Annotated in this window: 51 protein-coding genes, 1 tRNA gene and 1 pseudogene (1 of these 53 only partly in view); 29 read left to right on the top strand and 24 right to left on the bottom strand. The window is 72.8% G+C overall.

The features are described from left to right. Window positions 1-416: the 5' portion of a DoxX family protein gene (locus tag MXD57_RS19110; protein ID WP_250402741.1), read on the bottom strand. It extends 37 nt beyond the left edge of the window; the window shows 416 of its 453 coding nt (coding positions 1-416); the start codon lies at window positions 414-416; its stop codon lies beyond the left edge, outside the window. A 441-nt stretch (window positions 417-857) separates the two neighbouring features. After that, window positions 858-1091 (bottom strand): DUF2277 domain-containing protein, encoded by a 234-nt coding sequence (locus tag MXD57_RS19105; RefSeq protein WP_250402740.1) that lies wholly within the window; start codon window positions 1089-1091, stop codon window positions 858-860. Window positions 1092-1185: 94 nt separating this feature from the next. On the opposite strand from MXD57_RS19105, the gene MXD57_RS19100 reads away from it, so the two are divergent. Both MXD57_RS19100 and MXD57_RS19095 read left to right on the top strand, forming a co-directional pair. Beyond that, window positions 1186-2148, top strand: a complete 963-nt coding sequence (locus MXD57_RS19100; protein ID WP_250402739.1) for a ketopantoate reductase family protein — start codon at window positions 1186-1188, stop codon at window positions 2146-2148. Between the two features lie 72 nt (window positions 2149-2220). Next, a complete protein-coding gene (locus tag MXD57_RS19095) occupies window positions 2221-2574 on the top strand; it encodes a hypothetical protein (protein WP_250402738.1) in 354 nt (117 codons plus the stop codon). Between the two features lie 452 nt (window positions 2575-3026). On the opposite strand, the gene MXD57_RS19090 is transcribed toward MXD57_RS19095, so the two are convergent. Continuing rightward, a tRNA-Val gene (locus MXD57_RS19090) sits at window positions 3027-3101 on the bottom strand. Window positions 3102-3321: 220 nt separating this feature from the next. Here MXD57_RS19090 and MXD57_RS19085 point away from each other — a divergent pair. The 3 genes from MXD57_RS19085 to MXD57_RS19075 all read left to right on the top strand — a co-directional run bounded on the left by MXD57_RS19085 (window position 3322) and on the right by MXD57_RS19075 (window position 5690). Next, entirely contained in the window at window positions 3322-4716 is a 1395-nt protein-coding gene (locus MXD57_RS19085) for a hypothetical protein (protein ID WP_374114724.1), read from the top strand. 116 nt (window positions 4717-4832) lie between these two features. Then, window positions 4833-5459, top strand: a complete 627-nt coding sequence (locus MXD57_RS19080; RefSeq protein WP_250402737.1) for a DUF4383 domain-containing protein — start codon at window positions 4833-4835, stop codon at window positions 5457-5459. A gap of 9 nt (window positions 5460-5468) precedes the next feature. Beyond that, the gene (locus tag MXD57_RS19075) at window positions 5469-5690 is read left to right on the top strand and encodes an FmdB family zinc ribbon protein (protein ID WP_250402736.1); all 222 of its coding nucleotides are present in this window, start codon (window positions 5469-5471) and stop codon (window positions 5688-5690) included. Here the strand turns inward: MXD57_RS19075 and MXD57_RS19070 are convergent, their stop codons facing one another. Genes MXD57_RS19070 through MXD57_RS19060 form a run of 3 tightly spaced genes read right to left on the bottom strand, consistent with a single transcriptional unit; the run spans window position 5691 to window position 10169 of the window. Further along, on the bottom strand, window positions 5691-6521 hold the full coding sequence (locus MXD57_RS19070) for an HAD family hydrolase (RefSeq protein ID WP_250402735.1): 831 nt from the start codon (window positions 6519-6521) through the stop codon (window positions 5691-5693). After that, window positions 6521-8980 (bottom strand): phosphoribosyltransferase, encoded by a 2460-nt coding sequence (locus MXD57_RS19065; RefSeq protein WP_250402734.1) that lies wholly within the window; start codon window positions 8978-8980, stop codon window positions 6521-6523. Before MXD57_RS19065 ends, MXD57_RS19070 begins: the two co-directional genes overlap by 1 nt. A gap of 22 nt (window positions 8981-9002) precedes the next feature. Continuing rightward, window positions 9003-10169, bottom strand: a complete 1167-nt coding sequence (locus MXD57_RS19060) for an HpcH/HpaI aldolase/citrate lyase family protein (RefSeq protein WP_250402733.1) — start codon at window positions 10167-10169, stop codon at window positions 9003-9005. Between the two features lie 175 nt (window positions 10170-10344). Here MXD57_RS19060 and MXD57_RS19055 point away from each other — a divergent pair, with 175 nt between their 5' ends. Continuing rightward, on the top strand, window positions 10345-11154 hold the full coding sequence (locus MXD57_RS19055) for a TerD family protein (RefSeq protein WP_250402732.1): 810 nt from the start codon (window positions 10345-10347) through the stop codon (window positions 11152-11154). Window positions 11155-11157: 3 nt separating this feature from the next. On the opposite strand, the gene MXD57_RS19050 is transcribed toward MXD57_RS19055, so the two are convergent. The 6 genes from MXD57_RS19050 to MXD57_RS19025 all read right to left on the bottom strand — a co-directional run bounded on the left by MXD57_RS19050 (window position 11158) and on the right by MXD57_RS19025 (window position 16067). Then, window positions 11158-11895, bottom strand: coding sequence for a TerD family protein (locus MXD57_RS19050; protein WP_250402789.1), 738 nt, complete (start codon window positions 11893-11895; stop codon window positions 11158-11160). A 176-nt stretch (window positions 11896-12071) separates the two neighbouring features. Next, on the bottom strand, window positions 12072-13211 hold the full coding sequence (locus MXD57_RS19045; RefSeq protein WP_250402731.1) for a DUF475 domain-containing protein: 1140 nt from the start codon (window positions 13209-13211) through the stop codon (window positions 12072-12074). Between the two features lie 448 nt (window positions 13212-13659). Further along, window positions 13660-14238, bottom strand: a complete 579-nt coding sequence (locus tag MXD57_RS19040; protein ID WP_250402730.1) for a TerD family protein — start codon at window positions 14236-14238, stop codon at window positions 13660-13662. A gap of 116 nt (window positions 14239-14354) precedes the next feature. Continuing rightward, the gene (locus MXD57_RS19035; protein WP_061920108.1) at window positions 14355-14930 is read right to left on the bottom strand and encodes a calcium homeostasis/redox stress adaptation protein; all 576 of its coding nucleotides are present in this window, start codon (window positions 14928-14930) and stop codon (window positions 14355-14357) included. A gap of 114 nt (window positions 14931-15044) precedes the next feature. Then, a complete protein-coding gene (locus MXD57_RS19030) occupies window positions 15045-15503 on the bottom strand; it encodes a peroxiredoxin (RefSeq protein ID WP_250402788.1) in 459 nt (152 codons plus the stop codon). 126 nt (window positions 15504-15629) lie between these two features. Continuing rightward, the gene (locus tag MXD57_RS19025; RefSeq protein WP_250402729.1) at window positions 15630-16067 is read right to left on the bottom strand and encodes a DUF3052 domain-containing protein; all 438 of its coding nucleotides are present in this window, start codon (window positions 16065-16067) and stop codon (window positions 15630-15632) included. A 407-nt stretch (window positions 16068-16474) separates the two neighbouring features. On the opposite strand from MXD57_RS19025, the gene aceE reads away from it, so the two are divergent. Together aceE and MXD57_RS19015 are read left to right on the top strand one after the other, a co-directional pair. Then, window positions 16475-19222, top strand: a complete 2748-nt coding sequence (gene aceE / locus MXD57_RS19020; RefSeq protein WP_250402728.1) for a pyruvate dehydrogenase (acetyl-transferring), homodimeric type — start codon at window positions 16475-16477, stop codon at window positions 19220-19222. 164 nt (window positions 19223-19386) lie between these two features. Beyond that, window positions 19387-20130 (top strand): potassium channel family protein, encoded by a 744-nt coding sequence (locus tag MXD57_RS19015; protein WP_250402727.1) that lies wholly within the window; start codon window positions 19387-19389, stop codon window positions 20128-20130. A 341-nt stretch (window positions 20131-20471) separates the two neighbouring features. On the opposite strand, the gene MXD57_RS19010 is transcribed toward MXD57_RS19015, so the two are convergent. Together MXD57_RS19010 and MXD57_RS19005 are read right to left on the bottom strand one after the other, a co-directional pair. Further along, on the bottom strand, window positions 20472-20780 hold the full coding sequence (locus MXD57_RS19010) for a small hydrophobic protein (protein ID WP_250402787.1): 309 nt from the start codon (window positions 20778-20780) through the stop codon (window positions 20472-20474). Between the two features lie 235 nt (window positions 20781-21015). Continuing rightward, complete coding sequence (locus MXD57_RS19005) at window positions 21016-22635, bottom strand: MFS transporter (protein ID WP_250402726.1); 1620 nt, start codon at window positions 22633-22635, stop codon at window positions 21016-21018. Window positions 22636-22748: 113 nt separating this feature from the next. Between MXD57_RS19005 and MXD57_RS19000 the strand changes: the two genes are divergently transcribed. The 3 genes from MXD57_RS19000 to MXD57_RS18990 all read left to right on the top strand — a co-directional run bounded on the left by MXD57_RS19000 (window position 22749) and on the right by MXD57_RS18990 (window position 25606). Then, window positions 22749-23375, top strand: coding sequence for a TetR family transcriptional regulator (locus MXD57_RS19000; protein WP_250402725.1), 627 nt, complete (start codon window positions 22749-22751; stop codon window positions 23373-23375). 92 nt (window positions 23376-23467) lie between these two features. Next, window positions 23468-24685, top strand: coding sequence for an alpha/beta hydrolase (locus MXD57_RS18995; protein ID WP_250402724.1), 1218 nt, complete (start codon window positions 23468-23470; stop codon window positions 24683-24685). Window positions 24686-24751: 66 nt separating this feature from the next. Then, window positions 24752-25606, top strand: a complete 855-nt coding sequence (locus tag MXD57_RS18990; protein ID WP_250402723.1) for a DUF4429 domain-containing protein — start codon at window positions 24752-24754, stop codon at window positions 25604-25606. Between the two features lie 21 nt (window positions 25607-25627). On the opposite strand, the gene MXD57_RS18985 is transcribed toward MXD57_RS18990, so the two are convergent. Then, complete coding sequence (locus MXD57_RS18985; RefSeq protein ID WP_250402722.1) at window positions 25628-26083, bottom strand: MerR family transcriptional regulator; 456 nt, start codon at window positions 26081-26083, stop codon at window positions 25628-25630. 109 nt (window positions 26084-26192) lie between these two features. On the opposite strand from MXD57_RS18985, the gene MXD57_RS18980 reads away from it, so the two are divergent. Next, window positions 26193-26663 carry a GNAT family N-acetyltransferase gene (locus MXD57_RS18980; RefSeq protein WP_250402721.1) on the top strand — a complete coding sequence of 157 codons (471 nt, stop codon included), beginning with the start codon at window positions 26193-26195 and terminating at the stop codon, window positions 26661-26663. 18 nt (window positions 26664-26681) lie between these two features. Then, complete coding sequence (locus tag MXD57_RS18975) at window positions 26682-27503, top strand: serine hydrolase domain-containing protein (protein ID WP_250402720.1); 822 nt, start codon at window positions 26682-26684, stop codon at window positions 27501-27503. 523 nt (window positions 27504-28026) lie between these two features. On the opposite strand, the gene MXD57_RS18970 is transcribed toward MXD57_RS18975, so the two are convergent. Continuing rightward, a complete protein-coding gene (locus MXD57_RS18970; protein ID WP_250402719.1) occupies window positions 28027-28677 on the bottom strand; it encodes a pirin family protein in 651 nt (216 codons plus the stop codon). 75 nt (window positions 28678-28752) lie between these two features. Between MXD57_RS18970 and MXD57_RS18965 the strand changes: the two genes are divergently transcribed. The 5 genes from MXD57_RS18965 (at window position 28753) to fabF (ending at window position 33747) form a co-directional block, all read left to right on the top strand. Further along, entirely contained in the window at window positions 28753-29958 is a 1206-nt protein-coding gene (locus MXD57_RS18965; RefSeq protein WP_250402718.1) for a PucR family transcriptional regulator, read from the top strand. An 89-nt stretch (window positions 29959-30047) separates the two neighbouring features. After that, the gene (locus tag MXD57_RS18960; protein ID WP_250402717.1) at window positions 30048-30995 is read left to right on the top strand and encodes an ACP S-malonyltransferase; all 948 of its coding nucleotides are present in this window, start codon (window positions 30048-30050) and stop codon (window positions 30993-30995) included. Between the two features lie 17 nt (window positions 30996-31012). Next, on the top strand, window positions 31013-32044 hold the full coding sequence (locus tag MXD57_RS18955) for a ketoacyl-ACP synthase III (protein ID WP_250402716.1): 1032 nt from the start codon (window positions 31013-31015) through the stop codon (window positions 32042-32044). An 80-nt stretch (window positions 32045-32124) separates the two neighbouring features. Continuing rightward, window positions 32125-32373 (top strand): acyl carrier protein, encoded by a 249-nt coding sequence (locus tag MXD57_RS18950; protein WP_133921367.1) that lies wholly within the window; start codon window positions 32125-32127, stop codon window positions 32371-32373. Between the two features lie 87 nt (window positions 32374-32460). Beyond that, the gene (fabF, locus tag MXD57_RS18945; protein ID WP_250402715.1) at window positions 32461-33747 is read left to right on the top strand and encodes a beta-ketoacyl-ACP synthase II; all 1287 of its coding nucleotides are present in this window, start codon (window positions 32461-32463) and stop codon (window positions 33745-33747) included. 106 nt (window positions 33748-33853) lie between these two features. Here the strand turns inward: fabF and MXD57_RS18940 are convergent, their stop codons facing one another. Further along, on the bottom strand, window positions 33854-34348 hold the full coding sequence (locus tag MXD57_RS18940) for a DUF3145 domain-containing protein (protein ID WP_250402714.1): 495 nt from the start codon (window positions 34346-34348) through the stop codon (window positions 33854-33856). A gap of 256 nt (window positions 34349-34604) precedes the next feature. On the opposite strand from MXD57_RS18940, the gene MXD57_RS18935 reads away from it, so the two are divergent. Next, complete coding sequence (locus tag MXD57_RS18935; protein ID WP_250402713.1) at window positions 34605-35507, top strand: SGNH/GDSL hydrolase family protein; 903 nt, start codon at window positions 34605-34607, stop codon at window positions 35505-35507. A 196-nt stretch (window positions 35508-35703) separates the two neighbouring features. Beyond that, on the top strand, window positions 35704-36681 hold the full coding sequence (locus MXD57_RS18930; RefSeq protein ID WP_250402712.1) for an aldose epimerase family protein: 978 nt from the start codon (window positions 35704-35706) through the stop codon (window positions 36679-36681). A gap of 175 nt (window positions 36682-36856) precedes the next feature. On the opposite strand, the gene MXD57_RS18925 is transcribed toward MXD57_RS18930, so the two are convergent. Further along, a complete protein-coding gene (locus MXD57_RS18925; protein WP_250402711.1) occupies window positions 36857-37651 on the bottom strand; it encodes an EI24 domain-containing protein in 795 nt (264 codons plus the stop codon). Between the two features lie 20 nt (window positions 37652-37671). Further along, window positions 37672-38109 (bottom strand): MarR family winged helix-turn-helix transcriptional regulator, encoded by a 438-nt coding sequence (locus MXD57_RS18920; protein ID WP_250402710.1) that lies wholly within the window; start codon window positions 38107-38109, stop codon window positions 37672-37674. 89 nt (window positions 38110-38198) lie between these two features. Here MXD57_RS18920 and MXD57_RS18915 point away from each other — a divergent pair, with 89 nt between their 5' ends. Together MXD57_RS18915 and MXD57_RS18910 are read left to right on the top strand one after the other, a co-directional pair. Further along, window positions 38199-39197, top strand: a complete 999-nt coding sequence (locus MXD57_RS18915; RefSeq protein ID WP_250402709.1) for an NADP-dependent oxidoreductase — start codon at window positions 38199-38201, stop codon at window positions 39195-39197. A gap of 97 nt (window positions 39198-39294) precedes the next feature. Then, entirely contained in the window at window positions 39295-39717 is a 423-nt protein-coding gene (locus MXD57_RS18910; RefSeq protein ID WP_250402708.1) for an organic hydroperoxide resistance protein, read from the top strand. 64 nt (window positions 39718-39781) lie between these two features. On the opposite strand, the gene MXD57_RS18905 is transcribed toward MXD57_RS18910, so the two are convergent. Then, the gene (locus MXD57_RS18905; protein ID WP_250402707.1) at window positions 39782-40942 is read right to left on the bottom strand and encodes a serine hydrolase domain-containing protein; all 1161 of its coding nucleotides are present in this window, start codon (window positions 40940-40942) and stop codon (window positions 39782-39784) included. A 142-nt stretch (window positions 40943-41084) separates the two neighbouring features. Continuing rightward, complete coding sequence (locus MXD57_RS18900) at window positions 41085-42254, bottom strand: SCO2400 family protein (RefSeq protein ID WP_250402706.1); 1170 nt, start codon at window positions 42252-42254, stop codon at window positions 41085-41087. A 542-nt stretch (window positions 42255-42796) separates the two neighbouring features. Between MXD57_RS18900 and MXD57_RS18895 the strand changes: the two genes are divergently transcribed. Continuing rightward, window positions 42797-44515, top strand: coding sequence for a pyridoxal phosphate-dependent aminotransferase (locus tag MXD57_RS18895; RefSeq protein ID WP_250402705.1), 1719 nt, complete (start codon window positions 42797-42799; stop codon window positions 44513-44515). Window positions 44516-44805: 290 nt separating this feature from the next. Here the strand turns inward: MXD57_RS18895 and MXD57_RS18890 are convergent, their stop codons facing one another. Then, window positions 44806-45456: a DUF4360 domain-containing protein gene (locus MXD57_RS18890; protein WP_250402704.1), complete on the bottom strand. Its 651-nt coding sequence runs from the start codon at window positions 45454-45456 to the stop codon at window positions 44806-44808. A 488-nt stretch (window positions 45457-45944) separates the two neighbouring features. On the opposite strand from MXD57_RS18890, the gene MXD57_RS18885 reads away from it, so the two are divergent. Together MXD57_RS18885 and MXD57_RS18875 are read left to right on the top strand one after the other, a co-directional pair. After that, window positions 45945-48914, top strand: a complete 2970-nt coding sequence (locus MXD57_RS18885) for a glycoside hydrolase family 35 protein (protein WP_250402703.1) — start codon at window positions 45945-45947, stop codon at window positions 48912-48914. Between the two features lie 402 nt (window positions 48915-49316). Continuing rightward, window positions 49317-49883, top strand: coding sequence for a hypothetical protein (locus tag MXD57_RS18875; RefSeq protein ID WP_250402702.1), 567 nt, complete (start codon window positions 49317-49319; stop codon window positions 49881-49883). 251 nt (window positions 49884-50134) lie between these two features. Here MXD57_RS18875 and MXD57_RS18865 read toward each other — a convergent pair whose 3' ends face one another. Then, a complete protein-coding gene (locus tag MXD57_RS18865; protein ID WP_250402701.1) occupies window positions 50135-51007 on the bottom strand; it encodes an ATP-grasp domain-containing protein in 873 nt (290 codons plus the stop codon). A 186-nt stretch (window positions 51008-51193) separates the two neighbouring features. Between MXD57_RS18865 and MXD57_RS18860 the strand changes: the two genes are divergently transcribed. The 4 genes from MXD57_RS18860 (at window position 51194) to MXD57_RS18845 (ending at window position 56094) form a co-directional block, all read left to right on the top strand. Further along, the gene (locus MXD57_RS18860; RefSeq protein WP_250402700.1) at window positions 51194-52282 is read left to right on the top strand and encodes a MerR family transcriptional regulator; all 1089 of its coding nucleotides are present in this window, start codon (window positions 51194-51196) and stop codon (window positions 52280-52282) included. A gap of 341 nt (window positions 52283-52623) precedes the next feature. After that, the gene (locus MXD57_RS18855; protein ID WP_250402699.1) at window positions 52624-53229 is read left to right on the top strand and encodes an O-methyltransferase; all 606 of its coding nucleotides are present in this window, start codon (window positions 52624-52626) and stop codon (window positions 53227-53229) included. Between the two features lie 41 nt (window positions 53230-53270). Continuing rightward, entirely contained in the window at window positions 53271-54758 is a 1488-nt protein-coding gene (locus tag MXD57_RS18850; RefSeq protein WP_374114723.1) for an acyl-CoA synthetase, read from the top strand. Continuing rightward, complete coding sequence (locus MXD57_RS18845) at window positions 54751-56094, top strand: carboxyl transferase domain-containing protein (RefSeq protein ID WP_250402698.1); 1344 nt, start codon at window positions 54751-54753, stop codon at window positions 56092-56094. Before MXD57_RS18850 ends, MXD57_RS18845 begins: the two co-directional genes overlap by 8 nt. Before the next feature lie 57 nt (window positions 56095-56151). Here the strand turns inward: MXD57_RS18845 and MXD57_RS18840 are convergent. After that, window positions 56152-56715: pseudogene (locus tag MXD57_RS18840) on the bottom strand (S8 family serine peptidase); the annotation flags it as partial.

Below are 56715 nucleotides of genomic sequence, written 5' to 3'. Positions count from 1 at the left end.
CGGACGGTCGCCGTGCGCCGGACCAGCCGGTCCAGGCCGAAGGCGCCGGAACCGGTGAAGACCAGCAGCAGGAACGCCCAGCAGAACAGCACCGACAGCTCGCCGCCGTTCTGTATGGGCCACAGCGCGGCCCGCTGGTGGACGTCGAAGTAGGCGAACGCCATCGAGCCCGAGGCGACCAGCGCGGCGCCACGGGTGCCGAGGCCGAGCAGGACGAGGCCGCCGGCGACGAGCTGGATCACCGCCGCGTACCAGCCGGGCCAGGTGCCGGCGTCGACGGTCCCGCCGTGGGTGCCCATGGCACCGCCGAGGACGCCGAACAGCGAGGCGGCGCCGTGCACGGTGAACAGCAGGCCGACGACCACGCGGAACAGCCCGATGGCGTACGGCTGAGCGGAGTTGAGACGTGCGGACATGAGGGGGGATCTCCTCTTCGGTTCGGTCGGACCGGCCGGGGACGGACCGGTCATGGGGGCGGCGGTACCGAATGGAGACCCAGGTTAGGTGCACCTAATCGATGCTTGCAAGTTCAACATTTGGCCATGGTTTCGCGTGCGCTCACGGCGCCCTTCCGGGCGCGAGCGCACGTGGCGGGGCGCTCCCCGCCGCACTCCGGGCCGAAAATGTGACCGAATCCACTCCCTGCGCGGCCGCCCCGCACAGCCGCCCGCCGCCACTCGGGCCGCGCGGGCCGCGGGTGGACCCCCACCTCCGCCACCGTGCGGGCAGCCCGACGTGATCGTCCGTCGGACGATCGGGCGCGGCGCACCCGAGACCGAGGCGGGCCCGGCCGCGGGCGCTGCCGCCCGGACGGACGTCCGGCCGCCGAGGCGCCGGTCACGACGCCCGGGCGCTTCCTACTCCGCCGCCGTCCGCACCGCCCGCCCTCGCACCTCCAGCCCCCCGAGCAGTTCCGCCGTGGCCGCCGCCACGGCCTCCACGGCCCGTTCGAACACCTCGCGGTTGTGAGCGGCGGGCGCCCGGAACCCCGAGACCTTCCGCACGTACTGCAGCGCGGCGGCGTGGATGTCGTCCTCGGTGGCCTCGTCGGGCAGCACGGGCGGGCGCAGCGTCTTGATACTCCGGCACATGCCCCCAAGTCTCCCGCGACGCCCCCGGCCCTGCGATGATCACGCCGAAGGCGGCCACCGACCCCCGGGGCCGACCGACGAGAGGAACTCCCTCATGACGACGAAGCAGACCGGAACGTCCGGACCGGCCACGAAGACGGCACGGGCCGAGCGGCCGGAGCGGCCGGGCCTGACCGTGGCCGTGCTGGGCCCCGGCGGTGTCGGCGGCCTCCTCGCCGCCCTCCTGTCCTGTTCCGGGCACCGCGTCATCTGCCTGGCCCGCGAGGACACCGCGAGCACCCTGCGCGCCGGCGGAATCCAGGTCCGCAGCCACCGGTTCGGCGACTTCACCGCGCCCGTGGCGGCCGACACCGAACTGCGCGAACCGGTGGACGCCTGCCTGGTCGCCGTCAAGCACACCGGCCTGGACGACGCCCTCGCCCGCGTCCCGGCGGCAGCGCTCGGCGACGCCCTCCTCGTACCGCTCCTCAACGGAGTCGAGCACCCCGCCGCCCTGCGCGCCCGCTACCGCCCCGACCTCGTCGCCCCGGCGGTGATCCGGGTGGAGTCGACCCGGACCGCGCCGGGCGTCCTCCGGCACGACAGCCCCTTCGCGGAGATCGACCTGGCGAGCGACACCGCGCCCCGGCCGCGGCTGACCGCCCTCGCCGCGGCCCTGTCCGGCGCCGGCCCCACCGTCCGGGTCGTCGAGGACGAGACGGCCGCGCTCTGGGCCAAGATGGCGTTCCTCGCCCCCCTGGCCCTGCTCACCACGCGCTACGCCCTCCCCCTCGGCGAGGTGCGCTCCCGGCACGACGAGGAGCTGCGGTCACTGGTCGCCGAGACGGCCGCGGTCAGCCGCGCCTGCGGCGCTCCCGCCGACCCCGCCGCGGCCCTGGCCCGGTACGCCGCCTTCCCCGCCGCCACCCGGTCCTCCATGCAGCGCGACGCCGAGGCGGGCCGGCCGCTCGAACTCGACGCCATCGGCGGGGCGCTGCTGCGCGCGGCGGACCGGCACGGCGTACCGGTGCCGGTCGCGGCCCGGCTGGTCGGGGAACTGCGCGAGAGCGGCCACTGAGCCGATCACCCGTTCGAATGAACTCCGGGAACGGCCTCGCCACCCAAAATCGAACAGGCGTAGCATTGTCACGTGGGTACGTCCTATGACTTTCCGAGTGACCTGCTCGCCGGTCAGGAGGAGCTGCACCAGATACGGGCCGAACTGTCGGCCTTGCTGAGGCGGCTCCCCTGGTCCGTCGAGCCGCTGGACGGCTTCAGCGACGACAACGGGTGGCGCAGGATCGAGCGGTCCGCGTCCCCCGGGTGGACCGAGGACGAACAGGCGGAGGTGGAGAAGCTGCGGCAGCGCGAGCACGAGCTCGCGGTGTTCGTCAGCACCCACCGCTACTGGTCGGACCTCACCGGCCCGGACCGGGTGGACGCCCGCAGCAGGCTGAAGCACGCGCCCGAGACGCCCGGGAAGGAGCGGACGGAGCAGGACTGACGCGCGCCCGGTCAGCCGGGTGCGCGCGGGAGGACCCCGGCGGTCGTACCGCCGGGGTCCTCGGCATCACGGCCCGAGGGCCGCGCCGGGCGGCGGGCGAGAGGGCCAGCGCCTGGCCGGCGAGCGCGGCCGCCATGGCGGCGGAGCCGAGCAGGACCCGGGGCCCGACACGGGACCGCCGGGCGGTGACGTTCGGACCGTTCACGTGTTGTCTTCCTTCCCCGCGGCGGGCCCCACAACTGTCGCGAAGCATGAGAAAGGGGAACCGGAGCACTGCAGAACGGCCCGCAGACCCATGGCACTTCCACCACCGGGCCCCCGCACCCCGGCCGGGCACCGATGGCCCCGCACAGGTGATCACCGGCGTCCGGCCGGGCTACGGACCCGCCCCGCCTCGAAGCAGAAGGCCCGGCCCCCGCGAGCGGGGGCCGGGCAGCCTTCTCAGATCCTCTTGGTGGGCGCGGACGGTTTCGAACCGCCGACATCCTGCTTGTAAGGCAGGCGCTCTACCACTGAGCTACGCACCCGGGAACAGGTCGACAGCCTACATTGTCCCCGCCTCCGCCCTGCAAGCCCGAGCCGCGCGTGCGGGCGGGCCAGGCCCGCCTCGTGTCCGCGCCCGGAGTGCGTTCCGCGCGCGGCCGGAGAGAGTCCTCGGCCACCGGCGAACTGATCGGCTCGTGTGTTCGTCTTCAACAGGTGGGAGAATGGCACGAGGCAGTGCGGACCACAGCACGGGAGAGGGATGTGAGGGCGACACCGGGCACGCCATCCACGCAGTCGTACCCGCCGTCGCCGACCGGACGGACCCGGCGTGGGTTCGCGGGCGTGCGTGACGTGCTGACGCTGATGAGTGTGCCGGTGGTGGCCGCGCTGGTACTGCCGGCCGCGTTCGCGGGGGGCGGCACGCGGCGGTGGTTCGGCGGGCGTGCGGAGAGTCAGCGGGCCGAGGCCCAGGCCGCGAAGGACGCCGCGGCCGCCGCGTTCTACGAACTGGACACCGCCCAGCGGGATCTGCGGATCTCGGTGGAGACCATCACCGCCGTCGACGACTCCCCCGCCGCCCGACGCGTGGTCGCCGACTTCGAGGCGCTGGGCGCGCGGATCGACGAGGTCAGCCATCGCTACATCCAGGCCGTCGACGCCCATGACCTCGACCGTGACGGCCTGGAGGCGGCCACGGCAGCCCGGGCGCGCGGCGAGCTGACCGCCGCCAAGGACGAGCTGGTCGGGGTGAAGCAGGAGCTGGACCGTTTCGGCAGCTCGCTGGGGCCGTTGCTGGGCAAGGCCGAGACCCGGCTGGCCCGGCTCGCGCCGGCCGTGGAGCGGGCCCGCCAGGCGCTGCTCGGTGCGAGCAACGCGCTGGACGCCGTACGGGGCGAGGGTCTGTCGGCGGACGACCTGGCTGCCCGGCTCGCCTCGCTGTCCCCGGAGCTGACGAGGCTGAACCAGGGCGCCGGGCAGCACGGGGTGCCGCAGACCTTGGAGCGGGCCGAGCGGGTGCAGCGGGAGGCCGCGGCGATCCGGGCCGAGGCCGAGCGGCTGCCGGAGCGGGCGGCGGAGATCGATCACCGGCTGGTCAGTCTGCGCACCCGGGCGCAGGCGCTGACCACCCGGGCGGGGCAGGTCGAACCGGTGCTCAGTGAGCTGCGTCGGCGGTTCGCGGCGGCGTGCTGGCAGGATCTGCAGCAGGTGCCGGCGCAGGCCGCGGAGAACGTGCGGCAGGCCGAGCTGAAGCTGCGCGAGGCGCAGGCGGCGCGCCAGGCACAGCGGTGGCCGGACGCCACGTCGCTGCTGTCGACGGTGCGGGCGCTGCTGAACAGCACCGACGAGGCCGTGTCGGCCGCGGGTGACCGGCTCGCCCGGCTGAACGCGGTGCAGAAGGATCCGCAGGCGGAGACGGAGCGGACCCGGTTCGCGATCCGGGACGCCCAGCGCCTGGCCATGTCGGGGCGTACGACGCCCGATCCGCGGCACGCGCGTCCGCTGGACGAGGCGGTGGGCCGGGTGGAGCGGGCGGTCGGCTCGCTGGAGGGACGGCACCCGGACTACTGGCACTTCCTGACGGAGTTGGAGTCGGTGCGGCGGACGGTGGCCGACGTGGTGGCGCGGATCCGCGAGGAGCGCGGCGGCGGCCGCTGAGCCGCCGGGCGCCCGGCGCGGTTCCCGGGCGGGCGACCCGTGTGGTGGCGGTACGGGGTGGTCGGGCGGATGCTGGTGGGACGGATGGCCTCCGCTAGCGCCCGGAGGAGGCGGACATGGCCACACACGCAGTGCACACCAGGTCCCGACGGCGGATCCGGTTCGACGAGCATCTGCCGGTCGACCACCGGCTGAACACGGTCTACCGCATCGGTGCCGGCCTGATCGGCGTGTTCCTGCTCGTCTTCGGCATTCTGGGGCTGATCGACCAGATCGGATTCTTCAACACGGGCGGTGACACGGTCATCGGGCTGAACACCAACGGCACGCTGAGTGTGCTGTCCATCGTCGTCGGGGTGATCCTGCTGGCGGGCATGGTGATCGGCGGGAACGTGGCGTCCACGCTGAACATGGTGTTCGGCGTGCTGTTCCTGCTGAACGGCTTCCTGAACCTCGCCCTGCTGGACGGCGACTACAACTTCCTCGCGTTCCGGATCCAGAACGTGATCTTCAGTTTCATCGTGGGTCTGCTGCTGATGACCTTCGGCATGTACGGCCGGGTCGGTTCGACCCTGCCGCACGACAACCCCTACTACCGGGCCCGTCACCCCGATCCGGCCGGTGAGCCCGCGGGGCGGGAGCGCGAGCTCGGGACGGCACCGGCGAGGACGCCGCTGACGGGCGGGGAGCAGGGCGGGGCCGGCCGCCCCGGTTCGCGTGAGTCCGGGCGGGGTGCCGGTTAATCTGGGCGCATGCCTCGCTACGAGTACCGCTGCCGAACCTGCGGCGACACCTTCGAACTGAGCCGCCCCATGGCGGAGTCCGCCGCTCCCGCCGCCTGCCCGGCGGGCCATGACGACACCGTGAAGCTGCTGTCGACGGTGGCGGTCGGTGGCACGGCCGGCGCCCCGGCCGCGGCGCCGGGCGCGGGCGGCGGGGGCGGTGGCTGCTGCGGCGGGGGCTGCTGCGGCTGATCAGCGGGACGGGCCGGCCGGTGTTTCGCCGTGGGCGGCCCGCAGGAACTCCCGGGTGATCCGTTCACCGGCGAGTACGCCCCGCTCCGCCAGTGCGGTGACGGCCGGAGCGGTCCACCGGGTGTCGGCCAGTTCGCCGTGCCCGGGCCGCCAGCCCCGGTCGGCGGCGAGGAGCAGATCGGCGTCCAGGAGGGAGTCCCCGGCCGCCAGGGTCAGCTCCGCTCCGGTGCGCCGGGCGATTTCGCGCACGGCCGCGCTCTTGGTGAGCGGCCTGGGCACGGCGTAGATCTTGCGGCCCTGGAGTGAGACGCCCCAGCCGCGGTTCTCCGCCCAGGCCGCCAGTTCCTTCACCCAGTCGTCGGGCAGCAGTTCGCGCTCGACGACGAGGTAGGCGAAGAGGTCCTCGGCGATCCGGTGCTTGCGTGCCCAGACGGGGTCGGCGGTCCGCACCAGGTGCTCGCGGATCTCGTCGAGCGGCGCGCACTCGTCGGCGAGGCGTGCCAGTACACGCGTGTGCCAGTCGTGGTCGGCGACCCCGTCGACCAGCAGGTGTCCGCCGTTGGCGCAGATCGCGTAGGCCGGCGGGGGGCCGGGCAGGTTGATGCGCTGGTACTGCTTGCGGGTCCGGGTCGTGGTGGGCACGAAGACGGCCGCGTCGCCGAGGTCGGTGAGCAGCTGGGCCGCCGTCTCGGTCATGTACGACAGGGGCCGGCTCTCGTGGACCTCCACGCAGAGCAGGCGGGGGGCCCGGGCGTCGGGCATGGTCAGGGCCAGGGCCGCGGCGGAGTAGATCAGCGTGCGGTCGAGGTCGCTCGCCACCAGGACCGGCATCAGACGTTCACCGTCCGGCCGTCGGCGCCGGTGGCGCCCCGGGTGTACTTGGGGTGGATGAGTCCGACGCAGGTGTACGGCAGTTCGCCGACCTCCTCGACGGGCACGCCGCGTTGCGCGGCGAGCAGGCGTACGTGGTCCAGGTCGGGTCCGGCGCCGGCCTTGGCGAGGATCTTCCAGGGCACGCGGCGCAGCAGTACCCGGGTGGTCTCGCCGACGCCGGGCTTGACGAGGTTCACGTCGTGGATGCCGTACTCCTCGCTGATCCGCTCGACGGCCCGCCAGCCGGCCCAGGTGGGGGTGCGGTCCTCGGTCATGCGTTCCTTGACGGTGGTGCCGACGGTTTCGGTGACGTCCTGGAAGCGCGCGCCGACGGCGTCCAGGAAGGCCATGGAGACGTCGGCGCCGGCGAGTTCGCGGTAGAACTTCGCGCCGTGGAAGTCGTCGGGGCCGACCAGGTCGGCCCGCAGCACGGTGCGGGAGATCAGGCCGGAGACGGTGGAGTTGAGGCAGGCGGAGGGGATGAGGAAGTCCTCGCGGGTGCCGTAGGTGCGTACGCAGGAGCCGGGGTCGGCGAGTACGGCGATCTCGGGGCTGAAGCCGGTGACGCCCTCGGCCTTCTCGAACTCCTCGATCGCCTGGGCGAGTTCGCGGGTTATGGCGCCCTTGCCGGTCCAGCCGTCGACGAAGACGACGTCCCGGGGGTCGTGGTGGTCGGCCAGCCAGCGCAGCGCGTTGGCGTCGATGCCGCGGCCGCGGACGATGGAGACGGCGTAGTGCGGCAGGTCGAGGCCGTGCCGGAAGCGGGCCCAGCGGCGCATCAGGATGCCGACCGGGGTGCCGGCGCGGGCGAGCGAGACCAGGACGGGGCGGGCCGCGCCCGCGTCGAGGACGGTCTCGGTGACGACTCCGACGGCGTGTGCGATCCGGGTGGCCGAGGCGTCCAGGGCCGCGTGGAAGAGCTGCTGGTACTGCTCGCTGGGCTGGTACTCCACGGGGAGCGACTCGGCGTAGTGGGCCCCGCCGCTCTGGATGGCCTCCTCCCGTTCCTCCGTCGGCGCCTCGAGGGTGACGTCCGAGAGGTCCCGCAGCAGCCAGCCGACCTCGTCGGGCGGGTACGAGGAGAAGGCGGGGCCGCGGAGGGGCTCGGGCAGCATGGCCGGCCTTTCGGGGGTGGCGGAGGGGGGCGCGGGGACGTGGGAGGGGACGACGGCGAGCAGGACGTGCGGGCTGTGGGCGGCGAGGCGGGCCGTGAGGCCGTCGGCGGCGTGCAGAGCGGGGGTGTCGGCGGCCGAGTCGACCACGGCGACGACGGCGTCGAAGCCGGCGCCCGCGACGTTGTAGGCGTACCGCTCGCCGGGGCCGTCGGCGGGGTCGTCGTGGGCGGGGAAGACCAGGCGGGTGCGGATCGCGTAGCCGGGGTCGTCGACGGCGAGGACCGGTGAGCGGGTGGTGGTGGAGAAGCGCACCCGGGTGTCCGGGGCGATCCGCTCGAGTTCGCGGGCGAGGCGCAGCGGGGTGTACATCAGTTCCTCGAAGCCGAGCACGAGGACGTGCCGGGCGCCGCGGGGCAGGGCTTCGGCGACCCTGCCCGCCATGGCGGGCAGGGCGGCTTCCAGGCGGGCGCGGTGCGCGGGTGTGAAGCCGTGCCGGCCGCCGTCGGGCAGGCCGGGAGGCCAGCGCAGGTCGACACGGGCGATCCGGCCGCGGGACGGCTCGTGCGGCTCGTCGGGCCGGGCGGCCTCGTGCCGCGCGACCAGCTCGCGGCCCCGGTCGAGGACGTCGTCGGGCAGCCGTACGGTGCCGGAGGCGGCGGCGACCAGGTCGACGCGGGCGCCGATGCCGTCCGCGAACCGCTGCAGGCGTGCGGTGTCCTCGGGTGAGCGCATGTCGACCAGGGCGACCACCACATACCGCCGGCGCGGGTGGCGGATGTGCAGGTCGCGGATGGTGTTGAGGACCGTGTTGCCGGTGGAGAACTCGTCGTCGACCAGGACCAGCGGACCGTCGCCGGCCAGCAGGGCGGGGTTCTCGGGGAGCAGCAGGTGGGTGGTGGCGTGGCTGTGGGACTCCTCGAAGCCGCCGGCGGGGGCGAGGCCGGTCACCGGGCGGCGGGTGGAGTGCAGGTACGGGGCGAGGCCCACGCCGTCGGCGACCGCGTGGCCGAGGCCGGTGGCGGTCTCCGCGTAGCCGAGGACGACGGCGGAGGCGGCCGCGGTCTCGCCGAGCAGCGCCCGGACCCGGCGGCCGAGCCGGAATCCGTGGCCGTAGACCACCGACGGCGACTGGGGCACGTGTTTGCCGAGCACGTTGGAGACCAGCAGGTGGGCCCGCTTGGGGTTGCGGCGCAGCGCCAGTCCGAGCAGGTCCGGGAGCCCGTCGTCGCCCTCCAGTCCGACCCCGAGCCGCTGGGCGACCCAGCGTCCGGACCAGACCCCGTCGTTCACTGCGTTGTTCATGCGTTCCTTGGGTTGGGAGGGGTCAGCCGGGTATTCCGGCGGCGAGCAGTTCGACGAAGCCGACGTCCTCGCCGGCCACGCCGAACACCTCGGCGCGCAGCAGGGTCCGTTCGGCCCAGGCGCGGTGGGGTTTCACTTCGTTCATCTTGTTGGTGTAGGCCGAGCGGAGTACACCCCCGCCGCCGCTTTCCGGCCGGAGGATGTCCACCGCGTCGCTGAACTCCTCGTGGCTGACCACGGACAGCGCGTGGACGGGCAGGACGTGGGAGGGGTGGATGCAGGTCTTGCCGAGCAGGCCGTTGGCCTGGTCGAGGGAGATCTCCCGGAGCAGTCCGTCCATCGCGTGCTCGATGAGCTTCTCGCGCAGTTCGACGGCCTGCACCTCAAGGAAGGGGCTCTGCCGCAGCTGTGGCTTGAACATGCGCTCGGCGACCCGGAAGTACTCCCAGACGGGGCCGGTGACGGTGAATCCGCTGCCGTCGGCGCGGCCCAGCATGTTGACCACGTCGGAGATCACCGAGGCGACGATCTGAACGTCGTAGGCGGTCATGTCGGGGGGGCGGCGCAGGCCGTAGGAGGAGCAGAAGTCGGTGACGCCGAGGCGCAGGGCGAGGACCCGGTCGCGGAACTTGCCGACCGCGCGGGCGATGCCCTCCAGGGTGTCCACGCGGCTCTCGCGGTAGAGCAGCTCGGGCGATTCGAGGACGGGCATCGCGAAGAGCCGGCGTCCGCTCTCGGCCTCGGCGAGGGCGAGGGCCTCGAGGAAGGGCATGCCGCGTTCCTCGGTGAACTTGGGCAGGACGAAGCCGGACAGCAGCCGCGCGGAGGGTCCCAGGCGTCGGACGAGGTCGGGGATCTGCTCGGGGACGCGCACCCGGACGAACAGCAGCGGCGGTTCGGCGCCCGTGCGGGCGGCGAGGTCGGCGAACTGCCGGACGAGGTTCTCCTCTCCCGCGGCGACGTCCGCGTCGTCGATGGAGTCCTCCAGGCACAGCACCATCGAGACCACGCCGGACAGGGCCTGTTTGACGATGTCGTCGGCGAGCTGCGGCCGGGTGGCCGGGCTGTACAGCGTGGCACCGAGCGCGGCGGAGAGCAGCCGCGCCGGGGAGCCGGCGGTGAACTCGCACGGCTCCTGGTGGAAGAGACGCTTCCGCACTTCGGGGGCGATGTGCCCGAAATGGCGCATACGGCTCCTTGGAGGTCCCGGTCGGACCCCTGGATTCGGTAAAGGGTGGCCGGTAATAGTACGTAGGGACGGATGTCGGAAGTTCCCTCCGGTCGTGAACTTCCGGTAACCGGCCCGCGTCGTGCCACCACACCCCGCATTGTCGTGGCCAGGGCCCAGAAGGCAGGATGACGGCATGACGCACGCGATGCTGAAGGGGTCCAACGTCCCGCTCGAGGCCACCACGGTGCGCGCCGTGCTGCGCTGGACTCCCGGGCAGGGCGTTCCGGACGTGGACGCCTCGGCGCTGCTGCTGGGCCGGGACGGCCGTGTGCGCTCCGACGAGGACTTCGTGTTCTACAACCAGCCCCGGCATCCGTCGGGAAAGGTCTGGCGGCTGGGCAAGAAGCGGGTTCCGGAGGGCCTGACCGACACGATCCAGTCGGACCTCGGCGGTGTGGAGCCGGGTGTGGGCCGGGTGCTGCTGGTCGCTTCGGCGGACGGTGTCCCCTTCGACCAGGTCCCCGCCCTGTGCATCCTGCTGTACGACGCCGCCGTCGCCGGCGGCGAGCCGCTGGCCCGTTTCGAGATCAAGCCGGAGACCGGTGCGGAGACCGCGTTGATCTGCGGTGAGCTGTACCGGCGTGGCGAGGGCTGGAAGTTCCGCGCGCTCGGTGAGGGCTATTCGAACGGTCTGCGGGGGCTGGCCACGGACTTCGGGATCTCGGTCGACGAGTCGGAGGTGGAGGAGCCGCGGCAGACGCCGCCGGAGACCGCGGCCCAGCCCCTTCCGCCGGAGCAGCCGACGACGTCGGTGCCGTCCCAGCCGGCGTACGGCTACCCGCAGACGGCGTCGCCCCAGCAGCCGGCGTACGGCTATCCGCAGCCGACCTCGGGGCTGCCCGCCCACGGCGGTCCCCAGTACCAGCCGCAGCCCGCCCTGGCGGCTCCGCTGGATCCGGACTTCCGGCTGCCGCCCCAGGGGCCGCAGTTCATCGGCCGGTAGGAGCTACTGGTCCACCTTGGACTTGTAGCCCCGCCCCCAGGTCAGTCCCCAGCCGTACAGCCGGTCCAGTTCGCCCTGGAAGCCGTAGACGAACTTCACCTCGCGCCGGACGACCAGTTCCCCCTTCACGTTCTCGATCATCACGACCGCGCAGGACCGGGCCTGGGGATGGCGTTCGTCCAGGCCTATCTCGATGCGGGGCCCGTTGCTGGGGTAGAGCGTGACGATGGCGTGCGTGCGGTCGAAGGCCGGTGTGCGGTCGTAGATGTACACGAACACCAGCAGTCGCTTGATGGCGTCCCGGTGGTCCAGGTTGACGTACATGGTCTCGCCGGACGCCGAGCCGAACCGGTCGTCGCCGCTGAGCTTGATGTACGGCGGTGCGTTGACGTCGCCGAGATGGCCGCCGAGGGGCTGGACGACGCCCTTGGTGCCGTCGGTCAGCTCGTACAGGCAGCCCAGGTCGAGGTCGACGTTGACCATGCTCTCCCCGTGGCCGAGCACCTCCGGTGGCTTCAGCGCCCGGAAGGGGTGCCGGAAGAGGCTGGTGCGCTGGGTGACGTCCAGGTCGGAGGTACGCATCCGCCAGGTCAGGTTGACGCGCAGGTGGCCGGTGGCCGCGCCCTGTTTGGTGAGGGACACCTGCTGGTGCCGCCGGGTCAGTTCGATCGCGTTGCTCGCGGCGCTGCCCGAGTCGAACTCGGCGGCGCGTCCGCCGCGCAGCCCGTCGAAGAAACCCATTCCCGCCCCCTGGTACTCGTCCCGAACGCCGTCGGGGCGGCCGACCACGTCGGCCGCCCCGATCAGAGCGTTCCTCGGGACGCGGGGCGTCACACCCCGCCACGTCCCTGATCTTGCCCGTAGGGGCCTCGCCCGGCGCGATCCGGACGCGGGCCCCAGCGGGCACACGGGGACCGTCAGACCCCGGAGGAGACCTCCGCCTTCTCGTCGGCTCCCTCGCCCGCGGCCGCGAGGGCGCGGTTGCGGCGGACGGAGGACCAGAAGGACCAGGCGATCAGGACCACGCCGACGAGGCCGGTGATCACCTCGTTGATCTCGTACCGGATGGTGACCATGAGGATCACGGCCAGGGCGCCGATGGCGTAGTGGGCGCCGTGCTCGAGGTAGACGTAGTCGTCGAGGGTGCCCTGGCGGACCAGGTACACGGTCAGGGAACGGACGTACATCGCGCCGATGCCGAGGCCCAGCGCCATCAGGACGATGTCGTTGGTGATGGCGAAGGCGCCGATCACACCGTCGAAGGAGAAGGACGCGTCCAGGACCTCGAGGTAGAGGAACATGAAGAACGCCGCCTGGCCGGCCAGGACGACCGGCGAGCGCTTCTTGCCGGCGCGGGCGGCCGCTTCCTCCTCCTCGTGCTCGCGTTCCTCCTGCTCCTCGAGCCGGTCCTCGAAGAAGCCGGAGAGACCGCCGACGATCATGTAGGTGATCAGGCCGGCGATGCCGGCGATCAGGACCGTCTGTGCCTTGTCGACGTGGGCGCCGCCGTGCTGGTGGGCCTGGGTGGCGAAGGTGAAGGCGGTGATCAGAAGGACGATCAGGGCGATGCAGACCGACAGCATGTCGACCTTGCCGAGCTTGGCCAGCGGCCGCTCGATCCAGCGCAGCCACTGGATGTCCCGGTCCTCGAAGATGAAGTCGAGGAAGATCATCAGCAGGAACATGCCACCGAACGCGGCGATCGCGGGGTGGGCGTCGGTGACGAGCTCCTGGTAGCGGTCCTTGTTGTTGAGCGCGAGGTCGACAGCCTCGATCGGGCCCATCTTGGCGCTGATCGCGACGATGACGACGGGGAACACCAGCCGCATGCCGAAGACCGCGATGAGGACGCCGATGGTGAGGAAGATCTTCTGCCAGAAGGCGTTCATCTTCTTCAGGATTCCGGCGTTGACCACCGCGTTGTCGAACGACAGCGAGATCTCGAGGACGGCGAGGATCGCCACGATGCCGAAGGCGGTCCACCCCCCGTAGAAGGCTGCCGCGACCAGGCCGAGCGCGGTGACCGCGAACGACCAGCCGAAGGTTTTCAGAAGCACTGGCTACCCCATCGTGTTGTGGGGGCACCTCCCAGACGATGTCTGGGGGAGAGTTTCCCCCGCGCCGTACTCGGCTTTGCTAAATGTTGACCACGAGTCTAGAGGGGCACTGCGCCGAAAGAGGCGGCGAGGGGAGCTCCGTCACAACGCCGCAGGTCCCCGCCTCGTGCCGGCAGCGCCCTTTGACCCCTTCGAAGATCACGAGGAAGGGGGAGGTGAATCCGGAGGCCGCGACGGGGTCGGTCCGCCCGGAGACGATCAGAACCACGCCGGCGATCAGCACGACGCGGTGCACCAGCGCGGCGAGTGCGGGTCGAGTCGTGGCGGCGTCCGTTCCGGTTCCCGTTCCACGAGCACACTCCGTTCGTCCGAAGGCGGCGACGCGCCGGAGTCTCCCCGGGTCCGGGTACGGCGGCCGAAGAGCCCTCCGCACGCTCCGCGTCCGGCTTCAGGAGACGTTGACTCCGAAATCCAGGGCGATGCCGCGCAGCCCGGACGCGTACCCCTGACCGACGGCACGGAACTTCCACTCGCTCTGGTAGCGGTACAGCTCGCCGAAGATCATGGCGGTCTCGGTGGAGGCGTCCTCACTCAGGTCGTAGCGGGCCAGTTCCTGCCCGTCGGCCTGGTTGACCACGCGGATGAAGGCGTTGGAGACCTGGCCGAAGGTCTGGCCGCGCTCGTCGGCGGCGTGGATCGAGACCGGAAAGATGATCTTCTCGCACTGGAGAGGGACCCGGGTGAGGTCCACCAGGATCGACTCGTCGTCCCCCTCGCCCTCACCGGTGAGGTTGTCACCGGTGTGCTCGACCGAGCCGTCGGGGCTGGTGAGCTGGTTGTAGAAGACGAACCACTCGTCGCCCAGCACCCGGTTCCCGGCGCCGCACAGCAGGGCACTGGCGTCCAGGTCGAAGGGGGCACCGGTCGTGGAGCGCGCGTCCCAGCCCAGCCCGATCATGACGTTGGTGAGGTTCGGTGCGGCCTTGGAGAGGGAGACGTTGCCTCCCTTGGCGAGCGTGACGCCCATGATGCTGGTCCTCCCCTAGCGGTGCTTGTTTGGTTGTCCTGCACTCCCCCGAAGGGAGCACCACCAGGCGCCGCCCGTGAACGGGGCGGCGCCGGTCGCTCGTGCTGTCGTGCCTGTCAGACGTTGACGCCGAAGTCCTGGGCGATGCCGCGCAGACCGGAGGCGTACCCCTGGCCGATGGCGCGGAACTTCCACTCGGCGCCGTGGCGGTAGAGCTCGCCGAAGACCATGGCGGTCTCGGTGGACGCGTCCTCGCTGAGGTCGTAGCGCGCGATCTCCTGCTCGCCCGCCTGGTTCACCACGCGGATGAAGGCGTTGCGCACCTGACCGAAGGACTGCTGGCGGTTCTCGGCGTCGTAGATCGACACCGGGAAGACGATCTTCTCGATGTCGGCCGGCACGCCCGCCAGGTTGATCTTGATCTGCTCGTCGTCGCCCTCGCCCTCACCGGTGATGTTGTCACCGGTGTGCTCGACCGAGCCGTCGGGGCTCTTGAGGTTGTTGAAGAAGACGAAGTGCTGGTCGCTCGCGACCTTGCCGGAGTTGTTCAGCAGCAGCGCGCTGGCGTCGAGGTCGAAGTCGGTGCCGGTCGTGGTGCGCACGTCCCACCCCAGACCGACGATGACGGCGGTCAGGCCCGGGGCCTCCTTCGTCAGCGATACGTTGCCGCCCTTGCTGAGGCTGACTCCCACGGGTCCTCCATGTGGTGTTCAGGGGCGGGAAGCCCCGTCGTGCTTCGGATATGGGATCAACGTGCCGATCCTAGTGACGGGTTCCCGCTCTTCGCAGGCCCTGGACCCGGAGGATCACAGGGTGTCGAGCGCCTTCACGTACGCGTCGAGGTCCCGGGCGTCCGGCAGTCCGTTGACCACGGTCCACCGCACGACGCCCTCCTTGTCGATGATGAAGGTGCCCCGGACGGCGCAGCCCTTGTCCTCGTCGAAGACGCCGTAGGCGCGCGAGGCGTTGCCGTGCGGCCAGAAATCGCTCAGCAGCGGGTACTCCAGGCCCTCCTGCTCGGCGAAGACGCGCAGGGTGTGGATGGAGTCGTTGGAGACGGCGAGGAGCTGGGTGTCGCGGTCGGTGAACTTCGGCAGGTTGTCGCGCAGCTCGCACAGCTCGCCGGTGCACACGCCGGTGAAGGCGAAGGGGTAGAAGAGCAGCACCACGTTCTTCTCGCCGCGGAAGTCGGCGAGGTTCACGGTACGGCCGTGGTTGTCCTTGAGCTCGAGATCGGGCGCCTTGTCGCCGACCTGGATCGCCATCGTCATGCATCCCTTCGGTGGGCTGTTCGGTTCAGAGCGCGGCTGGCGCTCGGCTCCACCCTACGCAGCGATCACCGGGGTACCCGCGGCGGCCGGGCCGGGCCCGAGGGCCCGGCCCGGTGGCGGTCACTTCTTCGACTTGGCGGCCTTCGGCGTCGCCAGACGGCTGCCGCTCCAGTCCTTGCCGACGCTGACGCTCTTGGACGCGGTCAGGCCGGCGGTCGTCGCGGCCTCCGAGATGTCGCTCGGCTCCACGTACCCGCTGCGGCCGGTCTTCGGCGTGAGCAGCAGGATGGCGCCGCCCTCCTCCATGTACGTCGTGGCATCGACGAGCGCGTCGGTGAGATCACCGTCCTCGTCGCGGTACCACAGCACGACGGCGTCGGCCACGTCGTCGTAGTCCTCGTCCATCAGGTCGCCCTCGACGGCTTCCTCGATGGCCTCGCGGAGCTCCTGATCGACGTCGTCGTCGTAGCCGATCTCCTGGACCACCTGCCCGGGCTGGAACCCCAGCCTGGCGGCAGGGTTCGTCCGCTCCTCCGCGTGGTCCGCGGTCGCGCTCACGGTTTGCCTCCTGATCATGTCTTGGTGAATATCTCAGCCACGCGCGTGCGCGAAGCATTGGCCGTAGTCCACACGGGCTGGACGGATCGCGCAAGTACCCGGCCGCCCGGACCGCCGAAACGGTGACGATCCCGGCCGTGTCGGCGCAACTCCTGGCACCGTATCCCGATTCGCCGGGGCCCACATCACGCGCGGGTGCCCGCTTTGTTCCATTCGGAACCATCCGGCCGAACGACTCTCGAACAAGTTTGGCAATCCTGTCACGTCCCGGGCGTATCGTTGCGTTTTGACCGGGCCTGTGTACCGGTTACCCCACGGTAGAGATGACGTACGTCTTCCCGCGGTACACGATGGGGAACGGTGTAGGCACGAATGGAAAAGTGGCCCTCCGGCAGATAAGGAACAGCGTGGCTTCCGGATCCGATCGCAATCCGATCATCATTGGCGGCCTTCCGAGTCAGGTTCCTGACTTCGATCCCGAAGAGACCCAGGAGTGGCTCGACTCCCTCGACGCCGCGGTCGACGAGCGCGGCCGGGAGCGGGCCCGGTATCTCATGCTCCGCCTGATCGAGCGGGCCCGCGAGCGGCGCGTGGCCGTGCCCGAGATGCGCAGCACGGACTACGTCAACACGATCCCCACCAGGGCCGAGCCGTTCTTCCCGGGCAACGAGGAGATCGAGCGCCGGATCCTCAACGCGACCCGCTGGAACGCGGCCGTGATGGTCTCGCGCGCCCAGCGCCCGGGCATCGGCGTCGGCGGCCACATCGCCACTTTCGCCTCCTCCGCCTCGCTGTACGACGTGGGCTTCAACCACTTCTTCCGCGGCAAGGACGAGGGCGACGGCGGCGACCAGGTCTTCTTCCAGGGCCACGCCTCCCCCGGCATCTACGCGCGCGCGTACCTGCTCGACCGCCTCACCGAGAAGCAGCTCGACGGCTTCCGGCAGGAGAAGTCGAAGTATCCCGACGGCCTGTCCAGCTACCCGCATCCGCGCTCCATGCCGGACTTCTGGGAGTTCCCGACGGTCTCCATGGGCCTCGGCCCGCTCGGCGCGATCTACCAGGCGCGGATGAACCGCTACATGGAGGCGCGCGGCATCGCCGACACCTCCACGTCGCACGTGTGGGCGTTCCTCGGCGACGGGGAGATGGACGAGCCGGAGTCGCTCGGCCAGCTCAGCATCGCCGCGCGCGAGGGGCTGGACAACCTGACCTTCGTGGTCAACTGCAACCTGCAGCGCCTGGACGGCCCGGTGCGCGGCAACGGGAAGATCATCCAGGAGCTGGAGTCGGTCTTCCGGGGCGCCGGCTGGAACGTGATCAAACTGATCTGGGACCGCTCCTGGGACCCGCTGCTCGCGCAGGACCGGGACGGCGTCCTGGTCAACCGGATGAACACCACGCCGGACGGCCAGTTCCAGACGTACGCGACCGAGACCGGCGCGTACATCCGCGACCACTTCTTCGGTGACGACCACCGGCTGCGCTCGATGGTCCAGAACATGAGCGACCACCAGATCCTGATGCTGGGCCGCGGCGGTCACGACCACCGGAAGATCTACGCGGCGTTCAAGGCCGCCGTGGAGCACAAGGGCCAGCCGACGGTCATCCTGGCCAAGACGGTCAAGGGGTGGACGCTGGGCCCGAACTTCGAGGGCCGCAACGCCACGCACCAGATGAAGAAGCTGACGGTCGACGACCTCAAGGGCTTCCGCGACCGGCTGCACCTGCCGATCTCCGACAAGGAGCTGGAGTCCGGCGCGCCGCCGTACTACCACCCGGGGCGGAACTCCGAGGAGATCCAGTACATGCACGACCGGCGCCGGCAGTGCGGCGGGTACGTGCCGACCCGGGTCGTCCGCTCCAAGCCGCTGGCGCTGCCGGACGACAAGGCGTACGCGACCGTGAAGAAGGGCACCGGCCAGCAGTCCATCGCCACGACCATGGCGTTCGTGCGGCTGCTGAAGGACCTCATGCGGGACAAGGAGATCGGCAAGCGGTTCGTGCTGATCGCGCCGGACGAGTACCGCACGTTCGGCATGGACTCCTTCTTCCCGAGCGCGAAGATCTACAACCCGCTCGGCCAGCAGTACGAGGCGGTGGACCGCGATCTGCTGCTCGCGTACAAGGAGTCGCCGACCGGCCAGATGCTGCACGACGGCATCTCCGAGGCGGGCTGCACGGCCTCGCTGATCGCGGCCGGCTCCGCCTACGCCACACACGGCGAGCCGCTGATCCCGGTGTACGTCTTCTACTCGATGTTCGGTTTCCAGCGCACCGGCGACCAGTTCTGGCAGATGGCCGACCAGCTCGCGCGTGGTTTCGTGCTGGGCGCGACCGCCGGACGCACGACCCTGACCGGTGAGGGACTGCAGCACGCGGACGGCCACTCGCAGCTCCTCGCCTCGACCAACCCGGCGTGCGTGGCCTACGACCCGGCGTACGCCTACGAGATCGCGCACATCGTGCAGGACGGCCTGCGCCGGATGTACGGCGGTGACGCCGAGCACCCGCACGGCGAGGACGTCTTCTACTACCTCACCGTCTACAACGAGCCCATCCAGCACCCGGCCGAGCCGGCGAACGTGGACGTCGAGGGCATCGTCAAGGGCATCCACAAGCTGAGCGAGGGCACCGGCGGCTCGGTCCCGGCGCAGATCATGGCGTCCGGTGTCGCGGTGCCGTGGGCGCTGGAGGCCCAGCGGCTCCTCGCCGAGGAGTGGAACGTCAAGGCGGACGTGTGGTCGGCGACCTCGTGGAACGAGCTGCGGCGCGAGGCCGTGGCCTGCGAGGAGCACAACCTGCTGCACCCGGAGGAGGAGCAGCGGGTGCCGTACGTGACGCGGAAGCTCAGCGGCTCCGAGGGACCCTTCGTGGCCGTGTCCGACTGGATGCGGTCGGTGCCGGACCAGATCGCGCGCTGGGTGCCGGGGACCTACCAGTCCCTCGGCGCGGACGGCTTCGGCTTCGCCGACACCCGGGGCGCGGCGCGGCGGTTCTTCCACATCGACGCGCAGTCGATCGTGGTCGGGGTGCTGACCGAGCTGGCCCGGGAGGGCCGGGTCGACCGGTCCGTGCTGAAGCAGGCCGTCGACCGGTACCAGTTGCTGGACGTGTCGGCGGCGGACCCGGGTGCGGCGGGCGGCGACGCCTAGTGCTGTGACCGGAAAGGTCTGTCGGAAGGCTCGCGGCGCCCGGCGCGAGCCCTGCATGATCCACACGAGAGGCCCGGCGTGGCGCGGCCCGTGACGGGGTTCCGGGCGTGCGGGCGGCGGGGACGGGGTCCCCGCCGCCCGCACGTCTTCCCTACGATGCGGGCATGGAGACGAATGCGGCGCAGGCCCGGTGGGAGCGGCTGACCCAGCGACCCCTGCTGGCACTGGCCGTGGCCTTCGCCGTCGCGTACGCCGTACCCATCGTGGACGATTCGGCGGGGCACCCGCTGACGGCCCTGTGCACGGGGGTCGAATGGGTGGTGTGGGGCGCCTTCGCCGTGGACTACCTCATGCGGCTGGCGCTCGCGCCCCGGCGCGGGGAGTTCGTGCGCCGGCACTGGCCCGACCTGTGCGCGGTGGTGCTGCCGGTGCTGCAGCCGCTCAGGCTGCTGCGGCTGGTGTCCACGCTGATGCTGGTGGGGCGGCGGGCGCGGATGGCTCCGCAGATCCGGCTGACGACGTACGTCGTGGGGTCGGTGATCGGGCTGATGATGTTCGGGTCGCTCGCGGTGCTGTCGGCGGAGCGGGAGTCCCCGGAGGGGAACATCCGAACGCTGGGTGACGCCGTGTGGTGGTCCTTCACGACGATGACCACGGTGGGGTACGGGGATCACGCGCCGACCACCGGGCTGGGGCGGATGATCGCGGTCGGGCTGATGCTGTCCGGGATCGCGTTGCTCGGTGTGGTGACGGCGAACATCGCGGCGTGGTTCATCTCGCGGTTCGAGAAGGACGACGTGGAGGAGCGGCGGCAGACGGAGGCGATCGCGGTGCTGACGGAGGAGGTCCGGTCGCTGCGGGCGGAGGTGGCCCGGCTGGCCGGGGAGCGGGAGGGGCAGCGGCACTGAGGTCCGGCTCGACCGGGTTCGGCTGGGCGGGACGTGGCTCGACCGGGCCGGGCCCGGACGAGCCGGGTTCGCTGGTGCCGGGTGTCCGGGCGGGCGTCAGGGTGTCGCGCTCGCCCGCGCCGGCGGGGTACCGCCGCACCCGCCTGTGCCGCCCGCCTGGCAGTGGCCAGGCCGGCACGGCCGCCGTTGCCCGGCGGGCGCCACGTCGGCAGGCGCGCATCCCCGCGGGCCCGAGCCCCGTACGCACTGCGGGGAGGCCGCGTCCGCGGGTTCCGGCGCATGGACGTGCAGGGGCCCGCGGCTCCGGGCCCGGAGCCGCGGGCGTCGAGGTCGGGGCGGGCTCAGAGCAGGCCGTGGCCCCAAGTGGCCGCGCCGGCCAGGGCGATGAGGGACAGCAGGGTGTCTATCGCGCCCAGGACCAGGGCCACCACGGCCGGGATGTTGCGGTCGGTGGACCATGTGCGGCCCATGGACTGCCAGCCGCAGAACATCGCCACCGGGCCGAGGATGATGCCCAGTGCGAAGAACCCGGCGACCGCGCAGACGGTTCCGATGATCCCGAGCGTCGCGCGGTCCGGCCCGGTCCGCTGCCACGAACGGCCGCGTGACCGGGGGTGTCCGCGCGTTCCGTGCCCGAAGCCAGCCATCATCAACTCCCTGGAGGTCATGGACAGTTCGGCCTCGCTGGGCGGGTACCCCGGTTTTCCCCGGACAGACCTGCGCGCGCTGCCCCCTCCGGCAGCGCGCGCCGCGGCCCGGCGCCCTCCGCATGCCCTGCGGAGGACCTGACCCACTGTGACCTGCGGCGCGCGCCCGGGATGAGGGATCTTGAGCGGAGTCACCCGGATGGGTGAACTCCGCCGAGCCCGCGCATGAGACGCGCGGTCAGATGTGACCGACGCCCGCGCCCGCCTCCGCGTTCTGGCCCCGCTTGGTGAGGAAGGCGACCAGCACCGCGACCGCCGCCACGCCCGCCGCGACCAGGGAGGCGAGGCTCATGCCGGAGACGAAGGTGTCGTGGGCGACCGTGGTGATCTTCGCGACGAGAGCCTCGGGCATGCCCTTGACCACCGGCGCCACGCCCACCTGGACCGCCTCGGAGGCCTGGTCCAACTGCTCCGGGGTCAGCTTCGGCAGCCCCGCGCCGGCCCAGTTGCCCGGCAGTTCGCTGTCGACCCTGGAGGCCATCACGGCCCCCAGCACCGCCGTACCGAGGCTGCCGCCGATCTGCATGGCCGCCTGCTGCAGGCCGCCCGCCACACCGGACAGCTCCATGGGCGCGTTGCCGACGATCACCTCGGTGGCGCCGACCATGACCGGCGCGAGGCCGAAGCCCAGCAGGGCGAACCAGATCGACATCGCACCGCTGCCGGTGTCGGCCTCCAGCGTCGACATGCCGTACATGGCGATGGCGGTGGCCGCCATGCCGCCTGCCAGCGGGACGCGCGGGCCGAGCTTGGTGATCGCGGCGCCCGCGAGCGGGGAGCCGACGATCATCATGCCGGTCAGCGGAAGCAGGTGCAGACCCGCGTCGATGGGGCTCATGCCGTGGACGTTCTGGAGGTAGAACGTCACGAAGAACAGACCGCCCATGAAGGCGATGGCCATCATGACCATGAGGACGACGCCCGCGGACAGCGGGATCGAGCGGAACATGCCCAGCGGGATCAGCGGTTCGGCGACCCTCGTCTCCCAGACCGCGAACAGGACGAACAGCAGCGCCGAGGCGCCGATGAAGCTCCAGGTCTTGATGTCGCCCCAGCCCCAGGTCGGCGCCTGGATGAGCGCCCACACCAGACAGAACATCGCGCCGGACAGCAGCCCGATGCCCGGCAGGTCGAAGGAGCGCGGCGCGTTCTCGGCGCGGTGGTCCAGCAGGATCAGCAGGCCCAGCAGCAGGGCGACGGCGCCGACCGGCACGTTGACGAAGAAGACCGACTGCCAGTTCACGTGCTCGACGAGGACGCCGCCGAGGATCGGGCCGCCCGCGGTGGAGGCACCGATGACCATGCCCCAGATGCCGATCGCCATGTTCAGCTTCTCGGCCGGGAAGGTGGCCCGCAGCAGTCCGAGCGCGGCCGGCATCAGCAGCGCGCCGAACAGGCCCTGGAAGACGCGGAAGGTGACGACCGCGGCGATGCTGTTCGACAGGCCGATGGCGCCCGAGGCGGTGGCGAAGCCGGTGACGCCGATCAGGAAGGTCTGCCGGTGGCCGAAGCGGTCGCCCAGCTTGCCCGCGGTGATCAGGCAGACCGCGAGGGCGAGGAAGTAGCCGTTGGTGATCCACTGGACGTCGGAGAAGCTCGCGCCGAGGTCCTTCTGGATGGCCGGGTTGGCGATGGCCACGATGGTGCCGTCGAGGGCCACCATCATGACCCCTACGGCGACGGTGATGAGGGTGAGCCACGGGTGGCCGCGCAGCCCCGCGGCCGGGGTCGGCTCCGACGGGTCGGCCGATGCCCGGTCCCCCGGTCCCGTCGTGTCGATGGTGGTCTGACTAGTCATACCGTAGAGGCTAGTGTCAGTCGCTGACAATTGACAAACCAATTCACAAGTCGGTTACTGACACGACACCAGCGCATAGCCTGAGCTGGAAGGACATTTCACTGGAGAGGCCGATGGAGACGCTGCGCGACCGCAAGAAGCGGCACACCCGGGAGGCGCTGCTGCGGGCCGCTCTCGAGCTGTTCACCACGCAGGGCTACGAGCACACCACCGTCGACGAGATCGCCGAGGCCGTCGACGTCTCGCAGCGCACCTTCTTCCGCTACTTCGCCGGCAAGGAGGAGGTCGCCTTCGCCGTCCAGGAGATGACGGAGGCGCTCTTCGTGGAGTCCGTACGGGCGAGACCGGCGCACGAGGCACCGATGGAGGCACTGCGGCAGGCGGTCCTGGAGGGCTGGGAGGCGATACAGGAGACCGTCGAGTCGGCCGTCCCGGTGGAGCTCTACCTGCGGATGTACCGGACCATCGAGTCGACGCCCGCGCTGCTCGCCGCCCATCTGCGGCGCTCCGTGACCACCGAGGAGACGATCGCGCGGCTGCTCGCCGAACGGGAGGGCGTCGACGTGGACACCGATCCGCGGCCGCGGCTGGCGGTGGCCGTGTTCGGCGGGGTGATGAGGGTCACCGAACGGCAGTGGTGCGCGGGTGACGACTTCGGCCTGGAGGCGATCCGGCGCCTGACCGCTTCGTACCTGGACCAGTTGGGCTCGGCGCTGACCGGGAACTGGCGCGCGGGCTGAGGACCTCGCGGAAGCGTTCGACGGTTACCGAAACGTGATACCCATCACTCGGTTACCCCGACACCCGCCCGTTCTCCTAGTGTGTCCTCCCAGTGACTTCCTTCGACACCTCCCCGCCCCTCAACGTCTGGCGCGCCCTGCTCGCGCTGTCCGTGGTGTTCGTGATGCTCGCGACCACCGGCTGGACCGCCCTGCGCACCCACCGGGTGCCGACCGCGCTGCAGCACTCACTCGACAAGTGGGAGCACGGCACCCTGCGCGGCCTGCGCCTGCCGGACCCCGAGGCGGCCCCCGCGCGCCTCGGCCGGTTCTTCGCCTCGCTCACCGCCCACGAGCGCGACCGGCTGGCCCGGCGCTACCCGCTGGCGGTCGGCAACATGAACGGCGCCCCCGTCAAGCTGCGCTACCGCGCCAACCGCATCGCGCTGGGGCAGGCACGCGAGGTCGAGCGCAAGCGCACGCACGACAGCCGGATCAGCAGGGCCGGGCAGCAGGACGCGGGCCGGCGGATGGAGCGCTACGAGGCGCTGATGCGTCCGAAACGGCACATCCTCGCCTTCGACCCGGCGGGCTCGGGCCGGGTCGCGGAGGTGTTCGGCAGCCTCACCAAGGCCGACCGGATCTCCGTCGTCGTCCCCGGTGTCGACACCGATCTGCTCACCTTCCAGCGGTCGTACCGCAAGTACAGCGCCCCGGTCGGCATGGCCAAGGCCCTGTACGCGGCCGAGCGGGCGGAGAGCGCGTCGACGCGCACGGCCGTGATCGCCTGGGCCGACTACACCGCGCCGGACGGCCTCGGCGTGGACGCGGCCACCGGACTGCGCGCCGAGGAGGGCGCCGTCCGCCTGAACGCACTGCTGCGCGGCCTGCCCGGCCGGGCACCGGTGTCGATGTTCTGCCACAGCTACGGCTCGGTGGTCTGCGGCGTCGCCGCGCACGGCATGCCGGACCGGGTGTCCGACCTGGCGGTCGCCGCGAGCCCCGGCATGCGCGCCGCGAACGCCGGCCGCCTGGGCACCTCGGCCCGGGTGTGGGCGATGCGGGACGCCAGCGACTGGGTGCGGGACGTGCCGTACCTGGAGCTCGGCGGGCTGGGCCACGGCGCCGACCCGGTGTCCTCGGCGTTCGGCGCGCGGGTCCTGTCGGCCCGTGACGCGCAGGGCCACAGCGGCTACTTCCAGCCGGGCACGGACAGCCTGCGCAACCTCGCGCACGTCGGCGTCGGCGCGTACGACGCGGTGACGTGCGCCCGCGAAGACGATGCCTGCCGGACTGATCCGCCCCGCACGAAGACGGCCGGACGCGCGTAGAGACAGCAGGAAGTGCGGTCCGCGCGGGTGGCGACGGAGAAGCACGTGCCGCATACGATGAGCCGCATGGGTGACGTACTGGCGGGTTTTCATGCCGTCTGGGAGTTCGAGTCCGACTCCGTGCTCATCCGTTACGAACGGGGGATTCGGACACCCAGGCTGTTCCAGGCGCTGGGCGAGCGGCGCATTCCGCTGGCCGCGGTGGAGGAGGTGACCCTCACTCCCGGAAGGCGCCGCTCCGTCGTGCTGCGGCTGCGGCCGCGCCCCGGCGCCGATCCGCTGATGGACGCGGCGGCCGGGCAGTTGCGCGAGGGCTCCGATCCGTACCGGCTGGTGCTGCCGGCCGAGCGGGCGACCCTCGCCGAGTACTACGCCGACGAGCTGAAATTGCTGCTGACCGGGGCCGGACCGGAGCCCGCCGAGCGCTGGCTGGTGGCCGCCCCCGAGGCTCCGCGGCAGTTCAAGGCGTACGACGGGAAGGCGGCCTTCGACGGGACCTGCGTGCGGTTCCGCTGGTCCTGGACGGGTGCGTCCTCGGCGAAGTGGAAGTCCGGTGACCAGAGCTGGCCGGTCGCCGACCTCAGCGCCGTGGAGTGGCGTTCGCCGGAGGCCTTCGAGGGGCACCTGCGACTGGTACCCCGCGAGGGCGGGTCCACCCGCCCCGCCCAGCCCGACCAGGATCCGGCGGCCGTCGTCTTCGGCCTCGGCTACGGTCCGGTGCACGAGTCCCTGCCGTTCGCCGCCGCCGTCCTCGCGGCGCTGCGGCCCCGGGGGCCGGTGCCGGTGGCACCGGCCCCCTCCCGGCGGGACCCGGCCGACGTCGCCGAGCGCATCCGGCACCTGGGGGAACTGCACCGGGCGGGCCTGGTCACCGACGAGGAGTTCTCCTCCAAGAAGGCCGAGCTGCTGGACGAGCTGTAGCGGCCGCGGGCGGGCGGCCGGTCAGCGCTCCGTGGCGTAGAAACTGATCTTCCGGTCCAGCACCGCCAGGGTGTCGTGCAGTTCCGCGATCCGGGCCAGCACGTCCCGGCGGGTCGACTCGAGCAGTTCCTGGCGATCGGCGTAGGTGCTCTCGCCCTCCCGCACCAGTTCCGCGTAGCGGACCATGTCGGCCACCGGCATGCCGGTCAGCCGGAGCTTGTTCACGAACTCCAGCCAGTCCAGGTCCCGGTTGCTGTAGCGGCGCTGCCCGGTGTGCGAGCGGTCGACGTGCGGCATCAGGCCGATCCGCTCGTACCAGCGCAGTGTGTGCGCGGTCAGCCCGGTGAAGGCGACGACCTCGCTGATCGTGTAGCGGTCCTGGCCGTCGGGGCGGGGGTGGCGCCGGGGCGGGGCGGAGCAGATGTCGGCGGGGTTCGCCCGCCCGGTGGCCGCCGGCGTGGTCTGCATCACCGTCATGCCCCAACGCTATGGCCTTGGAGTGCACTCCAGGCAAGGCGACCGCGTGAGAAAGGGGTGTGGGAAAACGGCGCGACGGGTCGGGGGTGCGGTGGTTAGCGTGCCCGGCATGAGTCTCGTACGCCGGGCCGGGCCCGAGGACGCCGCGGAAGTGCTGCGGCTGCGTCAGGTCATGATCGACTCGATGGGCCACGCCGACCGGTCCACCGACTGGCACACCGAATCCCTGCCCGCCCTGCGGGCGAGGCTCGCGGAGCCGGAAGGGGGCTTCGCGGCCTTCGTCGTGGACCATCCGGAGCGGCCGGGCGCGCTGGCCGCGCTGGTGGCCGGCACGCTCGACTACCGGATCGGCCGGGCGGGCAACCCGCTCGGCACCGTCGGGTACGTCTTCAGCGTCGCCACCGACCCGGACGCCCGGCGGCGCGGGTACGCGCGCGCGTGCATGGACGCGCTCCTCGGCTGGTTCCGCGGGCGCGGTGCCGACCGGGTGCAGCTCACCACGTCCGCGCAGGGCGCGCCGCTGTACGCCTCGCTCGGCTTCCGTCCCAAGCCCGACCCGTTGCTGGAGCTGTGGCTCTGAGCCCTTAGGCTCGGCCCCATGTCGTTGAACAGCCTGGCGTCGATCGAGAACTGGCCGGTCCCCACCGCGGCGGCGGGCGTGGTCCGCGCGGACGGCACGGTGGTGGGCACCCACGGCCCGGCCGGACGGCGGTTCCCGCTGGCCTCGGTCACCAAGCCGCTGGCGGCCTACGCCGTGCTCGTCGCCTACGAGGAGGGCGCGATCGAGCTGGACGAGCCGGCGGGCCCGCCCGGCGCCACGGTCCGCCATCTGCTCGCGCACACCTCCGGGCTGGCCTTCGACGAGCACCGCGTGATGGCTCCGCCCGGGGAGCGGCGGCTGTACTCCAACGCGGGCTTCGAGCAGCTCGGTGATCATGTCGCCGGGGCGACGGAGATCCCGTTCGCCGAGTACCTGCGGCAGGCGGTGCTGGAGCCGCTGGGGATGGCGTCGACGTCGCTGGCGGGGTCGCCGGCGAAGGACGGCGTGTCCACGGTGGACGACCTGCTGCGGTTCGCCGCCGAGATCCAGGCGCCGCGGCTGCTGGACCCCCGTACGGTGGCCGCGGCGATGAGCGTGCAGTATCCGGGCGTGAAGGGGGTGCTGCCGGGATACGGGCACCAGAACCCCAACGACTGGGGACTGGGGTTCGAGATCCGGGACTCCAAGTCGCCGCACTGGACGGGCTCTTCGTCGTCGCCCCGGACGTTCGGGCACTTCGGGCAGTCCGGCACGTTCCTGTGGATCGACCCGGACGCGGGGGTCGCCGCGGTCGCGCTGACCGATCGGGCGTTCGGGCCCTGGGCGGTCGAGAGCTGGCCGGCGTTCACGGACGCGGTGCTGGCGGAGTCGCGGGTCTGAGGTCCACCGGGCCCGGACGGTGTCCCGCCGCCCGTGCCCGGCAGGGTCTCTCGCGCACACTCCCCGGCCGGAGAAGGCCCGTCCTCCGCCGGGATCACGCCGGGCCCGCGGGCCCGGTCCGCACCGGCGCCCGCTGCCGTGGCCGGAAGGATTCACCGGCGCGCGGCGTCCGGCACGCCTTCGGTCACGGCACCGCTGCCCCGTGGGCCAAGGTCTGCCCGTCAAGGAGCGGCGTCCGGTGAATGCTGCCGGCGTGTCGGCCGGAAGGCCTCGTACTGGGCGTACTCGGGCTCTCGGCCGGTGCCGCGGGAGTCCCCCGGGCATCGCGACGGGGCGAACCCCGGCCGACGCGGCGCTGGCCAAGGGCTGTCCCGTGATCCCCGGTGGATCGGCGCACGGCGTCGGATGCGGTGCGTCGCAGGGCGGAGGGTCGTCCTCGTACGGGCCGTGTCCGGGCGATCCGGCAGCGCGGCGAGGTGCCGTGGCCGTCGTCGTGCGCCCGCCGGGGATCGCGGGACAACCCTCAGAGCATCTCCCACATCAGCACTTCCGCCGCCGTCAGACCTGCGGCGTCCAGCCCCTCGGCGTCCGTGACCCGGGCGGAGTCGCCCTCGCCCAGCGTCTCCTCGGCGAGCGTGATCCCGCCCCGGACCACGTGGACGTACACGTGCGGCGCGTCCGGTACCGCCGTCCGCTCCCCCGCCGCCAGCCGGCGGACGTGGAGCACGGCACCGGCGGCCGGGAGGGCGTAGGGGGTGGCGTCGGCGATGCCGGGGACGATCGCGTAGGACGGGTCACCACCCGGCTCCAGCGGGGCCAGCCACATCTGGACGAAGGTCAGCGGGGTGTCCGCCTCGTTGCGCTCCACATGCCGGACGCCCGCCGCCGCGGCGAGGTGCTGGACGTCGCCGGGGCGTACCTTCGTCTCGTGGCCCGTGGAGTCACGGTGGGTCAGTTCGCCCTCGACCACCCACGTGACGATCTCGGTGTGGCTGTGCGCGTGCTCGTCGAAGCCGGCCCCCGGGGCGAGCCGTTCCTCGTTGCAGGCGATCACCGCGCCGAAACGCAGGTTGCCGGGGTCGTAGTGCGGGCCGAAGGAGAAGGCGTGGCGGGAATCGATCCCCGCCCGCGGATCCCCGCCGCGGTAGCGCTCTCCGGCGCGCCGTACGTCCATCACAGGCACCACCGTAGACCGCGCACGGCACCCCGCCGACGCACGGTCCCGTCCCGATAAGGCAGTCTTGTCCCCGTGCCCGAACCCGAAACCCGTAGCGGCGAACCCGCAGCGCACACCGTCCACCAGCACTCCGCGACCCTGAAGCGGCTGGAGAAGTCCTCCGGGAGCCTCGCCGCGCAGGCCATCGCGCGCATGGACGAGACCCTGCCGTGGTACCGGGCCATGCCGCCGGAGAACCGTTCCTGGATCGGGCTCGTCGCGCAGGCGGGCATCGCCGCGTTCACCGAGTGGTTCCGGCACCCGGACGCCCCGCAGGCCATCTCCACGGACGTCTTCGGGACCGCGCCCCGCGAGCTGACCAGGGCCATCACGCTGCGGCAGACGGTGGAGATGGTGCGCACCACCATCGAGGTGATGGAGTCCGCCATCGACGAGGTGGCGGCCCCCGGGGACGAGGGCGTGCTGCGCGAGGCCCTGCTCGTGTACGCCCGGGAGATCGCGTTCGCCACCGCCCAGGTGTACGCCCAGGCCGCCGAGGCGCGCGGCGCCTGGGACGCGCGGCTGGAGTCGCTGGTGGTCAACGCCGTGCTCAGCGGGGAGGCCGACGAGGGCGCCGTCAGCCGGGCCGCCGCGCTCGGCTGGAACTCGCCGGACCATGTGTGCGTCGTGCTCGGCACCGCGCCCGACGGGGACAGCGAGCTGACCGTCGAGGCCATCCGGCGGGCCGCGCGCCACGCCAAGCTGCAGGTGCTCACGGGAGTGCTGGGCGACCGGCTCGTCGTGATCGCCGGGGGCAGCCCCAATCCGCTCGCCGTCGCCAAGTCGCTGATCGGGCCGTACGCCGCCGGGCCGGTCGTCGCCGGGCCCGTCGTACCCGATCTGCTGGCCGCCACCCGGTCCGCGCAGGCCGCGGCGGCCGGGCTGAAGGCATGTTTCGCCTGGCAGGACGCGCCGAGGCCGGTACTGGCGGACGATCTTCTGCCGGAGCGGGCCATCGCAGGCGATCCGGGCGCGCGCGAGCAGTTGGTGGAGGAGATCTACAGACCACTGGAGGAGGCCGGGTCCGCGCTCCTGGAGACCTTGAGTGTCTACCTGGAACAGGCCAGCAGCCTGGAAGGCGCGGCCAGAATGCTGTTCGTTCACCCGAACACCGTGCGCTACCGGCTCCGACGTGTGACAGACGTCACCGGATGGTCGCCCTCGGATGTACGATCCGCGTTCACGCTGCGGATCGCGCTGATCCTGGGGCGTCTGGCCGACGGTGAACCCCAGGCCTAGGGTTTTGTGGGGGGCCCACAAAACCCCTACGTGTTCTTCGTCCCTGTCCCCACGGGCGGCTTCGGCCGTCTCCAAGAGAGAGTGTGAGAGTGCTCGTACTCGTCGCTCCCGGCCAGGGCGCCCAGACGCCCGGCTTCCTGACCCCCTGGCTCGAACTCCCCGGTGCCGCGGACCGCGTCGCCGCGTGGTCGGACGCCATCGGTCTCGACCTGGTCCACTACGGCACCCAGGCCGACGCCGACGCCATCCGCGACACCTCGGTGGCCCAGCCGCTGCTGGTCGCCGCCGGGATCCTGTCCGCCATGGCACTGGGTGACATGTCCGAGACCGCGCCCGGCGCGGTCGCCGGCCACAGCGTGGGCGAGATCACCGCCGCCGCCTTCGCGGGCGTCCTGGACGACACCGCGGCCCTCGGCCTCGTCCGCCGTCGTGGGCTCGCGATGGCCGAGGCCGCCGCGATCACCGAGACCGGCATGTCCGCGCTGCTCGGCGGTGACCCCGAGACGTCCGTCGCGCACCTGGAGAAGCTGGGCCTGACCCCGGCGAACATCAACGGCGCGGGCCAGATCGTCGCCGCCGGCACGCTGGAGCAGCTCGCCGCGCTGGCCGAGGACAAGCCCGAGGGTGTCCGCAAGGTCGTCCCGCTGAAGGTGGCCGGCGCCTTCCACACGCGCCACATGGCTCCCGCCGTCGAGGCGCTGGCCGAGGCCGCCGCGCGGCTGACGCCCGCCGATCCGAAGGTCGCCTACGTCTCCAACAAGGACGGCCGCCTGGTCGCCTCCGGCGCCGAGGTGCTGGACCGGGTGGTCGGCCAGGTCGCCAACCCGGTGCGCTGGGACCTGTGCATGGAGACGTTCAAGGAGCTGGGCGCCACCGCGCTCATCGAGGTGTGCCCCGGTGGCACGCTGACCGGTCTGGCCAAGCGCGCGCTGCCCGGTGTGCGCACGCTCGCCCTGAAGACCCCCGACGACCTCGAAGCGGCCCGCACGCTCATCGCCGAGACTGCGACACCTGCCGCTGACGCGGCGAGCGCCTGACAAGGAGCCCAAGACCCATGTCGAAGATCCAGCCCAGCAAGGGCGCCCCGTACGCGCGCATCCTCGGCGTCGGCGGCTACCGGCCGACCCGCGTGGTGCCCAACGAGGTGATCCTGGAGAGGATCGACTCGTCCGACGAGTGGATCCGATCGCGCTCCGGCATCGAGACCCGGCACTGGGCGGGCCCCGAGGAGACGGTCGCCGCGATGTCCGTCGAGGCGGCCGGCAAGGCGATCGCCGACTCCGGCATCGACGCCGGGCAGATCGGCGCCGTGGTCGTCTCGACCGTCTCGCACTTCAGCCAGACCCCGGCCGTCGCCACCGAGATCGCCGACAAGCTGGGCACGAACAAGGCCGCCGCCTTCGACATCTCGGCCGGCTGCGCCGGCTTCGGCTACGGCCTGACCCTCGCCAAGGGCATGGTGGTGGAGGGTTCCGCCGAGTACGTGCTGGTCATCGGTGTGGAGCGGCTCAGCGACCTCACCGACCTGGAGGACCGGGCCACGGCCTTCCTGTTCGGTGACGGCGCCGGCGCGGTCATCGTCGGCCCCTCGCAGGAGCCGGCCATCGGCCCGACCGTGTGGGGCTCCGAGGGCGACAAGGCCGGCACCATCAAGCAGACGGTCTCCTGGGACCGTTTCCGGGTCGGCGACCTCGCCGAACTGCCCCTCGACAGCGAGGGCAACGTCAAGTTCCCTGCGATCACGCAGGAGGGCCAGGCGGTGTTCCGCTGGGCCGTGTTCGAGATGGCGAAGGTCGCCCAGCAGGCGCTGGACGCGGCCGGAATCAGCCCGGACGACCTGGACGTCTTCATTCCGCACCAGGCCAACGTGCGGATCATCGACTCGATGGTGAAGACGCTGAAGCTGCCGGAGCACGTCACGGTCGCCCGTGACATCCGCACCACCGGCAACACCTCGGCCGCCTCGATCCCGCTCGCGATGGAGCGGCTCCTGGCCACCGGGGAGGCGAAGAGCGGCGACACCGCGCTCGTCATCGGATTCGGGGCGGGTCTCGTCTACGCCGCCACGGTCGTTACCCTCCCCTAGGCACTCCGTGCCGGATCTTGTCTCCGGCCCGGTGCAAACTGCCACAAACCGTCTGGATTATCGAAGAAGGAGCGCCTGACATGGCCGCCACTCAGGAAGAGATCGTCGCCGGTCTCGCCGAGATCGTGAACGAGATCGCCGGGATCCCCACCGAGGACGTCCAGCTGGACAAGTCCTTCACCGACGACCTGGACGTCGACTCGCTGTCCATGGTCGAGGTCGTCGTCGCCGCCGAGGAGCGCTTCGACGTGAAGATCCCGGACGAGGACGTCAAGAACCTGAAGACCGTTGGTGACGCCACCAACTACATCCTCAAGCACCAGGCCTGAGGCACCCCTTAGGCCGTCAGGCTGCTAGGCCCCGCCACCCGGCGGTGGCGCCGTCGAATCCCGTTTTCCGTTGGAGAAAGAATTCCCGTGAGCCCGACCAATCGCACCGTGGTCGTCACCGGTATCGGCGCAACCACACCGCTGGGTGGCGACGCAGCCTCGTTCTGGGAGGCCCTGGTCGCCGGCAAGTCCGGTGTCGGCCCGCTCGAGCAGGAGTGGGCGGCCGAGTTGCCGGTCCGCATCGCCGCGCAGATCGCCGTCGAGCCCGGCGAGATCATCCCCCGCCCGCAGGCCCGCAAGCTGGACCGGTCCGCGCAGTTCGCGCTGATCGCCGCTCAGGAGGCCTGGAAGGACGCCGGTTTCACCGCCAGGGCCGGTGCCGTGGAAGCGGACGGCTCCGTGCCGGGCGCGTCCGTCAACCCCGACCGCCTCGGCGCGGTCATCGCCTCCGGGATCGGCGGCGTGACGACGCTCCTGGACCAGTACGACGTGCTCAAGGAGAAGGGCGTACGCCGCGTCTCCCCGCACACCGTGCCGATGCTGATGCCCAACTCCCCGGCGGCCAACGTCGGCATCGAGCTGGGTGCCCGCGCCGGTGTGCACACCCCCGTGTCGGCCTGCGCCTCCGGCGCGGAGGCCATCGGGTACGCGATCGAGATGATCCGCACCGGTCGTGCGGACGTGGTCGTGGCCGGTGGTACCGAGGCCGCCATCCACCCGCTTCCCATCGCCGCCTTCGGCAACATGATGGCGATGTCCAAGAACAACGACGACCCCGAGGGCGCGTCGCGTCCCTACGACGCGGGCCGCGACGGCTTCGTGCTCGGCGAGGGCGCCGGTGTGATCGTCCTGGAGTCCGAGGAGCACGCCAGGGCCCGCGGCGCCCGGATCTACGTCGAGGCGGTCGGCCAGGGCATCTCCGCCGACAGCCACCACATCACGCAGCCGGAGCCGTCCGGCAACGGCATCGCCCACGCCCTGCAGAACCTGCTCGACAACACGGACCTGAAGCCGGCCGAGATCGTGCACGTGAACGCGCACGCCACGTCGACGCCGCAGGGTGACGTCGCCGAGATCAAGGCGCTGCGGAAGGTGTTCGGCGACGACGTCGACCACATGGCGATCTCCGCCACCAAGTCGATGACGGGTCACCTGCTCGGTGGCGCCGGCGGTATCGAGACCGTGGCGTCGATCCTGGCGCTGGTGAACCGCACGGCTCCGCCGACCATCAACGTGTCGGACCTCGACCCCGAGGTCAACGCCGACGTGGTGACCGGTGAGGCCCGCGAGCTGCCCGAGGGCCGGATCGCCGTGCTGAACGACTCGTTCGGCTTCGGCGGGCACAACGTGGTCCTGGCCTTCCGGACCCTCTGAGACCACACGCGAAGGAGCCCCCACCGGCCGGTGGGGGCTCCTTCGCGTGTGCCGCGGGTGCTTCCTCCCGCGTGTCCCGGGGACCCGCGCGTGTCCGCGAGGGGCTTCAGACCACCTGGTGCAGCCAGCGCACCGGTGCTCCCTCGCCCGCGTAGCGGAACGGTTCCAGCTCGTCGTCCCAGGGCTTTCCGAGGAGCTTGGCGATCTCCGCCTCCAGGTCGGTCTCCTCGCGCTGGGAACGCGTCAGCGCCGCGCGCAGCCGGTCCTCGGGGATGAGGATGTCGCCGTGGATGCCGGTGACGGCGTGGAAGATGCCGAGGTCGGGGGTGCAGCTGTAGCGCTCGCCCTCGGCGGTGGCGCAGGGCTCGGCGGTGACCTCGAAGCGCAGCAGGTGCCAGCCGCGCAGGGCGGAGGCGAGCTTGGAGGCGGTGCCGGCCTCGGCCTGCCAGGAGAACTCCGAGCGCCAGGTGCCGGGTGCCGCGGGCTGCCGGATCCAGTCGAGGCCGACGCGCGTGCCGAGCACCCCCGCGACGGCCCACTCGACGTGCGGGCACAGCGCGCGCGGCGCGGAGTGCACGTACAGAACTCCACGTGTCGTCACCGGAACCTCCGGGCAGAGCGGGACATCTTGCGGACTGGCGGGCGGCCCAGGCGCGACGGCCGCGTTGAGGGCGAGGCTACCCTGCGGCGGGGCAAGGAGTGTGACGTACCGTCGGTCCCGGCGCCGTGAAACCCGCCCCATTCACCCAGGGGGACGCTTGTACGGGGGTGGGGCGTTCCCGGGTCCACGGTCCGGGAACCCCGGCGCGTTGTCATGGGAGGGAGCACCGCACGGTCGAGCGAGGGGAGCAGCCAGGATGCGCGAGCGAGGCAGGCGGGCGCGGGGCGCCGTCGCGGCCGTGACGGCGGCCGTCCTGGCCCTCACGGGGTGTGACGCCTTCGGCGGTGGCGGGGCGGACGGCAAGAAGGACTCCGGTACGTCCGCCTCCCGGCCCCCGGCCAGGCCGGCGCCGGTGTGGGACCGCAGCCCGGACTCGATCGCCGCGGTCGGCGACTCGATCACCCGGGGCTTCGACGCGTGCGCCGTGCTCTCGGACTGCCCCGAGGTGTCGTGGGCGACGGGCGGCGACGCCGGGGTCGACAGCCTGGCGGTGCGGCTGCTGGGGGTGCGGGGTGCGGCCGAGCACAGCCGCAACTACGCGGTGACCGGCGCCCGGATGGCGGACCTGCCGCGGCAGGTGGCCGGCGCGATCGCCGGGCGGCCCGAACTGGTGACGGTGATGATCGGCGCGAACGACGCCTGCCGCGCGTCGGTGTCGGCGATGACGCCGGTGGCGGACTTCCGGGCGGACTTCGAGGCGTCGCTGGCCGCGCTGCGTACCGCGCTGCCCCGGACGCAGGTGTACGTGGCGAGCGTGCCGAACCTGCTGCGGCTGTGGTCCCAGGGCCGGACGAACCCGCTGGGCAAGCAGGTGTGGAGGCTGGGCATCTGCCCGTCGATGCTGGCCGAGGCCGACGACCTGGGCGACGCGGCCACCCGGCGCCGGGAGAAGGTGCAGCGTCGGGTGGAGGAGTACAACGCGGCGCTGCGGGCCGTGTGCGCCGGGGACCGCCGCTGCCGCTTCGACGGGAACGCGGTGTTCGACTTCCGCTTCGGCACCGACCAGCTCAGCCGCTGGGACTGGTTCCACCCCAGCCGCGACGGCCAGGCGCGGCTGGCGGAGATCGCGTACCGCACGGTCACCGCGCCGACACCCTGACCGGTGCCGCGTCGGCCGGGGTTCGCCCCGTCGCGGCGCCCGGCGGGCGCACGACGACGGCCACGGCACCCCGCCGCGTCGTCGGATCGCCCGGATACGTCCGGTACGAGGACGGCCCTCCGCCCTGCGGCGCACCGCATCCGGCGCCGTGCGCCGAGCCATCGGGGATCACGGGGCAGCCCTTAGGCTCTCCCACATGAGTGAACTTTTCTGCACACTTCCCGACGGCGCGCCGGTGCACCGCTGGACGCTGGAGCGGGCCGGGGTGCGGGTGCGGGTGCTGTCGTACGGCGGGATCGTGCAGTCGGTGGAGGTTCCGGACCGGGACGGCCGAACGGCCGACGTGGTGCTGGGGTTCCCCGGGGTGGAGGGCTATCTGGAGCATCCGGAGCCCTGTCTCGGCGCCCTGGTGGGGCGGTACGCCAACCGGATCGCGGGCGGGCGCTTCGAGCTCGGCGGCCGTACGTACCCCCTGCCGGTGAACGACGGGCCCAACTGCCTGCACGGCGGCAGGCGCGGGTTCGACAAGCGGGTGTGGGAGGCGGAGCCGGCCGGGGACGGCGTCCGGCTGCGCCGGGTGAGCCCGGACGGCGAGGAGGGCTTCCCCGGCCGGCTGGAGGTGTCCGCGACGTACACGCTGGACGACTCCGGGGCGCTGCGGATCGCCTACGAGGCGGTGACGGACGCGCCGACCGTCCTGAACCTCACCAACCACTCGTACTGGAACCTGGGCGGCTCCGGCTCCGCCGGCGGTCACGAACTGCGGCTCGCCGCCTCCCGGTTCACCCCGGTGGACGCGGACCTGATTCCCACCGGGGTCCTCCAGGACGTGACCGGCTCCCGCTTCGACTTCCGCGGGGCCCGCGAGGTCGGTTCCGGCTACGACCACAACTTCGCGCTGGACAAGGGGGTGACGACCGTCGCCGAGGAGGTGGCCGAGCTGCACGACCCGGTGTCCGGGCGGGTGCTCACCGTGGCCACGACCGAGCCCGGGATCCAGCTCTACACTGCCGACCATCTGGGTGCGCCCTTCGCCCCCGGCGAAGGGATCGCCCTGGAGACCCAGCACTTCCCCGACTCCCCCAACCGCCCTGCCTTCCCGGGCACCGTGCTGCGGCCGGGCGAGGTGTTCCGGTCCGAGACGGTGTACGGCTTCTCGGCGCGCCGAGGTTAGGGACGAGCCCCGGTCCGGAGGTCAGGTTTCCGGGCCGGGGCTGCCCACGGGGGACGCGTCCCGGCTCCGACGTCAATCGCCGGGCCCTCCCGGGGGCCCGCGACGGCCGCTCTCGCGGCGATCCCGTACGAACCCTTCACAACCGGCCGCGGCCTCGCGGCGCCGCGCCCCGGGTTCAGGACGGGACCGGCTCGTCGGACTCGGTGGGGGCGCGGTCGGTGGCGGTCTCCTCACCCAGGAGGTCGCGGGCCAGCAGGGTGGCGCCGGCCACCGCGCCCGGCATCAGGAAGACCGCGACGAACGGGAGCAGGAAGGCCAGGCCGAGCGGGGTGCCGAAGCCCCAGGCCAGGGTCTTGCGGGAGCGGAGCAGGGCGAGGCGGGCGCGCAGGTCGGCGCCCCGGCGCTGCAGGGCGATGGCGGTCAGCTCCTCGGTGAGGAAGAACCCGGTGACGAAGAAGCCGATGACCGGGACGACCGTCTGGCCGACCAGGGGCAGGAAGCCCGCCGCGAAGAGCAGCACGCCCCACAGCAGGGCCCGGACCAGGATCCGCAGGCTGTCCCGGGCCGAGATCCACAGCTCGCGCCAGAGCGGCAGACCCGACTCCGGCGCCGTGCCGTCGGGCGAGACGTCCTCGTCGACCTTCTCCGAGAGGCTGTCGTAGAAGGGCTGGCCGATCAGGAGGGTGAGGGCCGTGAAGGTGAGGACGGCCAGCAGCAGGCCGAGGGCGAACAGGACGGCCGTCAGGAAGCCGCGGAAGAGGCTCTGCCAGGGGCTCCCCCAGTCGTCCGCGAAGGGGGTGGCCCAGGCGACCCCGTCCTCGCCCCACACGGCGAGCGCGGCCAGCGCGGCCGCGTACAGGACGAGCGTGACCAGGCCCGGCAGCAGGCCGAGGCCGAACCGGCGGCCGTGCCGGGCGACCCAGCGCTGGCCCGCCACGAGATATCCGAAACCCACCCCGAGATCGCGCATGGCGAAGACCCTACTCGGACTCAGGCGCCCAGCATCCGCCGCAGCAGGTCCCGCAGGGACCGCCGCTCCTCGTCGGAGAGCCCGGCGAGGGGCTCGCGCGCGAAGCGCAGGCCCTCGCGCAGGTCCCGGGCCATCCTGCGGCCCTCGTCGGTGGCGGCGGCCAGCTTCACCCGGCGGTCCGCGGGGTCGGGACGGCGCTCCACCAGCCCCCGGGACTCCAGGCGGTCGACTATCCCGGTCACGTTCGACGGCTCGCACTTCAGCTTGTGGGCGAGCTTGCGCATCGGCAGCGGCTCCAGCGACAGCAGGCTGAGCAGGCGCGCCTGCGGGCCGGTGAGCGCATGGGTGGCCGCCGCCTCCTCGTAGTCCGCGTAGAAGCGGGCCACGACGTCCCCGATCAGCTCGACGACCTCCATGGTCAGCTCGTCGGGGCGACGGGTGTTCGGTGGTGTGGCCATGCCGTCCAGGGTACCGGGTTACTTGACATCCTGAAATATTCAGGCCCATTGTTGTTTCAGGTACTGAAGTAAATGAAAGGCGATCCCCCATGATCAACCGCGAGTGGCACCTTGTCAGCCGTCCGGTCGGCTGGCCGAAGCCCGAGGACTTCGCCCTGGTCGAGACGCCCGTCCCGACTCCCGGCGAGGGCCAGGTGCTGGTGCGGAACGAGTACCTCTCCGTGGACCCCTACATGCGCGGCCGGATGTCGGCGGCCAAGTCGTACGCCGCCCCGTTCGAGCTCGACAAGGTCATGCAGGGCGGCGCGGTCGGCGAGGTCATCGCCTCCAACGCCGAGGGCGTCGCGGTCGGCGACCACGTCCTGCACTTCCTCGGCTGGCGCGAGTACGCGGCCGTGGACGCGCAGAACGCCGTCAAGGTCGACCCCCAGGCCGCCCCGCTGTCGACGTACCTCGGCGTGCTCGGCATGACGGGTCTGACGGCGTACGCGGGCCTGCTGCGCACCGCCTCCCTCAAGGAGGGCGACGTCGTCTTCGTGTCCGGCGCGGCGGGCGCGGTCGGCAGCCAGGTCGGGCAGATCGCGAAGCTCAAGGGCGCCTCCCGGGTCATCGGCTCGGCCGGCTCCGACGAGAAGGTACGGCTGCTGACGGAGGAGTACGGCTTCGACGCCGCCTTCAACTACAAGGACGGTCCGGTGGGCGAGCAGCTTCGCGCGGCCGCCCCCGACGGGATCGACGTGTACTTCGACAATGTCGGCGGCGACCACCTGGAGGCCGCCATCGGGTCGCTGAACCTCGGCGGCCGGATCGCCGTCTGCGGCATGATCTCCGTCTACAACAACACCGAGCCGGCCCCCGGCCCGCGCAACCTGGCCCGCCTCATCCAGACCCGCGGCCGCATCGAGGGCTTCCTGGTCGGGGACCACTACGACCTGCAGCCGCAGTTCGTCCAGGAGGTCGGCCCCTGGGTCGCCTCGGGTGCGCTGAAGTACCGCGAGACGGTCGTCGAGGGCATCGAGAACAACCTGGAGGCGTTCCTCGGGGTCCTGCGCGGCGACAACACCGGGAAGATGATCGTCAAGCTCTGACCCTGGCCCGGGCTTTCCGGGATGCGGTAACTTCATTCCGAAATCCGCCGTCGATCGTGGGCGCGAGTCACGGCGGACCGAGGAGGAAGACAACCGCATGCCCATTCAGCAGTCCGACGTCCTGTACACGGCCGTCGCCACCGCCGAGAACGGCCGCGACGGCCGTGTCGCCACCGACGACGGGAAGCTCGACGTCGTCGTGAACCCGCCCGAGGAGATGGGCGGCAGCGGCGCCGGCACCAACCCGGAGCAGTTGTTCGCCGCGGGCTACAGCGCCTGCTTCCAGGGCGCGCTCGGCGTGGTCGCCCGGCAGGAGGGCGCCGACGTCTCCGGCTCCACCGTCACCGCCAAGGTCGGGATAGGCCGGAACGAGGACGGCTTCGGGATCGTCGTGGAGATCTCCGCGGACATCCCGAACGTCGACGGGGCCACCGCGCGGGCGCTGCTCGAGAAGGCGCACCAGGTGTGCCCCTACTCGAAGGCGACCCGCGGCGACGTCACCGTGACGCTGGCCCGGTAACGGTCGTTGCGCACGACGGCGGCCGCATCCTTGGACGTGGGATGCGGCCGCCGTCCGCGCCGGATCATCCGGCCGCCAGCGCCGCCCGGTGGACGGCCGCCGCCAGCCGGTCGTTCTCCGCGGCCGCGCCGCCCGGGAACGCGAACCGCCGCCTGGTGTAGCCGTAGGCGAGGCCGCTGCGGGGATCGGCGAAGGCCTGGGAGCCGGCGGCGCCGCTGTGGCCGATCGCGCCGGCGCCCAGGAAGGGGTGCCAGGTGTCGGCCGTGTCCTGGAAGCCCAGGCCGTACGACCTGTGGGTCCGGATCACGAGGTCGTACCCGACGGAGTGCGGCTGCCCGAACTCCGCGACCGTGTCCTGCTTGAGCAGCGGGGCCTTGCCGTCGGACTCGCTGATCATCGCCGCGTACATCCCGGCCAGACCGCGCGCCGAGGCGACACCGCCCACCGACGCCGGGCCCCGGGCGCGGACCGCGCGCTCGTTCGGCAGCGACTCCAGGTCGGTCGGCTCGGCCGGATGCCGGTTGAAGGCGATCGCGCCGAGCGTGTGGGGCCCGCTCGGCAGCGTGTCCAGCACCGCCCGCTGCTGGGCGGTGGGCAGCATCGGCAGGGTGGTGCGGAAGCGGCTCTCCCGGGAGGCGGGCAGGCCCAGGTGGAAGTCCAGTCCGTAGGGGACCCGCACCCGCTCCTCGTAGACCTCCTGGAGCGTACGGCCGGTGGCGCGGCGGACGACCTCACCGGTGAGCGCGCCGATCACCAGGGCGTGGTAACCGAAGGCCGTGCCCGGCCGCCAGAACGGCCGCTGGTCGGCCAGGCGTTCGGCCAGCGCCCGGTCGTCGGCCAGCTCGGCCGTGCCGAACCCGGTGTCGGTGCCGATGAGCCCGGCCCGGTGCGCGAGCAGTTCGCGCAGGGTCAGCGCGCCCTTGCCCTCGGCCCCGAACTCCGGCCAGTAGTAGGTGACCCTGCGGTCCAGCTCCAGTGTGCCGTCCTGCACCAGCAGGGCCACGACGAGATGCGCGGCGCCCTTGGTGGACGAGAACACGCCGTACAGCGAGTCGCCGTCGGCACCCTCGCCGGCCCACAGGTCGACGACCCGGCGACCGTGCACATGGGCGGCCAACTGGCCCTCGTAGTCGTGCCGTTCCTCCGCCACGAAGGCGGCGAACTCCTCGCGCACCGCCTCGTAGCCCTCGGCGACCGTGCCGTGCACGGTGGTTCCCTGCGTCATCCGCCCTCCTCGACCGAGCCGCTCGCGCGTCGCTCCCTCTCGTGCGCAACGCCCTCTTCATTGCGGGGCGTTCCCGAGATCGGTACGGCGAGGTGCACCCGTTCGACTCAACCGTGCCGGGCGCGGAGCAGGTTCCCGGGTCCTACGTGCACCACCAGAGGAACCGGTTGCACGTCTTCGTCGGGGACGCGGTGGGTGTCGGGTCCGAGGTCGTCGGCCCGGCCGTCGGCGTGGCGGTGGGGGCCGAGGGCTGGGCCGGCGGGGCAGCGGTCGTCGCGCCCGTCCCCGCGGCGGCGGACTGCTCCGCGTCGCCGTCGGCGGCAGGGGACCCGGAGGCCCTGCCCTGCGGGGGCGAGGACGCGGACGCGGACGCCGAGGCCGACGGACCGGCGGACTCCGAGACGCTCGGCGCCGCCGCGCGGGCGGGGGCGCCGTCGACGGGAGCCGATGTACGGTCCGGGCGCGCGGAGGCGCTGCCGCCGTCGGCCGAGGGGTCCCCGGCCGACGTCGAGGCGTCGCCCCCGAAGGGCGCGAAGGGGGCGTCCGTGCCGAGTTCGGCGATGCTCAGCCCGCCGGCGGCCAGCACGAACCCCGTGGCGATCAGCACCGTACGGCGCCGTCGGCGCCGGTGCGCGGCGGCCTTGCGGTCCCGGCGGCCGACGTCGGCGGCGACGGGGCCGTCGGCCTCGTCGCCCGCGGCTGCCCGGCGGCCCCGGCCACGCGTCCGACGCCGGGCGGCACGCCCCACGGGCTCACCGGGGTCCTCCCGGTCGTCGCGGCCGCCCCGTTGGCGGGTCTCGTACGCCTCCTCGTCGCCGTGGCCGTCGCGGTCCGGCCGCCGCTCGTGGTCCGTGTGGTCCGTGTGGTCCACGTGACCGTCGTGCCCGTCGTGCCCGTCGTGACCGTCGTCACCCGGGCCGCCCCGTCCCTCGTGGGCGCCGTGGCCGCCCGCGGCCGCGCGCCCGTCGGCGCCCCCGTGGTGCGCGCCGCCGCCCTCGTACGTGTACGCGTCCGGGACCGCCGCGCCGCCGAACTGCTGCGGCACGCGCACGGCCTGCGCCGCGCCCGGGTGGGTGAACCCGCCGGGGTGCGCGGGTGCGTGGGACGCCGGATGCCCGTCCTGACCCGCGTACCCCTGCCCCGCCGGGGCTCCGGTGCGGGCCTCCCGGCCGTACGGGCCCGCCGTCGCGCCCGCGTACCCGGGCGCGCCGTACGCGTCCGCGCGCGGGGCGGAGGGCCGGGCCGGTGCGCCACATCCCGGGCAGGCCAGGGCGCCGTTGAGGTGCCGTCGGCACGGGTGGCAGAAGTCCATGACGCCGGAAGACTAGATTCCCCTCCGGTCACGTAACCAGGCACCGCTGTGAAGGTTTCGTGCGGGACCGGAGACGGTCCCGAGGTGCACGGGGTCACCGACCGGGCCAAGGCGTACACCCACGGCCGGTACGCCACCGGGCGGACACCGGAGGCGCACCGCAAGGCCGCCCAGGGGGGCATGGCTCGCCGGTCGCCGGTCGCCGAGGACCTCCGCGACGGCCAGGTGTGCGATCGCCGCCGCGCGTCCGAGACCACGCCGGGCCCGGCCGGGCACGCGGAGACCGGGTCCGCCCGGCCGGGCACGGTGGCGGTCACCCCCGCCGCGCCGGCTCCGCTTCGGACCACCCGGCCCTCCGGTCCACCGCGCTCCGGCCCGGGCAGACGTCCGGACGGCCGCGATGCGCGCCCTCCGTGTGCGGGGAAGTGCGCTCGGCGTGAACCGGCTCACATCACAGGTGAGTTGAACGCCACTGGCGCCGCCTCCGTATCCATGGGTGGCCCGTGCTCCCCCGCACGGGCCACCCTTCGACGGAGGTCCTCTTGCCTGACAACGTCACCTCGTTGTTCCGCAACACCGCCGCGCACAGCCCCTCGATGGCGGCGCTGACGCGGGAGAGCGACGGGTCGGGCCCGGTGGACTTCTGCATCCCGTGCAATCCGTACTTCCCCACGCCCGCCATGTTCGAGGAGATGGCGGTCCGGTTGCGCGAGATCATGACGTACTACCCGAGCAGCGCCGACACCATCACCGCCGAGCTGTGCGGTCTGCTGCAACTGCCGCCGCAGTGCGTGGCGATGGGCAACGGCTCGACGGAGCTGATCACCTGGATCGACCACCTGCTGGTCCGGGAGTCGCTGGCGGTGCCGGTGCCCACCTTCGGCCGCTGGACCGACCAGCCGATGGAGACGGGCAAGCGGGTGGACATGTTCCCGCTCCAGGAGGCGAACGGCTTCGGCCTCGACCTGACGCAGTACGCCGAGTTCATCCGGGCCCGGGGCACCCGGGTGGCCGTCGTCTGCAACCCGAACAACCCGGACGGCGGCTATCTGCACAAGCAGCAGATCGTGCAGTTCATGGACGCGATGGCGGACCTGGACCTGGTGGTGATCGACGAGTCGTTCCTGGAGTTCGCCGACGCCGAGGCCGAGCCGAGCGTGGTGCAGGAGGCCATGCTCCGCCCGAACGTGGTCGTCCTGCGCAGCCTCGGCAAGAACTTCGGGCTGCACGGCATCCGGTTCGGCTACCTCGTGGCGAACCCGGCACTGGCCGGGCGGGTCCGCTCGATGCTGCCGAAGTGGAATCTCAACTCCTTCGCCGAACACGTGGTGTTCATGCTGCGCGAGCACGGCCAGGAGTACGCGCAGAGCCTGGTCCAGGTGCGCCGCGACCGCCTCGACATGGCCAGCCACCTCTCCGCGCTGCCCGGCCTCACCGTCTACCCCTCCCAGGGCAACTTCCTCTTCGTGCGCCTGCCCGTCGGCGCGGAGGGCACCGTGGTCCGGGACCGGCTGCTCACCGAGCACCGGCTCCTGGTCCGCGAGTGCGGCAACAAGATCGGTTCGTCCAGCCGCTTCCTGAGACTCGTGGTGCGCCCCCAGGTCGACGTGCGTCGCCTGGTGTCCGGCCTGGAGCAGGTGCTCTACGAGACCAGGAGGGGAGCCGCCGTACCCGAGCTGAGCAACGGGACCAGCTACAGCTCGGGTACGGCGGCCGTGGACCGGCTGATGAACGAGACCAACGGAGCCGGTGTACAGGGACTGGCGGCACAGGCCGCCGGCGCCGGCCCCGCCCCGGCCGCCGGCACCGGCATGCCGCTCCCCGCCGCCACGCCGATGGGCGGCGGGATGCCGATGCCGGCGGCAGCCCAGGTCCCGCCCGCGGCACCCGCCCCCCAGTCTCCGGCGCCGGTTCCCCTCCCGGCGCCGGTCCCCACGCCCATACCCGCCCCGATGGTCCCGCCTCCGGCCGCGGCCCCGATCCCGGTCGCGATGCCCCCGGTCGCGGCCCCTCTGCCGGCCGCGATGGCCCCGGTCGCGGTGCCGGCACCGCCCCCCGTCCCCGCTCCGGTGCCCGTACCCGCCCCGGTCCCCACGGGTCCCACACCGCCCGGCGTCCCGGCACGCGGCGGCCTCACCGCCGCCCAGGTGCGCGGCATGACGGCTCCGGCACCCGCCACCGGCCTGACCCCGGCGCCGGCGACCGGCTGGCCCAACGCCCAGAGCTGGCCGAACGCGGCGGGCATGGGGCAGACGGGGTAGGAGGCGGCGGGGCAGCCGGCTCGGCGCCGTGCACAGGTAGAGGGGGGGCGGCCGGCTCGCCCCCCTTCCGTCCGGGCTGGTTCCCTCGGCGCCGCCGGCACGGCCCGGTGGCCAACGCGCCTGGTCCTGCGGCCGGAAGGGTTCACCGGCTCGCGACGCCCATGCACGGCACCTCGCCGCGTTGTCGCATCACCCGAGTACGTCCGGTACGCGGACGACGCTCCGCTCCGCTCTGCGCTGCACCGCACCGGACGCCGCGAGCCTTCCGGCAGACCCTTCCGGTCACAGCACTAGCTGTGCGGGCACTCCTTCCAGGCCAGGTGGTACACCGTGCTGATGTCGCCGTCGGTCGAGTCCATCGTCATGAAGCTGACCTTGTCCGGGTTGGTGCTGCCGGCGTCGACCCGCAGCTCGGTGTTGATGTTGAAGTTGCGCAGCACTCCGCAGGGCGCCCAGACCAGTTGGGCCCAGTCGGTCCGGTCGGTGGCCTGCCAGTCGTCGTTGTAGGCGCCGCTGAACGGGTGCGTCCTCGCCGCGGTGCTCGAGGAGCCCTGGAAGTAGTACGACGCCTTCTGGGTGGCGCTCGCTCCGGGCTGGAGCGAGAGGAAGCCCCGGTAGTCCGCGCTGGCGACCGCGTAGGTGAAGCCCTGCGGTACGTGCACGACCAGGTTGAGCTGGCAGTTCTTGCGGAAGGCCGTCGGGTCGGAGTTGCCGCCGGCCTGGGCCAGGTAGTCGCTGTAGGTCACCGTGAAGGCGGTGTTGTCCGGGGAGACCGCGACGGCGGCCGTGCCGGCCGGGCAGCCGGAGCCGTTCACCGTGGCGACATCGATGACGATCTTGTCCGGGGGCGGGTCGTCGAAGACGGACGAAGGGGACTGGGCGGGTAGCGCGGTGGTGAGCAGAGCGGCTACGGCGCCGCTCAGCAGAAGTCCACCAGCCATGGCTTCTCCAGGTTGTCGAGTGGGGGGTGCGACCTCCGACCCGCCCCTTCACTCATGAGGAAACCGTGTCGAATCCGTGAAGGACGGGGAGGCGATGGGAATCGTAGGAACCCCCGCTCCGGACCGGCAGGGCGAACTCCGGCCATTCACACGCGGCCTTTCACGTACCGCACGCCCGGCAGGCCCCCCGGTACCCCGGTCGCCCTGTGGGGTCCCTCCCGGGCCGCCGGTTCCGTTACCGGCTCGGGCGGCGCGCCGGCCGCGAGGGCGGCGGCGGTGACGCCCGCGGCGCACATGTGGGGAATGTCCTGCTCGACGGCGATTTCCGTTGCCTTCACCGGGACGTTACCCTCCCGTACGGCCGACGCCGGAACCGCCCGTACCGCGCAATCCGCCCGCGCCGAGATCCGCACGGGTCCGTCGCGGGGCGTGTCTCCATGGAGAATGGCCGGACCGCGCCCCCGTACGATCGCCCGGGAGGATCCACCTTGGCGCTCAGCAGACGTACCTTCAGTGCCCTGGCCGGCTCGGCCGCGCTCGGCTTCGCCCTGGGCGGCAGCGGCGGCCCCGGGGCGCCCTCGGCGTTCGCGGCGCGCAGCGTGCCCACCGGTCCGGCGCCGGCCCCGCCGCGCGCCGACGGCGAGCGCCACACGATCGGGTACGACGCCTACTCGCTCCTGGTCGACGGCAGGCGCCTGGTGGTGTGGTCCGGCGAGATGCACCCCTTCCGGCTGCCCAGCCCCTCCCTGTGGCGCGACGTGCTCCAGAAGATGCGGGCGCACGGCTACAACGCCGTCAGCATCTACGTGGCGTGGAACTACCACTCCCCCGCCCCCGGCGAGTACGACTTCACCGGCGTGCGGGACCTCGACCTGTTCCTGCGCACGGCCACCGAGACCGGTCTCTACGTCCTGCTGCGGCCCGGCCCGTACATCAACGCGGAGGTCGACGGCGGCGGCTTCCCGGGCTGGCTGACGGCGACCAGGGGCACGGCCCGCACCGCCGACCCGGCCTACCTCTCGCACGTCGACGAGTGGCTGACCCGGGTGAACCGGATCGTCCGCCGGCATCTGTTCACCCAGGGCAGGGGCACGGTGCTGCTCTACCAGATCGAGAACGAGTACGACTCCCACGTCGACGAGGCGACCGGCCGGGACTACATGTCCCACCTGTACAAGAAGGTCCGCTCCGACGGGATCGACGTCCCGCTCTTCCACAACGACAAGGGCCGCAACGGCCACTGGATCCCCGGCTCGTTCGACACGGGCGGGGAGAAGGGCGGCTGGCTGTACGGGTTCGACGGGTATCCCTCGCCGGCCCAGGTACCGCCGGACTGGGGGCACTACGGACCCGGCGGCCTCACCGGCGGCACCACCGCCTCGCCGCACACGCCGGGCTTCGTGCCCGAGTTCGGCGGCGGCTGGTTCGACCCGTGGGGCGGGGCCTGGTTCGACGGCAAGGGGTACGCCGAGTCCCGGCGCACCCGGGACGCCGCGTACGAGCGCCGCTTCTACCTCACCAACCTCGCCAACGGCATCACCCTGCACAACGTGTACATGACCTTCGGCGGCACCTCCTGGGGCTGGCTGCCCGCGCCGGTCGTCTACACCTCGTACGACTACGGGGCGGCCATCGACGAGGGGCGCAACGTCACCGAGAAGATCGCCCCGATGCACCAGCTCGGGCACCTGATGCAGCGCGTGCCCGACTTCGCCCGGCTGGACCGGGCGGCCGACGTCGAGGCCGAGGGACTGAAGGTCTACCACCTGACCAACCCGGACACGGGCAGCCATGTGTACGTGGCCCGCAACGACGGCTCGGCCCCGGTCACCACCGACCTGCCGACCCACGAGGGCAGGCTGCGGATCACGGTGCCCGCACGCGACGCCCGCATGCTGACGACCGGACTCTCCCTCGGCAGCCGGACCCTGAAGTACAGCACCGCGCAGCCCGTGATGTGCCTGACCGCGGGGCGGCAGGAGATCGCCCTGTTCGCGGGCCGCCGCGACGACATGGCGGAGCTGGTGCTGAAGTGCCCGGTCGAGCCGTTGGTCATGCGGCTCGACCCGGAGGCCGCCTGGGCCTTCGAGGGCGACCAGCTCCATGTGAACGTGCCCCTCGGACAGGGCGGCCTGACCCGGGTGTCGGTCGCGCAGGGCGAGAGCGACACCCCGCTGCTGCTGCTCTTCGCCGACGACGCCACCTCGGTGCGCTTGTTCCCGTACGACACCCCGTCCGGGACGCTGCTGGTGTACGGTCCGGCGCTGCTGCGCCACGCCGAGGTGCGCGGCTCCGAGGTCCATCTGACCGGTGACGTCACCGGGACGACCGGCGTGGAGGTGTGGGGACCGCGCGGCATCACGAGCCTGGTGTGGAACGGGCGCAAGGTGCCGACCCGGGTCACCATGTCCGGCAGCCTGATGACGACCGGGCTGCTGCCCGCCGCGCCGCAGGTGACGCTCCCCGCGCTGGGCGGCTGGCGGATGCGCACGGAGAACCCGGAGGCGGGCCCGAACTTCGACGACTCGAAGTGGCGGATCGCCGACCGGACCACCTCCTACAGCACGACGCCCGTCCCGAAGGACGGGCCGGTGCTGTTCGCGGACGACTACGGCTTCCACTACGGGGACGTCTGGTACCGGGGCACCTTCACCGGCGCCGCGGGCCTGGAGGAGGTCTCGCTCGCCTACACCACCGGCACCCAGGGCCTGCTGATGGCATGGCTGGACGGGGAGCCGCTGGGCACCCACCGGATGCCCGTGCCGGACAAGAAGACCACGATCCGCAAGGGGAGCTGGGACGCCACAGCCGTGTTCCCGGTGGCCGAGCGGCTGCGCGGGCCCGGCCGGCACGTGCTGTCGGTGCTGGTCCGGCGGATGCAGCACGACCAGGACGGCAAGGCCCGGGACACCCACAAGGCGGCCCGCGGACTCACCGCCGCCCTCTTCGAGGGCGCCTCGCCGAAGGTGACGTGGCGCATCCAGGGCGAGGGGGCACCGGACCCGGTGCGCGGGCCGCAGAACAACGGCGGTCTGTTCGGCGAGCGGGCGGGCTGGCACCTGCCCGGCTTCGCCGACCGGGACTGGGAGCCGGTCGGCTTCCCGCGGTCCGAGCGGCGGCAGGGCGTGACCTGGTACCGGACCACGTTCCGGCTGTCCGTGCCGGGCGACATCGACGCCTCCGTCGGCCTGACCCTGGAGGACGACCCGTACCGGGCCTACCGGGCGCAGATCTTCCTCAACGGCTGGAACATGGGCCAGTACATCAACAACGTCGGCCCGCAGCACACCTTCGTGCTGCCGAACGGCATCCTGCGCACCCGTGGCACCAACACCCTCGCGCTGGCGGTGCTGTCGGAGTTCACCACGGAGGCCGGTCCGGGCAAGGTGGGCCTGACCCTGCTGGGCAGGGCGGTCGGCGGGACACCGGTGGCCCCGGTGACCTCCCCGGGCCGCTGAAGGCGGCGCTCACCCCGCGAACGCCGGCTGCGGCACCCCTCGCCCGGCCCCCGGGGAGCACCGGCGCCGACCCGGACAGGGGATGCGGCGCGTCAGCCCGACCCGGGCAGTGGTGACGTACAGGTCGCCGAGGTTGACCGGACCCTCATGCCGTCCCCCGGTGGCCCGGCCGCTCGGACGGTTCCGCCGCGCCCTCGGCGGCCAGTCGCTCCAGCTCTGCCCGGGAACAGCTCCAGAATGCCGAGGGCCCGGGTCACGGCGGGCACGAGGCGTCCCACGTCCGCCCCTCCCTTGGATTCAGCGCCCGTGTTCGGGATTTCACCAGGCGATCGGCATGACGAACACACGCCAGTCACGCGGGATGGACCGGGCAATGGGCCCGGCGGCCTCCGCCACGGCACCATGGACGTCATGCCTCTCGACTTCCAGCTCGTGCTGCTGCGCCGCATGGCCGACCACAACCCGGACCTGGTCGACGAGGCCCGGCGGCGCCTCGGGGCGTCCGCCGCGGAGCTGCGGGAGACCAACAAGCGCTGGCAGGCGATGGTCCGCTCCCCCAGGTCCCGGTCCGCCGCCGCCCGGTACCGGTCGGTCCTCGGCGACCCGGAGTCGGTGCTCCCGCGCCGCCTCGGGGACGTCGACTGCGAGGCCCGGCGCTGGGCGCTCCCGCTCTGGCCGGACCTGCGTTTCGAGGTACTGGTCTCCCCCGACGGCGCGGTCTGGAACGAGTGGCTGGTGCGCGCGCCGGACGCGCCCGCCCCCGTCCTGCGCACCCTGGACGACCTCGCCCCGTGGTCCTGCACGGTCGACGAGGCCGCCCGCGCCTTCGCCCCGGCCCGTCCGCTGGAGGGCACGGCCCCCACGCGCTGGGGCCTGGCCTTCTCGGCGCCCGACCGGGACGGCGTCCGGCACCAGGTGGCCGCCGAGTTCACCTGGGGGCTGCTCCAGCGGACGGCGGTCCGGGGCTGAGGCAGGCTCAGTCGTCGACGGCCGTGGCCCGGCCTGCTTCTCCCCATCGGCGACGCCCCGCTGATCACCCGGGAGGGTGCCACCACCCGCCCGGTCCGGGGCGTCGCCCCCACCCGCCACGCCCTGGCCCGGCGCCGTGAGGACGAGGACCGGCCCCTGGTCCGGGCCCGCGCCGACGCCCGCCGGGCCACGACCGGGCCCGCCGTGGGATCCCAGGGGCACCGCCGCGAAAGTCCCTGGCGCCGCGTCGGTCAGGGTCTGCCCGCCGCCAGGATCGCCTCCGTGACGAGGGGCAGGGAGGCGGGGTGCAGGAAGAGGAAGAGGTTCGGCTCCACCAGTTCGAGTTCCATCACCCGGGGCAGGCCGTCCTCGCCGTCGACGAGGTCCACGCGCGCGTACAGCAGTCCTGGCGCGCCGGGCACGGACGCCAGCGCCTTCCGCGCGACGGCGATCTCGGCGTCCGTGGGCCGCCAGGGCTCCAGCTCCGGGTGGGCCACCTTGTCGGCGTCGTACGGGGTGCCGGGCGTGAGGACGGCACCCTTGCGGCTGGCGTGCAGCAGGCGCCCGCCGAAGAACTGCAGCGCCCGTTCGCCGTTGACGTCTATGTTCCGCAGGTACGGCTGCACCATCGCGGTGAAGCCCTCCGCGTGCATCCGCGCGAGCTGCCGTACGGCCGTCTCGTGCCGGTCCGGCGTGTAGCGGGCGGCGAACCGGGCGCCGGCTCCGGAGGTCGGCTTGATCACGTACTCGTGCCCGCCGGGCAGTTCGGCCGGCTCGCCGGGCGCGATGTAGCGGGTCTCGACGGTCGGCACGCCGGCCGCCGCGAGTTCGCCGAGGTAGCGCTTGTCGGAGTTCCAGCGGACCACGGCGGCCGGATTGGCCAGCCGGGTCAGGCCGCCGACCCGCTCCACCCACGCCCCGAACTCCCCGGCACGCCAGCTGTAGTCCCAGGTCGAGCGGATGACGACGAGGTCGTAGCCGCCCCAGTCGGCGGCCGGGTCGTCCCAGTGACGGGCCTCCGCGTCCGCTCCGGCCTCCCGCAGGGCGCGCACCAGCACCGGCAGGTCGCGGTCCTTGCCCGGCCGGTCGCCCGGGTCGTAGGTGGCGAGGGCGATACGGGGCACGGCGGGCTCCCTGCGGTACGGCGGTTTCGATCGGATGCGAGGCTAACAATCCCGCCGGGAACCGGGACGGCCCGTTTGACCTTCCCCTTCGGGGAAGCCCCAGCATCGGTGGCGGAAGCGGGGAACGCGGCGTCCTCCCGGACGGCGTCCTCCTGAGGACGGGACCGCTGTGGAGCTGAGGAGCGTATGGAGCTGCTGACGATAGGCGCCTTCGCCAAGGCGAGCCGGCTGTCACCGAAGGCGCTGCGGCTCTACGACGAGCTGGGGTTGCTGCGGCCCGCCCGGGTCGACCCGGGCACCGGCTACCGGTACTACGCCGTGGAGCAGCTCCAGTCGGCCCGGCTCGTGGCCTGGCTGCGGCGGCTGGGCATGCCGCTGGCCGAGATCCGCGCGGTGTGCGCCCTGGACGCGGCGGAGGCCGCACACGAGGTCCGGGCGTACTGGGCGCGGGTCGAGGCGGAAACGGCCGTACGGCGGGATCTCGCCGCGTTCCTCGTCGACCAACTGACCGAAGAGTCGAGAAGGGACCACACCACCATGCTGGAACTGCGCTATTCCGCCCACTCCGACCGCGGGCACGTCCGCCCGTCCAACCAGGACTCCGTGTACGCGGGCCGCAGGCTGCTCGCCGTCGCCGACGGCTGCGGCCCTGCGGGGGCGCCCGCGAGCAGCGCTGCCATCGAGGCGCTGAGGTTCCTGGACGAGGGGGAGCAACCGGGCGCCGGCGATGTGCTGAACCTGCTGGAGGACGCGGTGCGCTCCGCCGGTGAGGCCGTACGGGACCTGGCGGACGGCCGGGCCGGGGTCGGCACCACGCTGACGGCGATGCTGTGGACGGGCTCGAAGCTGGCGCTCGTGCACATCGGGGACTCGCGGGCGTATCTGCTGCGCGACGGCGGGCTGTTCCGGATCAGCCACGACCACAGCGTCGTGCAGTCGCTGATCGACGAGGGGCGGCTGAGCCCCGAGGAGGCGAAGAGCCATCCGCAGCGCGCCCTGCTGCTGAAGGCACTCGGTGTCGGCGGTCCGGCGGGGGCCGCGGATCTGCGGCTGCAGGAGGCCCGGGCGGGCGACCGGTACCTGCTGTGCTCGGACGGTCTGACGGCCGTCGTGGCCGACGCGCGGATCAAGGAGCTGCTCGCCGGTGAGGCGGACCCCGAGCGGGCCGTACGGGTGCTGATCGACGCGGCCAACGCGGCGGGCGGCCCCGACAACGTGAGCTGTGTCGTGGCCGATGTCGTCCTTGCCGACGCGCCATCGGTCCCGGTCGCCTAGTGCTGTGACCGGAGAGGTCTGCCGGAAGGCTCGCGGCGTCCGGTGCGGTGCAGCGCAAGGCGGAGCATCGTCCGCGCACTGGACGTACTCGGGTGATGCGACAAGGCGGCGAGGTGCCGTGCCGGGCGCCGCGAGCCGGTGAACCCTTCCGGTCGCGGCACCAGCCAGTGCCGCGTCAGCCGGGGTCCGCCCGTCAAGGAGCGGTGTCCGGCGGGTGCTCCCTCGGCGTGCCGGCCGGAAGCCCTCGTACCGGGTGCACTCTGGCTTTCGGCCGGTGCGGCGACAGTGCCCGCCGGGCATCGCGACGGGGCGAACCCCGGCTGGCGCGGCACTATTGGCGTATGGCTGCTGACGGCACCGACGCGTACAGCGGTGCGGCCGGGCTCCCGCCCCTCGTGCGGAGCGCCCTGGCCGCCGCCCGCGCCCACGGCTTCCCCCACTCCTGCCGCCCCGAACAGGGCCGGCTGCTGCACGCCCTGGCGGGCGGGGCCGGGACCCGGATCGGGGAGACCGGCACCGGGCTCGGGGTGGGGCTGGCCTGGCTGGCCTCCGGCGCCCGGCCGGGCGTGCGGCTGTACAGCGTGGAGCGCGACCCCGGGCGGGCGCGGCTCGCCGCCGGGGTCTTCGCGGACCGTCCCGGGGTCGCGGTGCTCACCGGTGACTGGCGGCGGATCGCCGAGCACGGCCCGTTCGACCTGCTCGTCCTCGACGGGGGCGGGCAGGGCAAGGTACCGGGGGACGAACCGGCCGACGTGGCGGAGCTGCTGACGCCCGGCGGGACGGTCGTCGTCGACGACTTCACCCCGGCCGCAGGCTGGCCGCCGCTGCACGAGGGCGAGGTGGACCGGGCACGGCTGCACTGGCTCGGGCATCCCGCGCTGCACTCGGCCGAGTTGCGGCTCGCGGCGGACCTGAGCGCCGTCGTGGGAACGCGGCGGCTGGTGTAGGAAGGGAGGACCGAAGCCCCCGAGTCCAAGGAGTGCAGCGCGTGTCCTCCCTCTTTCCCGCCCTGGTGGACGGTCCGGGCAAACGCAGCGATACGGGGGTCCCCCCGGACGGAGTCCGGGGGAGGGTCGCCCTGCGGTTCGGCGAGCGGTCGCTGACGTACGGCGCGCTCGCGGGCGCCGCCGGCGCGGTCGCCGCGCGCCTGAGCGGCGCCGGCCGGGTGGCCGTGTGGGCGACCCCGGAGCTGGAGACCGCCGTCGCGGTGACCGGCGCGCTGGTCGCCGGGGTGGCCGCGGTGCCGCTGAACCCGAAGTCGGGCGACAAGGAGCTGGCGCACATCGTCTCCGACAGCGCGCCGGATCTGGTCCTGGCCGCGCCCGGCGCGGAACTCCCGCCCGCTCTGGAGCACTTGGAGCGGCTGGACGTCGACGCCGGCCGTACCGCAGCCCTGCCGGAGGAGCGCGCCGGGGAAGGCGACCCCGCTCTCATCGTCTACACCTCCGGCACCACCGGCCCGCCCAAGGGCGCGGTCGTGCCCCGCCGGGCCCTGGCGGCGACGCTGGACGCGCTCGCCGACGCCTGGCAGTGGACGGACCGGGACGAGCTGGTCCACGGGCTGCCCCTGTTCCATGTGCACGGGCTGGTGCTGGGCGTCCTCGGCCCGCTGCGCCGGGCCGGATCGGTGCGGCACCTGGGCCGGTTCAGCACCGAGGGGGTGACGGGCGCGCTGAACGAGGGCGCGACCATGCTGTTCGGGGTGCCGACGATGTACCACCGCATCGCCGAGGCCCTTCCGGGCGACCCGGAGCTGGCCAAGGCGCTCGGCGGGGCCCGGCTGCTGGTCTCCGGATCGGCCGCGCTGCCCGTGCACGACCACGAACGGATCGCGGCCGCGACCGGCCGGCGGGTCATCGAGCGGTACGGCATGACGGAGACGCTGATGAACACCAGTGTGCGGGCCGACGGGGAACCCCGGGCCGGGACCGTCGGGGTGCCGCTGCCGGGGGTGGAGCTGCGGCTGGTGGAGGAGGACGGGACACCGATCGCCCGCCACGACGGGGAGAGCGTCGGCGAGATCCAGGTGCGCGGCCCGAACCTGTTCACCGAGTACCTGCACCGGCCCGACGCCACCGCCGCGGCGTTCACCGCCGACGGCTGGTTCCGCACCGGCGACATGGCGGTGCGCGAGCCCGACGGCTACGTCCGCATCGTCGGGCGCAAGGCCACCGACCTGATCAAGAGCGGCGGTTACAAGATCGGGGCGGGTGAGATCGAGAACGCGCTGCTGGAGCATCCTGGCGTGCGGGAGGCGGCGGTCACCGGGGAGCCGGACGCGGACCTGGGTGAGCGGATCGTGGCGTGGATCGTCCCCTCGGACCCGCAGGCGCCGCCGTCCGACACGGAGCTGGCCGACCACGTGGCCCGGCGGCTCGCACCGCACAAGCGTCCGCGCGCCGTGCGTCACCTGGACGTCCTGCCCCGTAACGAGATGGGGAAGATCATGAAGCGGGCGCTGGTGGCCGATGCCTGAGCGGCTGTCGGCACGGGAGGTCATCGCACTGGTCGCGGACGAGGCGAGTTTCCGCGAACTCCCCTCCGCCACCCCGGCCGACGACACCGACGGCCCCCTCGCCTGGGAGGGGTACGGCGCCGCGCGCGCCGGCGCGGCCGAGCGCACCGGCGAGGAGGAGTCCGTGGTGTGCGGCACCGCGAGCGTCGACGGCACCCGGGCCGTGCTGATCGCGTTCGAGTTCGGCTTCCTCGGCGGCTCCCTCGGCCGACGCACCGGCGACCGGCTGGAGGCCGCGTACCGGTACGCCCGCGCCCACCGGCTGCCGGTCGTGCCGCTCGTCGCCACCGGCGGCAGCCGGATGCAGGAGGGCATGCTCGCGCTGACCCAGCTCCAGCGGGTGGCCCGCGAGTCGGCGCTCACCCGGGCGGCGGGGCTGCCGCAGATAGCGGTGCTGCGGGACCCCACGACCGGCGGCGGCTGGGCCACCCTGGGTGCCGGGGCCGACGTGATCCTGGCGCTCCCGGGCGCCCAGGTGGGCTTCGCCGGTTCCCGGGTGCGGCCTCGGGACGCGGACCCGGCCGCCTACACGGCGGAGGCGCAGGTGGCCGCGGGGGCGGCCGACGCCGTGGTCCCGCCGTCGGAGCTGCGGCAGACGCTGGGCCGCTGGCTCGGGCTGCTCACCACCCCGGCGCGGGAGGCTCCGGCGCCGTACGCCCTGGGCGCGCCCGCCCTGCCGGACACCGGCTGGGCGGCCGTCGAACGGGCCCGCTCCCGCGAGCGGCCGCGCGCCCGGGCCTACCTGGACGCCTACTTCACCCGCCGGGTGACCGTCCGCGGCGACCGCTGCGGCGGCAGCGACCCCGAGGGCATGCTGTGCGGCTTCGGCGAGCGGGACGGCCGTACCGTGGCCTACGCGGCGCAGACGGGGGTGGCGACCCGGCCCGCCGGGTACCGGACCGCCACCCGGCTGATCCGGCTCGCGGACCGGCTGGACATCCCGGTGCTGACCCTGGTGGACACGCCCGGGGCGGCCAACGACGCCGAGGCCGAGCGGCAGGGCGCCGGGGCCGCGATCGCCGAGGTGTTCGGCGCGGTGGCGGCCGCCCGGGTGCCGATCACCACGCTGGTCATCGGCGAGGGCGGCTCCGGCGGGGCACTCGCGCTGGCCGCGCCCGGCAACACCTGGGCCACGCCGGACAGCTACTTCTCGGTGATCGCCCCGGAACTGGCGGCGGCCATCCTGAAGCGCCCGCCCGCAGCGGTGGAGGCGACCGCGGGGCACCTGCGCATCCGCCCGCAGGACCTGGTGGAACTGGGTGTGATCCGGGGCATCAGGTACCACCCCGGCCCCTGAGGCCCGCGTCCGGTCGGTGGAGCGGGGGCGCCGCACGGGCCGCCCCCGCTCCACCGGCTACCGCACCCCCAGGGCCCGGATGATCTCCTGGGTGACCGAGCCGCCCCTGTCGTCCCGGGCCGAGGCGCGCAGGGAGACCCCGGTGGCGTCGCGGGGCACGGTCAGGGCGCCGTGCCAGGAGGCGTTCGGGTCCGCGGTGAGCCCCCCGGTGAACGGCCCGTCGCCGACGTCGGTCAGCGGCAGCCTCGTGCGGCCCTCGACGAGTGAGCCGCCCGCCTGCACCGTGGCCTCGCCGATCCCCCTGACCTCCAGCAGCGGTTTGGCGAGCCGCCAGACGGTCCGGTACTCGAAGCCGCCCTCGGTGACCTTCGCGGTGGGCGCGGCGAAGACGCTGTCGTAGGTGAGCGGTACCTGGACCGCGCCGAACAGGTCGGCGCCGTTCGCCGTCCGGTCGTACTCCATGAGCAACTGCCGGGTCTCGGTGCGTCGGCGGACGTCCGCCCGCAGCTCCCGCAGCCCGCGTCCGTCGAGGGTGACGTCCCGGTCCCGGTCGAGGGTGATCTCGGGGGCGGCGAGGAAGCCGAGGCCGAGCGAGTCGGCGCCGTGGCTGCCGCGCACGTC

Origin of the sequence: Streptomyces cellostaticus (genome assembly GCF_023630175.1) — a bacterium.
In the GTDB taxonomy this organism is placed as follows: Bacteria; Actinomycetota; Actinomycetes; order Streptomycetales; family Streptomycetaceae; genus Streptomyces; species Streptomyces cellostaticus_A.
Note: the sequence above shows the minus strand (reverse complement) of the source record. Positions and strands in the feature narration are given on the sequence as shown.

Bases quoted from the DNA above. Each gene is read 5' to 3' on its own strand.
- MXD57_RS19105 (WP_250402740.1), bottom strand. From the start codon at position 1,091: ATGTGCCGGAGTATCAAGACGCTGCGCCCGCCCGTGCTGCCCGACGAG.
- MXD57_RS19100 (WP_250402739.1), top strand. From the start codon at position 1,186: ATGACGACGAAGCAGACCGGAACGTCCGGACCGGCCACGAAGACGGCA.
- MXD57_RS19080 (WP_250402737.1), top strand. From the start codon at position 4,833: ATGGCCACACACGCAGTGCACACCAGGTCCCGACGGCGGATCCGGTTC.
- MXD57_RS19075 (WP_250402736.1), top strand. From the start codon at position 5,469: ATGCCTCGCTACGAGTACCGCTGCCGAACCTGCGGCGACACCTTCGAA.
- MXD57_RS19070 (WP_250402735.1), bottom strand. From the start codon at position 6,521: ATGCCGGTCCTGGTGGCGAGCGACCTCGACCGCACGCTGATCTACTCC.
- MXD57_RS19065 (WP_250402734.1), bottom strand. From the start codon at position 8,980: ATGAACAACGCAGTGAACGACGGGGTCTGGTCCGGACGCTGGGTCGCC.
- MXD57_RS19060 (WP_250402733.1), bottom strand. From the start codon at position 10,169: ATGCGCCATTTCGGGCACATCGCCCCCGAAGTGCGGAAGCGTCTCTTC.
- MXD57_RS19055 (WP_250402732.1), top strand. From the start codon at position 10,345: ATGACGCACGCGATGCTGAAGGGGTCCAACGTCCCGCTCGAGGCCACC.
- MXD57_RS19050 (WP_250402789.1), bottom strand. From the start codon at position 11,895: ATGGGTTTCTTCGACGGGCTGCGCGGCGGACGCGCCGCCGAGTTCGAC.
- MXD57_RS19040 (WP_250402730.1), bottom strand. From the start codon at position 14,238: ATGGGCGTCACGCTCGCCAAGGGAGGCAACGTCTCCCTCTCCAAGGCC.
- MXD57_RS19030 (WP_250402788.1), bottom strand. From the start codon at position 15,503: ATGGCGATCCAGGTCGGCGACAAGGCGCCCGATCTCGAGCTCAAGGAC.
- MXD57_RS19015 (WP_250402727.1), top strand. From the start codon at position 19,387: ATGGAGACGAATGCGGCGCAGGCCCGGTGGGAGCGGCTGACCCAGCGA.
- MXD57_RS19010 (WP_250402787.1), bottom strand. From the start codon at position 20,780: ATGATGGCTGGCTTCGGGCACGGAACGCGCGGACACCCCCGGTCACGC.
- MXD57_RS19005 (WP_250402726.1), bottom strand. From the start codon at position 22,635: ATGACTAGTCAGACCACCATCGACACGACGGGACCGGGGGACCGGGCA.
- MXD57_RS19000 (WP_250402725.1), top strand. From the start codon at position 22,749: ATGGAGACGCTGCGCGACCGCAAGAAGCGGCACACCCGGGAGGCGCTG.
- MXD57_RS18990 (WP_250402723.1), top strand. From the start codon at position 24,752: ATGGGTGACGTACTGGCGGGTTTTCATGCCGTCTGGGAGTTCGAGTCC.
- MXD57_RS18985 (WP_250402722.1), bottom strand. From the start codon at position 26,083: ATGACGGTGATGCAGACCACGCCGGCGGCCACCGGGCGGGCGAACCCC.
- MXD57_RS18980 (WP_250402721.1), top strand. From the start codon at position 26,193: ATGAGTCTCGTACGCCGGGCCGGGCCCGAGGACGCCGCGGAAGTGCTG.
- MXD57_RS18975 (WP_250402720.1), top strand. From the start codon at position 26,682: ATGTCGTTGAACAGCCTGGCGTCGATCGAGAACTGGCCGGTCCCCACC.
- MXD57_RS18970 (WP_250402719.1), bottom strand. From the start codon at position 28,677: ATGGACGTACGGCGCGCCGGAGAGCGCTACCGCGGCGGGGATCCGCGG.
- MXD57_RS18955 (WP_250402716.1), top strand. From the start codon at position 31,013: ATGTCGAAGATCCAGCCCAGCAAGGGCGCCCCGTACGCGCGCATCCTC.
- MXD57_RS18950 (WP_133921367.1), top strand. From the start codon at position 32,125: ATGGCCGCCACTCAGGAAGAGATCGTCGCCGGTCTCGCCGAGATCGTG.
- MXD57_RS18935 (WP_250402713.1), top strand. From the start codon at position 34,605: ATGCGCGAGCGAGGCAGGCGGGCGCGGGGCGCCGTCGCGGCCGTGACG.
- MXD57_RS18930 (WP_250402712.1), top strand. From the start codon at position 35,704: ATGAGTGAACTTTTCTGCACACTTCCCGACGGCGCGCCGGTGCACCGC.
- MXD57_RS18925 (WP_250402711.1), bottom strand. From the start codon at position 37,651: ATGCGCGATCTCGGGGTGGGTTTCGGATATCTCGTGGCGGGCCAGCGC.
- MXD57_RS18920 (WP_250402710.1), bottom strand. From the start codon at position 38,109: ATGGCCACACCACCGAACACCCGTCGCCCCGACGAGCTGACCATGGAG.
- MXD57_RS18915 (WP_250402709.1), top strand. From the start codon at position 38,199: ATGATCAACCGCGAGTGGCACCTTGTCAGCCGTCCGGTCGGCTGGCCG.
- MXD57_RS18910 (WP_250402708.1), top strand. From the start codon at position 39,295: ATGCCCATTCAGCAGTCCGACGTCCTGTACACGGCCGTCGCCACCGCC.
- MXD57_RS18905 (WP_250402707.1), bottom strand. From the start codon at position 40,942: ATGACGCAGGGAACCACCGTGCACGGCACGGTCGCCGAGGGCTACGAG.
- MXD57_RS18900 (WP_250402706.1), bottom strand. From the start codon at position 42,254: ATGGACTTCTGCCACCCGTGCCGACGGCACCTCAACGGCGCCCTGGCC.
- MXD57_RS18890 (WP_250402704.1), bottom strand. From the start codon at position 45,456: ATGGCTGGTGGACTTCTGCTGAGCGGCGCCGTAGCCGCTCTGCTCACC.
- MXD57_RS18875 (WP_250402702.1), top strand. From the start codon at position 49,317: ATGGACGTCATGCCTCTCGACTTCCAGCTCGTGCTGCTGCGCCGCATG.
- MXD57_RS18860 (WP_250402700.1), top strand. From the start codon at position 51,194: ATGGAGCTGCTGACGATAGGCGCCTTCGCCAAGGCGAGCCGGCTGTCA.
- MXD57_RS18855 (WP_250402699.1), top strand. From the start codon at position 52,624: ATGGCTGCTGACGGCACCGACGCGTACAGCGGTGCGGCCGGGCTCCCG.
- MXD57_RS18845 (WP_250402698.1), top strand. From the start codon at position 54,751: ATGCCTGAGCGGCTGTCGGCACGGGAGGTCATCGCACTGGTCGCGGAC.